This window comes from Campylobacter sp. P0085, assembly GCF_002139495.1.
GTDB classification, from domain to species: domain Bacteria; phylum Campylobacterota; class Campylobacteria; order Campylobacterales; family Campylobacteraceae; genus Campylobacter; species Campylobacter devanensis.
This window is the reverse complement of record NZ_MJKB01000005.1, coordinates 1-57,671: the sequence shown is the minus strand read 5'-3', so window position 1 is coordinate 57,671 and position 57,671 is coordinate 1. Positions and strand designations below refer to the sequence as shown.

General features: G+C 34.1%; 56 protein-coding genes, 1 tRNA gene and 1 other RNA gene (1 of these 58 running past the window's edge). 43 read left to right on the top strand and 15 right to left on the bottom strand.

Annotation, left to right across the window (positions count from 1 at the left end; translation table 11 throughout):
* Together CIGNP85_RS06515 and CIGNP85_RS06510 are read right to left on the bottom strand one after the other, a co-directional pair.
* On the bottom strand, positions 1-817 hold the beginning of the coding sequence (locus CIGNP85_RS06515; RefSeq protein ID WP_086287563.1) for a methyl-accepting chemotaxis protein. The gene continues 983 nt to the left of window position 1, outside the view; the window shows 817 of its 1,800 coding nt (coding positions 1-817); its start codon is at positions 815-817; its stop codon lies beyond the left edge, outside the window.
* Positions 804-1,721, bottom strand: a complete 918-nt coding sequence (locus CIGNP85_RS06510) for a cytochrome-c peroxidase (protein WP_086226362.1) — start codon at positions 1,719-1,721, stop codon at positions 804-806. The genes CIGNP85_RS06515 and CIGNP85_RS06510 overlap by 14 nt, the downstream gene beginning before the upstream one ends.
* A 148-nt stretch (positions 1,722-1,869) precedes the next feature.
* On the opposite strand from CIGNP85_RS06510, the gene rnpB reads away from it, so the two are divergent.
* An RNA gene (gene rnpB, locus CIGNP85_RS06505) (RNase P RNA component class A) lies at positions 1,870-2,192 on the top strand.
* Between the two features lie 96 nt (positions 2,193-2,288).
* Here the strand turns inward: rnpB and CIGNP85_RS06500 are convergent.
* The 4 genes from CIGNP85_RS06500 to CIGNP85_RS06485 are packed head-to-tail and all read right to left on the bottom strand — an operon-like array spanning position 2,289 to position 5,122.
* Complete coding sequence (locus CIGNP85_RS06500) at positions 2,289-2,504, bottom strand: hypothetical protein (RefSeq protein ID WP_086224722.1); 216 nt, start codon at positions 2,502-2,504, stop codon at positions 2,289-2,291.
* Positions 2,501-2,878, bottom strand: a complete 378-nt coding sequence (gene fliS, locus CIGNP85_RS06495; RefSeq protein WP_086224721.1) for a flagellar export chaperone FliS — start codon at positions 2,876-2,878, stop codon at positions 2,501-2,503. Before fliS ends, CIGNP85_RS06500 begins: the two co-directional genes overlap by 4 nt.
* Positions 2,879-2,888: 10 nt before the next feature.
* Positions 2,889-4,745 carry a flagellar filament capping protein FliD gene (gene fliD / locus CIGNP85_RS06490; protein WP_086224720.1) on the bottom strand — a complete coding sequence of 619 codons (1,857 nt, stop codon included), beginning with the start codon at positions 4,743-4,745 and terminating at the stop codon, positions 2,889-2,891.
* A 2-nt stretch (positions 4,746-4,747) separates the two neighbouring features.
* Positions 4,748-5,122 carry a flagellar protein FlaG gene (locus CIGNP85_RS06485; RefSeq protein ID WP_086226194.1) on the bottom strand — a complete coding sequence of 125 codons (375 nt, stop codon included), beginning with the start codon at positions 5,120-5,122 and terminating at the stop codon, positions 4,748-4,750.
* A 152-nt stretch (positions 5,123-5,274) separates the two neighbouring features.
* Between CIGNP85_RS06485 and CIGNP85_RS06480 the strand changes: the two genes are divergently transcribed.
* The 23 genes from CIGNP85_RS06480 (at position 5,275) to CIGNP85_RS06370 (ending at position 32,691) form a co-directional block, all read left to right on the top strand.
* Positions 5,275-5,619 (top strand): ornithine carbamoyltransferase, encoded by a 345-nt coding sequence (locus CIGNP85_RS06480; RefSeq protein ID WP_086224718.1) that lies wholly within the window; start codon positions 5,275-5,277, stop codon positions 5,617-5,619.
* Entirely contained in the window at positions 5,609-6,193 is a 585-nt protein-coding gene (gene rsmD, locus CIGNP85_RS06475; protein ID WP_236845606.1) for a 16S rRNA (guanine(966)-N(2))-methyltransferase RsmD, read from the top strand. Before CIGNP85_RS06480 ends, rsmD begins: the two co-directional genes overlap by 11 nt.
* Positions 6,184-6,792, top strand: coding sequence for a YigZ family protein (locus CIGNP85_RS06470; RefSeq protein ID WP_086224716.1), 609 nt, complete (start codon positions 6,184-6,186; stop codon positions 6,790-6,792). Before rsmD ends, CIGNP85_RS06470 begins: the two co-directional genes overlap by 10 nt.
* A gap of 88 nt (positions 6,793-6,880) precedes the next feature.
* Positions 6,881-8,455 carry a flagellin B gene (locus tag CIGNP85_RS06465; protein ID WP_086287561.1) on the top strand — a complete coding sequence of 525 codons (1,575 nt, stop codon included), beginning with the start codon at positions 6,881-6,883 and terminating at the stop codon, positions 8,453-8,455.
* A 170-nt stretch (positions 8,456-8,625) separates the two neighbouring features.
* Positions 8,626-10,101, top strand: coding sequence for an acetyl-CoA carboxylase subunit A (locus CIGNP85_RS06460; RefSeq protein WP_438939281.1), 1,476 nt, complete (start codon positions 8,626-8,628; stop codon positions 10,099-10,101).
* 3 nt (positions 10,102-10,104) lie between these two features.
* Positions 10,105-10,317: a hypothetical protein gene (locus tag CIGNP85_RS06455; RefSeq protein WP_086234608.1), complete on the top strand. Its 213-nt coding sequence runs from the start codon at positions 10,105-10,107 to the stop codon at positions 10,315-10,317.
* The gene (locus CIGNP85_RS06450; protein ID WP_086243598.1) at positions 10,310-11,035 is read left to right on the top strand and encodes an arginyltransferase; all 726 of its coding nucleotides are present in this window, start codon (positions 10,310-10,312) and stop codon (positions 11,033-11,035) included. The genes CIGNP85_RS06455 and CIGNP85_RS06450 overlap by 8 nt, the downstream gene beginning before the upstream one ends.
* Before the next feature lie 55 nt (positions 11,036-11,090).
* Positions 11,091-11,915 carry an adenylosuccinate lyase gene (locus CIGNP85_RS06445; RefSeq protein ID WP_086241807.1) on the top strand — a complete coding sequence of 275 codons (825 nt, stop codon included), beginning with the start codon at positions 11,091-11,093 and terminating at the stop codon, positions 11,913-11,915.
* Positions 11,916-11,924: 9 nt separating this feature from the next.
* Positions 11,925-12,686 carry a pyridoxine 5'-phosphate synthase gene (locus CIGNP85_RS06440; RefSeq protein ID WP_086224710.1) on the top strand — a complete coding sequence of 254 codons (762 nt, stop codon included), beginning with the start codon at positions 11,925-11,927 and terminating at the stop codon, positions 12,684-12,686.
* Positions 12,683-13,609 (top strand): 4-hydroxythreonine-4-phosphate dehydrogenase, encoded by a 927-nt coding sequence (gene pdxA / locus CIGNP85_RS06435; protein WP_086226185.1) that lies wholly within the window; start codon positions 12,683-12,685, stop codon positions 13,607-13,609. The genes CIGNP85_RS06440 and pdxA overlap by 4 nt, the downstream gene beginning before the upstream one ends.
* Before the next feature lie 36 nt (positions 13,610-13,645).
* Positions 13,646-15,187: an inorganic phosphate transporter gene (locus CIGNP85_RS06430; protein WP_086287558.1), complete on the top strand. Its 1,542-nt coding sequence runs from the start codon at positions 13,646-13,648 to the stop codon at positions 15,185-15,187.
* An 85-nt stretch (positions 15,188-15,272) separates the two neighbouring features.
* Positions 15,273-18,047, top strand: a complete 2,775-nt coding sequence (locus CIGNP85_RS06425) for a flagellin N-terminal helical domain-containing protein (RefSeq protein WP_086287555.1) — start codon at positions 15,273-15,275, stop codon at positions 18,045-18,047.
* A gap of 446 nt (positions 18,048-18,493) precedes the next feature.
* Positions 18,494-20,461, top strand: coding sequence for a DNA translocase FtsK (locus CIGNP85_RS06420; protein WP_442861933.1), 1,968 nt, complete (start codon positions 18,494-18,496; stop codon positions 20,459-20,461).
* A gap of 9 nt (positions 20,462-20,470) precedes the next feature.
* Positions 20,471-20,731, top strand: coding sequence for a DUF2018 family protein (locus tag CIGNP85_RS06415; RefSeq protein WP_086226182.1), 261 nt, complete (start codon positions 20,471-20,473; stop codon positions 20,729-20,731).
* Positions 20,724-21,152: a hypothetical protein gene (locus tag CIGNP85_RS06410; RefSeq protein WP_086236128.1), complete on the top strand. Its 429-nt coding sequence runs from the start codon at positions 20,724-20,726 to the stop codon at positions 21,150-21,152. The genes CIGNP85_RS06415 and CIGNP85_RS06410 overlap by 8 nt, the downstream gene beginning before the upstream one ends.
* Before the next feature lie 8 nt (positions 21,153-21,160).
* Positions 21,161-22,039: a polyprenyl synthetase family protein gene (locus CIGNP85_RS06405; RefSeq protein WP_086287553.1), complete on the top strand. Its 879-nt coding sequence runs from the start codon at positions 21,161-21,163 to the stop codon at positions 22,037-22,039.
* Complete coding sequence (hemA, locus tag CIGNP85_RS06400) at positions 22,039-23,301, top strand: glutamyl-tRNA reductase (RefSeq protein WP_086287551.1); 1,263 nt, start codon at positions 22,039-22,041, stop codon at positions 23,299-23,301. The genes CIGNP85_RS06405 and hemA overlap by 1 nt, the downstream gene beginning before the upstream one ends.
* On the top strand, positions 23,302-25,005 hold the full coding sequence (locus CIGNP85_RS06395) for a proline--tRNA ligase (RefSeq protein WP_086287549.1): 1,704 nt from the start codon (positions 23,302-23,304) through the stop codon (positions 25,003-25,005).
* Positions 25,002-25,406 carry an FxsA family protein gene (locus CIGNP85_RS06390; RefSeq protein ID WP_086287547.1) on the top strand — a complete coding sequence of 135 codons (405 nt, stop codon included), beginning with the start codon at positions 25,002-25,004 and terminating at the stop codon, positions 25,404-25,406. Before CIGNP85_RS06395 ends, CIGNP85_RS06390 begins: the two co-directional genes overlap by 4 nt.
* Positions 25,407-26,327, top strand: a complete 921-nt coding sequence (gene hemC / locus CIGNP85_RS06385; protein ID WP_086287545.1) for a hydroxymethylbilane synthase — start codon at positions 25,407-25,409, stop codon at positions 26,325-26,327. It abuts the gene before it with no gap.
* 80 nt (positions 26,328-26,407) lie between these two features.
* Positions 26,408-29,479 carry a cytochrome c biogenesis protein CcsA gene (ccsA, locus tag CIGNP85_RS06380; RefSeq protein WP_086287543.1) on the top strand — a complete coding sequence of 1,024 codons (3,072 nt, stop codon included), beginning with the start codon at positions 26,408-26,410 and terminating at the stop codon, positions 29,477-29,479.
* Positions 29,480-29,499: 20 nt separating this feature from the next.
* The gene (locus CIGNP85_RS06375; RefSeq protein WP_086229283.1) at positions 29,500-29,931 is read left to right on the top strand and encodes a hypothetical protein; all 432 of its coding nucleotides are present in this window, start codon (positions 29,500-29,502) and stop codon (positions 29,929-29,931) included.
* Between the two features lie 204 nt (positions 29,932-30,135).
* Positions 30,136-32,691, top strand: a complete 2,556-nt coding sequence (locus tag CIGNP85_RS06370) for a bifunctional aconitate hydratase 2/2-methylisocitrate dehydratase (protein ID WP_086240892.1) — start codon at positions 30,136-30,138, stop codon at positions 32,689-32,691.
* 72 nt (positions 32,692-32,763) lie between these two features.
* Here CIGNP85_RS06370 and CIGNP85_RS06365 read toward each other — a convergent pair whose 3' ends face one another.
* A complete protein-coding gene (locus CIGNP85_RS06365; protein WP_086287541.1) occupies positions 32,764-34,698 on the bottom strand; it encodes an LTA synthase family protein in 1,935 nt (644 codons plus the stop codon).
* A gap of 99 nt (positions 34,699-34,797) precedes the next feature.
* Here CIGNP85_RS06365 and ispG point away from each other — a divergent pair, with 99 nt between their 5' ends.
* The 3 genes from ispG (at position 34,798) to CIGNP85_RS06350 (ending at position 39,515) form a co-directional block, all read left to right on the top strand.
* Complete coding sequence (ispG, locus tag CIGNP85_RS06360; RefSeq protein ID WP_086287683.1) at positions 34,798-35,859, top strand: flavodoxin-dependent (E)-4-hydroxy-3-methylbut-2-enyl-diphosphate synthase; 1,062 nt, start codon at positions 34,798-34,800, stop codon at positions 35,857-35,859.
* Positions 35,852-37,249, top strand: coding sequence for a replicative DNA helicase (locus CIGNP85_RS06355; RefSeq protein ID WP_086226170.1), 1,398 nt, complete (start codon positions 35,852-35,854; stop codon positions 37,247-37,249). Before ispG ends, CIGNP85_RS06355 begins: the two co-directional genes overlap by 8 nt.
* Before the next feature lie 247 nt (positions 37,250-37,496).
* Entirely contained in the window at positions 37,497-39,515 is a 2,019-nt protein-coding gene (locus CIGNP85_RS06350; RefSeq protein WP_086287538.1) for a motility associated factor glycosyltransferase family protein, read from the top strand.
* 22 nt (positions 39,516-39,537) lie between these two features.
* On the opposite strand, the gene nth is transcribed toward CIGNP85_RS06350, so the two are convergent.
* Positions 39,538-40,161: an endonuclease III gene (gene nth, locus CIGNP85_RS06345; RefSeq protein ID WP_086287536.1), complete on the bottom strand. Its 624-nt coding sequence runs from the start codon at positions 40,159-40,161 to the stop codon at positions 39,538-39,540.
* 111 nt (positions 40,162-40,272) lie between these two features.
* Here nth and CIGNP85_RS06340 point away from each other — a divergent pair, with 111 nt between their 5' ends.
* The 10 genes from CIGNP85_RS06340 (at position 40,273) to CIGNP85_RS06295 (ending at position 47,954) form a co-directional block, all read left to right on the top strand.
* Positions 40,273-41,085: a peptidylprolyl isomerase gene (locus tag CIGNP85_RS06340; RefSeq protein WP_086224692.1), complete on the top strand. Its 813-nt coding sequence runs from the start codon at positions 40,273-40,275 to the stop codon at positions 41,083-41,085.
* Positions 41,086-41,097: 12 nt separating this feature from the next.
* Positions 41,098-42,162, top strand: coding sequence for a class II fructose-bisphosphate aldolase (gene fbaA / locus CIGNP85_RS06335; protein ID WP_086287535.1), 1,065 nt, complete (start codon positions 41,098-41,100; stop codon positions 42,160-42,162).
* A gap of 89 nt (positions 42,163-42,251) precedes the next feature.
* On the top strand, positions 42,252-43,613 hold the full coding sequence (locus tag CIGNP85_RS06330) for a MotA/TolQ/ExbB proton channel family protein (RefSeq protein WP_086236141.1): 1,362 nt from the start codon (positions 42,252-42,254) through the stop codon (positions 43,611-43,613).
* On the top strand, positions 43,613-44,599 hold the full coding sequence (locus CIGNP85_RS06325; protein ID WP_086228247.1) for an OmpA family protein: 987 nt from the start codon (positions 43,613-43,615) through the stop codon (positions 44,597-44,599). The genes CIGNP85_RS06330 and CIGNP85_RS06325 overlap by 1 nt, the downstream gene beginning before the upstream one ends.
* Positions 44,589-45,434 (top strand): 1-aminocyclopropane-1-carboxylate deaminase, encoded by an 846-nt coding sequence (locus CIGNP85_RS06320; protein WP_086238637.1) that lies wholly within the window; start codon positions 44,589-44,591, stop codon positions 45,432-45,434. Before CIGNP85_RS06325 ends, CIGNP85_RS06320 begins: the two co-directional genes overlap by 11 nt.
* Positions 45,435-45,709: 275 nt before the next feature.
* On the top strand, positions 45,710-46,021 hold the full coding sequence (locus CIGNP85_RS06315; RefSeq protein WP_086226164.1) for a DUF2325 domain-containing protein: 312 nt from the start codon (positions 45,710-45,712) through the stop codon (positions 46,019-46,021).
* Positions 46,022-46,023: 2 nt separating this feature from the next.
* Positions 46,024-46,512, top strand: a complete 489-nt coding sequence (fldA, locus tag CIGNP85_RS06310) for a flavodoxin FldA (RefSeq protein ID WP_086224686.1) — start codon at positions 46,024-46,026, stop codon at positions 46,510-46,512.
* Between the two features lie 39 nt (positions 46,513-46,551).
* Positions 46,552-47,055 (top strand): S-ribosylhomocysteine lyase, encoded by a 504-nt coding sequence (gene luxS, locus CIGNP85_RS06305; RefSeq protein ID WP_086268759.1) that lies wholly within the window; start codon positions 46,552-46,554, stop codon positions 47,053-47,055.
* Between the two features lie 116 nt (positions 47,056-47,171).
* The gene (locus CIGNP85_RS06300; RefSeq protein ID WP_086245282.1) at positions 47,172-47,579 is read left to right on the top strand and encodes a hypothetical protein; all 408 of its coding nucleotides are present in this window, start codon (positions 47,172-47,174) and stop codon (positions 47,577-47,579) included.
* Between the two features lie 78 nt (positions 47,580-47,657).
* Positions 47,658-47,954, top strand: coding sequence for a GIY-YIG nuclease family protein (locus tag CIGNP85_RS06295; protein WP_236845604.1), 297 nt, complete (start codon positions 47,658-47,660; stop codon positions 47,952-47,954).
* A gap of 147 nt (positions 47,955-48,101) precedes the next feature.
* On the opposite strand, the gene CIGNP85_RS06290 is transcribed toward CIGNP85_RS06295, so the two are convergent.
* From CIGNP85_RS06290 to CIGNP85_RS06280, 3 genes are all read right to left on the bottom strand, one after another.
* The gene (locus CIGNP85_RS06290; protein ID WP_086287531.1) at positions 48,102-48,428 is read right to left on the bottom strand and encodes a hypothetical protein; all 327 of its coding nucleotides are present in this window, start codon (positions 48,426-48,428) and stop codon (positions 48,102-48,104) included.
* Positions 48,429-48,437: 9 nt separating this feature from the next.
* Positions 48,438-48,830 carry an autotransporter domain-containing protein gene (locus CIGNP85_RS06285; protein ID WP_141031751.1) on the bottom strand — a complete coding sequence of 131 codons (393 nt, stop codon included), beginning with the start codon at positions 48,828-48,830 and terminating at the stop codon, positions 48,438-48,440.
* Between the two features lie 177 nt (positions 48,831-49,007).
* Complete coding sequence (locus tag CIGNP85_RS06280; protein ID WP_086287527.1) at positions 49,008-49,256, bottom strand: hypothetical protein; 249 nt, start codon at positions 49,254-49,256, stop codon at positions 49,008-49,010.
* An 83-nt stretch (positions 49,257-49,339) separates the two neighbouring features.
* Between CIGNP85_RS06280 and CIGNP85_RS06275 the strand changes: the two genes are divergently transcribed.
* The gene (locus CIGNP85_RS06275; RefSeq protein ID WP_141031750.1) at positions 49,340-49,531 is read left to right on the top strand and encodes a hypothetical protein; all 192 of its coding nucleotides are present in this window, start codon (positions 49,340-49,342) and stop codon (positions 49,529-49,531) included.
* Positions 49,532-50,060: 529 nt separating this feature from the next.
* Here the strand turns inward: CIGNP85_RS06275 and CIGNP85_RS06270 are convergent.
* The 4 genes from CIGNP85_RS06270 to CIGNP85_RS06255 form a co-directional block, all read right to left on the bottom strand.
* Positions 50,061-50,147: transfer RNA gene (locus CIGNP85_RS06270), tRNA-Leu, on the bottom strand.
* A gap of 52 nt (positions 50,148-50,199) precedes the next feature.
* Positions 50,200-51,540 (bottom strand): DNA repair protein RadA, encoded by a 1,341-nt coding sequence (gene radA, locus CIGNP85_RS06265; RefSeq protein WP_086226157.1) that lies wholly within the window; start codon positions 51,538-51,540, stop codon positions 50,200-50,202.
* Positions 51,541-51,548: 8 nt separating this feature from the next.
* Positions 51,549-52,409 (bottom strand): signal recognition particle-docking protein FtsY, encoded by an 861-nt coding sequence (gene ftsY, locus CIGNP85_RS06260; RefSeq protein WP_086240906.1) that lies wholly within the window; start codon positions 52,407-52,409, stop codon positions 51,549-51,551.
* A complete protein-coding gene (locus CIGNP85_RS06255) occupies positions 52,409-52,948 on the bottom strand; it encodes a TlpA family protein disulfide reductase (protein ID WP_086226156.1) in 540 nt (179 codons plus the stop codon). Before CIGNP85_RS06255 ends, ftsY begins: the two co-directional genes overlap by 1 nt.
* A 58-nt stretch (positions 52,949-53,006) precedes the next feature.
* Here CIGNP85_RS06255 and CIGNP85_RS06250 point away from each other — a divergent pair, with 58 nt between their 5' ends.
* From CIGNP85_RS06250 to CIGNP85_RS06230, 5 genes are read left to right on the top strand one after another with little or no spacing between them, the layout of a single operon-like run.
* Entirely contained in the window at positions 53,007-53,636 is a 630-nt protein-coding gene (locus tag CIGNP85_RS06250; RefSeq protein ID WP_086240907.1) for a 5-formyltetrahydrofolate cyclo-ligase, read from the top strand.
* Entirely contained in the window at positions 53,566-55,122 is a 1,557-nt protein-coding gene (rny, locus tag CIGNP85_RS06245) for a ribonuclease Y (RefSeq protein WP_086225696.1), read from the top strand. Before CIGNP85_RS06250 ends, rny begins: the two co-directional genes overlap by 71 nt.
* Positions 55,123-55,130: 8 nt before the next feature.
* Positions 55,131-55,760 carry a lipid-binding SYLF domain-containing protein gene (locus CIGNP85_RS06240; RefSeq protein ID WP_086225695.1) on the top strand — a complete coding sequence of 210 codons (630 nt, stop codon included), beginning with the start codon at positions 55,131-55,133 and terminating at the stop codon, positions 55,758-55,760.
* Positions 55,760-56,320 (top strand): DedA family protein, encoded by a 561-nt coding sequence (locus CIGNP85_RS06235; RefSeq protein WP_086245239.1) that lies wholly within the window; start codon positions 55,760-55,762, stop codon positions 56,318-56,320. Before CIGNP85_RS06240 ends, CIGNP85_RS06235 begins: the two co-directional genes overlap by 1 nt.
* Before the next feature lie 2 nt (positions 56,321-56,322).
* Positions 56,323-57,522, top strand: a complete 1,200-nt coding sequence (locus tag CIGNP85_RS06230; protein ID WP_086287523.1) for a hypothetical protein — start codon at positions 56,323-56,325, stop codon at positions 57,520-57,522.
* Positions 57,523-57,671 lie beyond the last annotated feature (149 nt).

The window sequence follows — 57,671 nt, the reverse complement described above, 5'->3', positions numbered from 1 at the left end:
TAACTACTTTAACAAGTGTCAAATATATAAATAACGCAAATATAAGCAAGGTTACACCAAATACTATAATTGAGATATATAGTTGGTTTTTGTTGTTTTCTTCTATTTGATTTGCGATTATAGTTTCAAATTTGTTTAATTTTTTGTTTAGCTCTTGATTTAGGTATAGGGTAGAGTTATCTTGCATTACGCTGATTTGGCTTAACATCATAGAGTAGTGCTTTTTAAATAAATTTAATAGCTCACTATTATCTAATCTAGCTTGATCTACATTTTTAACAAGCTCATTAAGCGTATCTAAAACATCTCTAGCCAATATATTTTGAGTTGATACAATGGCTAAGATTTGATCCATCGCCTCTAATAGAGCTAGGTTTTCTGGTGTTGGGTTTGCTACTACTAATTTATCTATATCGTGGCTTAGAGTAAATAGATATGCTTTTGAGTTTATAGCGATTGAATTTGCTGATTTAAATCTCTCTAATTGTATCTGCTTATCCTCAAATGATTTAGATATTGAGCTTAACATATTAGCATCTACATCTAAACTAGCTAAATATTGCAAGGTTTCTTTAAATTTATTGCTATAAACTACACTTGAGTCGTAGTTTATAAAGTTAAATTTGGTTCTAAAAACTTGATCGATTTGTAGATCATAAATTTGTAGATGTTGCGTAGCCATCGTTATCTCTTCATTTTTTAGAGCGGATCTATAATTATTAAAGATAAATACCAAAAGAATAAAAATAAATACCAAAACAAGCACAGTAAGTGCGATAAACTGAGTTAAAAAACTGATTTTTCTAGAATTGTTCATTATATTCCCCTGTTAAGCTCTCTAAAAATGCGACTATATCTTCTACTGTTTGCTGATCTAGGAATTTGCCTAATTGATAATAAGCCATAAATTGCACGCACGCATCAAGAGTTGGAATACTTCCATCGTGATAATATGGGGCTGTTTTGGCTACATTTCTTAGACTTGGAACTTTAAAGACCATTTTATCAGATTCTACCTTTGTAATTTCATAGCGACCCAAATTCTCTTGATTTGGATATGGCTCGAAAATTCCGATCTTTTGATACATTGTCCCACCGATATTTTGCCCTTGATGACAAGCTACACAACCATTAGTTTTAAAGGCATTCCAGCCTCTTTTTGCTGCTTCACTAATGGCATTTTCATCACCTTTTTGGTATCTATCAAATGGAGCATTTGGGGTGATTAATGTCTTTTCAAACTCAGCTATGGCATCGGTGATATTATCCATATTTATTTCACCATAAATTTTATTAAATTTAGCTTTATAATCAGGATTTTGCTCTATTATCTTTATAACTTCAGCTTCATCATTTAGTCCCATCTCTTGCGGATTAGTAAAAGGCGATCTAGCTTGATCGGCTAAATCCTTAGCTCTACCATTCCAAAATTGAACGAAATTAAATGCCGCATTAAATGTGGTTGGTGAGTTAAAAGGGGTATCCATAACTCCATTTATACCAGTTGAAAATACTTGATTATCCACACCAAAGGTCTTTGTATCGTGGCAAGTATTACACGATACTTTTCCATCTTTTGATAGGCTTGTATCCATATATAGCTGTTTTCCTAGTATTGCTTTTTCTTTGTTATATGGGATACTATCAGGAATAGGCGTAATCATCTGATTTTGATTTATCTCAGTTTGAGCATTACAAATATTAAAGACAACTAAAGTCATAAATAAAGCTCTTTTTATCATATATTATCCTTAAAAATTGCAAATTTAAAAAAATATAAAAAATTAAATTTAGTTGAATTTTACTAAAAAAGAGTTAATTAATTCTACATTAATTATAAATTTTAAGCTCGATTTTGATAAAATTACATTGGTGCGATGGATGGTCGCAAGGGTTAAAGCCTTGAGGAAAGTCCGAGCTGCAATAAGACAGAGTTCCACCTAACGGGTGGCTGAGGTAACTCAAGGGATAGTGCAACAGAAAGCAAACTGCCGCTTTAGCGGTGATGGTGAAACGGTGGAGTAAGAGCCCACCAGTGCTAGCAGAGATGCAAGCAGCTATGTAAACCCAACTCGCAGCAAGAAGGGATGGTTTGGAGTCTTATATTCAACCCTTCGCTTGAATTTGATCTAAAATCAAATCTAGATAAATGGCCATCATAACAGAACTCGGCTTATAGTCGCACCTGTTTTTTATTTAAAAATTTACCTAAATTAATACTTATATAATTTATAAACTAGCTAAATCTTAAATTTAATAATCTAGCTAGTTTAGCAAGTCAAAAGCTATTAAAAGTCATATTTTTTGGCTTTTTTAACCTTATTTAGCTCGGCTTCTAGCTCCTTTTGCTTAGTACGAAAAAGCTCAGCCGCACTCTTTAAAAGTGCAGCCGTACACTCTAGCTCATCTGGGGCTAGCTTTGGTGGATAGTTGTTTATAAGGTATTCTATCCTATCTAAATTCTCACTTACCAAAGCGGATTTAAAATCATTGAGCCAACTCATTTATCATCCTTTGTTACATCTCTCCATGCTTCTAAAAGCTCTCTTGTTACATGAACTACTTCATCTAATTTACTTTGGTCGTTTGTGATATTAGCCTCTGAGATTAGCTGAATTTGTCTACTATATAGCCCTTGAAGATACTCACTGATTTGGCCTTGGCTCATATCTAGTGAATTCATTAGCTCAAAAAATATAGCATTAGTTTTGTTTAAAAATAGTACCTTATTTTCTATATCACCCTCATCCATAGCCTTTTTAGCACGGTAGATAAAACGCAAAACCCCCTCATATAGCATAGAGATGAGTTTTTGTGGGGAGTCAATCCCCATATTATTTTGATTATAGGCTGCATATGCAGCATTTGATGATGCCATCACTGTTCCTTTACTTGTTAGCATTTCTTGCAGCCTCGATCATACCATTTACAGTATTCATTTGAGATTCTAGCTTAGCAATGATAGTATCATATTGTGACCACTTTTCTGCCATTGTAGTGTATTTAGTATCTAGCTCTTTTTGGCGTTGTTCTTTAGACTCAGTTAGAGATTTATGCGAGTTTGTTAGGTTTTCTTCATAAGTTGTTAGAGTACCATTAGTGCCAATTAAGCCATTTATAGTATCATTTAATCCTTTAAAGAATCCGCCTATAATCTCAGTTTTACCATCTAGCTTTTGCTCTTTTAGGCCTAGTTTAGTTAAGAAATCACTATTACCTTTAATCTCAATATCAATGCCACCTGAGCCTTTTAGTACTAGTTTGCCATCTTTGTCAAATGAAGCTGAGATATCGCTTAGGCCGCTAGCGTTTGCTATAGCTTTTAGTAGGGCGTTTTTCTTGGCTTTTTCATCCCAAGGGGTTGTACCTGTATTGGTTTTTGGAATATCAATTGTAATATCTACCCCATTAATTGTTAATGTGCCTTTTATATCTTCATTCCAATCTATTTTTTTATCCCCAAATGCTGTAACATTTGTAAATTTAGTCTCAGAGCTAAAGAAGCTTTTAAACTCATCAAATTTAGTATTTATCATATCGTTTAGCACTGATGAATCTAGAGTTAGTATTCCATCTTTAGTAAGCGTGATACCAAAATCAGCCAAAGATTTACCATCTTTGCTTACGCCATTTATTATTTTATTTAGTTCTGTGGTGATAGATGTGATCTCTCTTACCCCTTGGAATGTACCAGCTAGGCCAGTTTCGCTATCGTATTTGGTAGCTTCGTTTATATTATTTATTAGTGAGTTATATGACTTTACCATCGCTTGGATATCTTCTAGGATACCATCAGTGTTTTGGGTGATATTTACATTAGTACTCTCACCAGCTTTATCTACTTTATTTAGAGTTAAGCTCACACCTAAGATTAGATCTTCAACTTTATTTGAACTTCTAGTGATATCTATACCATTGTATTTAAATTTAGCATCTTTGGCAACATCTAATTGAGAGCCTACATTATCGCCTTTATCTTTTATATCATCAGGTTTTTTTAATGTTAATCTTTGAATTGTATTGCCATGGCTATCTGTATTTGTCCCAGTAGTATTAGCCTTATCAAAGTAAAATCCTAAAGCTTCTAGAGTACTATCTGTACTAGTGTGTGATGCACCACCGCTAGTTCCACTTGTTATAGCATAAAAGCTCATCGCATTATCTGAGCCAGTCTCAGCTGATTGGATTACTAGTCTATATGACTCAGCCCCAGCTGCGCCACCTACATTTAGGATTTTAGCTTGGACTTTACCTTCAGTAGCTTCATTTATCTTTTCAGCTAGTCCTTCTAGCGTGGTGCTAGAGTCTGCATTTATCACATAATCCTTGCCACCAATGCTGATGCCAAAGCTAACATCTTTATCAAATACTGTACCATTTCTTAAGTCAAATGTCTTAGATTGATAAGAGTCGTGAGTAGCTAATTGTTGTACGCTTAGGCTCATATTTTGTTCAGCTACACCTGCATTTGCCGTTACGCTTACACTACCGCTACCTGTGGCGTTAGCATCACGCCTTAGATATGTGTTATCGCTTGTTAAATTTGATACATTAGCCTTAAATGTGCTAAGTAATGTAGTGATTGCTGTTAGGTCTTTTTGTTTAGTTAGATTGTCTTGAATTTTAGTCTCCAGTGGTTTTACAAGCGCTTTTGTATCAGCCTCTTTTAGCTTATCTATTGTATCCCAGCTTAGGATATTGCCACTACCTACGCCTAGTTGTGATTTTTCAGTATTGATTGCCATTTTTATTCCTTTTTATCAAATATCATACCCACGATGTCTCTAAAATGCTCAGTAAGCTTCATAACTTGATCAGTTGGGATTTTGCGGATTACTGTGCCAGTATCAGCTTCTAAAACATTGACAAACATACTATCGATCTTATCATTATAGCCAAATCTAATATTTGTATTTAGTAGGCTTAGATTATCGTTAGTTTGGGCTAAAATCTCTTGAATTTGCTCATTTGTTAGGTGCTCATTGGCTCCATTTTGCGCTGCAGAGTCTTGGCGGAGATTTGGATTTTCTATCTCTCTAGTTTGTGGATTAAACTGCTGCTTCAAACTGACAGTATCTGCCATATCTAGCTGCTGCTGGGCTGCTGCTTTGAAAATTTCCATTTTGCATCCTTTTAGTAAATTGGTTATGTGCTAAATCGGTCAAATTTTACCAAATTTTATAGCAAATTCATAGATTTATCTAGATTTTAAGCAAATTTTATACCAAATTTATAGATATTTTGATACTATTTAGGCTTTAAAGGAGTAGGGTAATGAGAGTTTGTATAGATTGTGAGTGTCTGCTTTTAGCTGAGACTTTAAGGCTATTTTTAGGTTCAAATGCAACCACAAAAAAAGATTGCGATTTTATAGTGAGTGATAGAGCATTGCAAAGTAGCAAGCCAGTCTTTATCATAAGTGATGATTCGCCATATCTTAGCGAGCCTTTTAGTAAAGATGTGCTGTTAAATACGCTAGGTGAGTTCTATTCAGCGATGCAAATAAGCGGCAAAATACAATCAAGCGAGCTAAGCAGCCTAGAGCGTAGAGTGGGTGATTTAGTCGATGCGTTCAAGGCTGAGCTAATTAAAATAATAAAAGATGAATATGAAAAATAATCTAACCACCACTATCACTAGTGGTAAATTTAAAGGTAAAAAGCTATCTTTGCCAAGCCTAAGCACAACTAGAAGTACTAAATCTATAGTAAAAGAGTCTGTATTTAATAGTCTGCAGGGTGAGATTTATGGTTCGGTATTTATAGAATTATTTGGTGGAAGTGGATTAATGGCTGCGACTGCGGTTAGTAATTACGCTAAAAAAGGCTATGCTATAGAGCTTGATAGAGCAGCATTTAATAGCTTAAGGGAAAATTTTAGTAGATTAAATAATGATGGAAATGAGACCTTAGTAGCATTGCATGGTGATACATTTGAGCTGACACCAAAGATTCTTGCTCAAAATATAGAGCAAAAAACTATTCTTTATGCTGATCCACCATTTGATATTAGAGATGGATTTAGTGAAATTTATGAAAAACTTTATAAAATGCTAGAAAAACTAGAGGCTAATATAGTGGTAATAGAGCATATCTCAAGCCATAAACCTTCACAAAACATAGGCAAATTTGCACTTTATAAAAGTCGTAAATTTGGCAATACAACTTTGAGTTATTATACAAAATGTATCTAGTAAAAAAGTGCTACAGCTACGAGCAAGATATCAAAAAATCAAGCTTTGCTAGTTATATATGTCCATTTAGCGAGTTTGAAGAGTTGCGTGCTAGGCTTAAAGCAGACAATCCAAAGGCTGCTCATATAGTTTGGGCGTATAGGTATTATAATAAGTATTTTCAGATTGTAGAAAACTGTAGCGATGATGGCGAACCAAAAGGAAGCTCAGGACCACCGTGCCTAGATGCTTTGCGCGGAGCTGATTTAATAGACACTGCGCTGTTAGTGGTGCGGTATTTTGGCGGTGTAAAGCTTGGTGTTGGCGGGTTAGTTAGAGCGTATGGAAGTAGTGCAAATTTAGCCATAAATGCCGCAGAGCTAGAACGCTATGAGATAAGAGATATTGTGAGCATATTTGTACCATTTGCATTGCTTTCTAGGTTTGATCATTATAGCCAGAGACAAGGACTAGAGACTAGCAAGCGATATGGCGAGACTGGATGTATGTATGAATTTTATTTAACTGCTAAGGAGTTTAGAGAGTTTAGAGAGTTTGTGCGTGAATTTGAGATAGCTGGAGTGCAATACTATGCTTTGCCTCTTAGCGCACAAGAGTAGGGAATATTATAAACTTCTACCAAAACTTTGGAACACCATTTGCTTAGGGCTTTTATAACTTAATAATATTTCTATAAAAGGATTTATAATGGGTTTTAGAATAAATACAAACGTAGCAGCCTTAAATGCGCATGCTAACTCTGTAGTAAATGATAGAGCACTTACTGGCTCACTTGGTCGCCTAAGCTCAGGCCTTAGAATTCAAACAGCAGCTGATGATGCTTCTGGTATGGCTATTGCTGATAGTCTTCGCTCTCAAGCTAACTCCCTAGGTCAAGCCATATCTAATGGTAATGATGCTGTAGGTATCATTCAAACTGCTGATAAAGCTATGGATGAACAGATTAAAATACTTGATACTATTAAAACTAAAGCTATCCAAGCAGCACAAGATGGTCAAAATGCTGATTCTAGAAGAGCACTTCAAAATGATATTAGCAGACTACTTGAAGAATTAGATATGATAGCTACTACTACAAGCTTTAATGGCCAACAACTACTAAATGGAAATTTTTCAAACAAAAACTTCCAAATTGGTGCTTATAGTAATGAAACTGCAAAAGTAAGCATAGGTGCTACAAACTCAAATACAATTGGGCATACTAGGTTTGAGACGCTAAAAAATGTGGTAGCTTCTAATATTTCTCAAATGGCAGATGCGGTTGTAAAACTTAGCGGAATCGATGGATATCCGAGTGGTTATGTATTTCAAACGATTAGCGCAAAAACATTACAAACAGATGGTTTAAAAGCTGTAGCTGAAATGATGAATGGTGTATCAGATAAAACTGGTATAAGAGCTGAAGTTAATAATACTCAAATTTTTGGCGTGGTTGCTGCTGGTACAATTAAAGATTTTATGATTAATGGTGTTAAAATCGGAAATATTACCGTAAAAGCTAATGATTCTGACAATGTCCTAATCGGTGCAATTAACGCTAAAAAAGATGAAACCGGAGTAGAAGCAAGCCTAGAAAATGGTAGACTAGTCCTAGCTGCTAAAGATGGTAGAGCTATTAGACTTGGTTCAACATCTACTGGTGCTACTACTGTATTTGGTGCTAAAACGGGTGCTTCATTAGCTGGAGATGCGCATTCGGCTGGTACGGTTTATTTGGGTCAAATCACATTTATTCGCCAAGATGCTAGAGATATTAAAGTTGGTTTAGGTGGTATATCCTTAGTATCTGGTTTTACTGCTGGTGACGCTATGATTACTGGTGTGGCTTCAAATGGCTATGCCCAGGCTTCTGTAAATTTAAAATATATGAATAGTGGAACAATCAGTGCAGCTATGGCAAAGGCTATGGGCTTCTTTGATGGTGGAGCTTCTGCGGCTGGTCTTGACTTTGGTGATAAAGCCGGTGGTGTAAATACATATGGTGGTGCTCAGGCTATGGTTGATGTAGCTGAATCAGCTAGAAAAACTCTAGACAGGCTAAGAGCCGACCTAGGTTCAGTACAAAACCAATTAATAGCTACGCTAAATAACATCACAGTTACTCAAGTAAATGTAAAATCAGCCGAAAGCCAAATTCGTGATGTAGACTTTGCTAGTGAGAGTGCAAACTTCTCTAAATATAACATACTAGCCCAAAGTGGAAGCTACGCTATGAGTCAGGCAAATGCTGTACAGCAAAATGTCTTAAAGCTGCTACAATAAGTTAGTTTTAGTACTACGCCTAAACACAAGGCGTAGTAATCTTTTATAAATAGCTTCATTGCCATAAATAGATTGGCAAATCCTCATTAAACCAAACATTTGTAACACATTATTTAAAATTTAAATTTATTTTTCTATTTTTAGCTAAAAAATATCCAAATTTAGCTACAATGAATGGAAAATTTTTTAAAGGTAATTCTATGATATATAAAATTTTGATTGCCAACCGTGGCGAAATAGCTGTTAGAATCGTTAGAGCGTGTAAAGATTTACATATCAAAAATGTAGCCATATACACTGAACCTGATAAAGAATCACTTCATGTAAAAGTTGCTGATGAGGCATATGAGATAGGCAAAGACCCGATTAAAGGCTACCTAGATGCTGCTAGAATAGTAGAAGTAGCTAAGGCGTGTGGTGCTGATGCTATACATCCTGGATATGGATTTTTAAGTGAAAATTATGAATTTGCTAAGATGGTTGAAGATGCTGGTCTTACATTTATTGGGCCAAAATCTGAAGTAATACTAAAAATGGGTAATAAAAATATCGCTAGAAATCTAATGCATAAAAATGGTATTCCAGTTGTGCCAGGCACTGAAGCGTTAAATAAAGAAAGTATTGAAACTATAAAATTAGAAGCTGAAAAAATAGGCTATCCAGTAATCTTAAAAGCAAGCGGCGGCGGCGGCGGTCGTGGTATTAGAGAGGTATGGGATCCTAAAGATTTAGAAAGTAGCTATGAGAGTTGCAAAAGAGAGGCTAAGGCATTTTTTAATAACGATGAAGTCTTTATGGAGAAGTTAATTGTAAAACCTAGACATATTGAATTTCAAATTTTAGGTGATAATTATGGTAATTTAATTCACCTTTGTGAGCGGGATTGCTCTATTCAAAGACGCCATCAAAAGGTTATCGAGATTGCGCCATGTCCTACTATTAGCGAAGATTTGCGTAAGAGAATGGGTGTGGCCGCAGTTGCAGCAGCTAAGGCTGTAGGTTATACTAATGCTGGTACAATAGAGTTTTTGCTAGATGATTATAATAACTTTTATTTTATGGAGATGAATACTAGAATTCAAGTAGAACATGGTGTAACTGAGGAGATTGTGGGAGTCGATCTAATCTCTAGACAAATTCGCATTGCTTCAGGGGAAATTCTAGATATAGATCAAACAGAAGTTAAACCTCAAGGTGTTGCTATAGAGGCTAGAATTACAGCTGAGAATGTATGGAAAAATTTTGCTCCAAGTCCTGGTAAAATCACAGGTTATTTCCCTGCTCTTGGTCCTGGTGTAAGGGTAGATAGTCATATGTATCAAGGATACTCTATACCGCCATTTTATGATTCACTTGTGGCTAAACTAATAGTAAAAGCTAGAAGTTATGATTTGGCTGTAAGTAAGCTTGAGCGTGCTTTAGATGAGTTTACAATCGAGGGTGTTAGAACCACACTGCCATTTCTTTTAGCTATATCTAAAAGAAGACACTTTAGAAGAGGATTTTTTGATACTAGCTATATTGAAGAGAGACTTCAAGATATCTTAGAAAATACTCACGATCATAATCAAGAGAACAAAGAAGAGGTCATTGCAGCTATTACAGCAGCGATTCAAAAAGTAAAATCTAGTAGAGAAAATGGGTAATTTATGGATTTTTTAGATAGTTTAAAAGAGATAAAAGGGCAGATGGTTAAAGAGCAAAAGGCTCAAACCCCAGTTTCAAGACCAAAACCAAATCCAAACCGTGATGAGTTTAAAGATATATTTTCTGAGCCAGAGGTAATAGCTGATAAAGAGGCTAGATTAAGAGATGAATTTATGGAATTTATCAAATATTCGGATATAAAAAAGCTTGACTGAGATTGAATTTAGTACTTTAGATACGCCTTGTGCGTATCTAAAGGGTCGTTCTTCTAGAAGTAGCTATAAATATATTTATGAAGCGTCATATGCTTATAATTCTGCTTTAGTAGAGCATGGTTATAGGAGATTTGGCAAGTATTTTTCCAAGCCAATTTGTAAAGATTGCAATGAGTGTAAAAGTTTAAGAATAGACGCTCAAAAATTTAAATTAACTAAAAGTTTAAGGCGAGTAATCCGTAAAAATAAAGATGCTGGTATAGATGTTGTAGTAACTCGCCCACATCTAAGCCAAGAACATATAAATCTATATGAAAAATATCATAAATTTATGCAAAATAAGCGAGGCTGGGAGTATCATCAAATGAGTTATGAACGCTATTTTAGTGTTTATGTAGATGGTGCTGGAGAGTTTGGCTTTGAGGTAGATTATTATGATAAAGATAGTCTAATCTGTGTAGATTTAATTGATATTACTAGCGATGGAATTAGTTCAATTTATTGCTTTTGGGATACAGATTATGCGTATTTAAGCCTTGGTAAATATTCGCTTTTAAACCAAATTTTATTAGCTAAAGCGCATAAACTTCCGTGGATTTATCTAGGATTTTATGTCAAAAATTGTGAAAGCTTAGAGTATAAAAGCGACTACAAACCATATCAAATTCTAAAAGAGTATTGTGAGTTAGATGAACCTACTATTTGGGTAGATTCATAGTTTTAATGGAACGCAATTTGCTTTAAAAGTCCAAAATTAAAAGATAGGGCTTGAAATGGAGATTACACAGACATTAGAGTCAATTACTATAGTAACTGATGATTGCGATCTGTACCTAAATCTTATTTATAAAATTCGCCAAAGTTTTGCTAATGTGATTGGTACTCGTGATAGAATTATTATATTTTATAGCGAAAATGAGCTGATCCAGCGTAAATATTTGCTAAAATTTATAGCAAATTTATATAAAAAAACTGTCGGTAGCGGAGTAGAGTTTTGGCTAACTCATCATAAAAATATCAAGCTAGTCTATAAAAATCCGACCTCGCTTCAGGTGTTAATAGATATAGATATCAGATTTGAAGAGTTAAAAGTGCTATTTGATTTAAAAAATAGCGAGGAGTTATTTGCTAAATACCTAATGCGTGGTTTTAATGATGCAAATTGTGAATATTACCCACGACAAAATTGGCTGCTTTTTACTCCGCAAAGTCTAAGAGATATAGAGAGTCTTTCAAATATTATAAATAGCAGAGAGCATCTTAAATATGTAGTAAATTTCAACTACGATAAAGAGGAATTTGAGCGATTTAAACGCCGTTTTAATGTGCTAAATTCTAAAGAGTATAAACGAAGATTTAGTATGCTAGCTAGTCTTTTAGAAGAGCATTTTCATACGCTTGGGTGCGAAGTTGGTGATGATTATGAGACGGTTCGAGCAAGTTATTTAAATTTAACTAAAGTTTATCATCCAGATCGTCACGCTACTAAATCAGATAAAATTCAAAAAGACTATACAGATAAATTTCAAAAAATTGGTCTAGCGTATGAAGCGTTAAAACCATATTTTAAAGAACAAAAAAACTATATAAACTCATAAGGATTAAATATGAAACTAGGTGTAAATATCGATCATGTCGCTGTATTAAGAGAAGCTAGAAGGGTAAATGATCCAAATATTTTAAATGCAATGTTTACTGCTATTAATGCTGGCGCAGATCAGATCACAATACATTTGCGTGAAGACCGCAGACATATAGATGATACAGATACTATAAATATTATAAATCTTTGTACTATTCCGGTAAATTTAGAGTGCGCTACTGCTATTACTGATATTGTACTAGAGCTCTCTCCTCATCGTGCTACGATAGTTCCTGAGAGGCGTGAAGAGTTAACTACTGAGGGCGGATTAAATTTAGCTAGTCCAGAACTACCTAGTACCATAGCAGCTATGAATGAGACTGGAATTGATGTTTCACTTTTTATCGATCCAAACTCAGATGATATAATAGCAGCTAAAGAGTTAGGAGCTAATACTATTGAATTGCATACTGGAAGTTTTGCTAATGCCTATTTAATGGCGTATTCAAATATTCCAAAGACTAAATTTAGCATAAAATCATTAGAACATACAAATGCTAAAGAGGCGCTTGAATTTGAGCTAGATAGATTAAAAAAGGCTGCTAAATTTGCTAAAAATATAGGACTAAATGTCGCTGCAGGCCATGGACTAAACTACCAAAATGTAGGTTTAATAGCAAATATCCCAGAGATTTTTGAGCTAAATATCGGTCAAAGCATTATAGCTCGCTCAATCTTTACTGGATTAAGCCAAGCTATAAAAGATATGAAAGAGTTAATCAAATGAAACCCAAAATTGCAATTAGTGTAGGCGATATAAATGGCATTGGAATTGAGATTGCGTTAAAAGCTCATAAAGAGATTAGTAAAATTTGCCAACCAATATATTTTATAAACTCTAAGCTTTTAAACCAAGCAGCTAAAATCTTAAATATCAATATTCCAAAGAATTTTGAGATTTATGAGTGTGGTGATGATTTTGAGATAAAGCCAGGTAAAGTAAGCAAAAAAAGTGGCAAATTCTCATTTATTAGCTTTGAAAATGCACTAAATTTTACTACTAAAGGAAAGGCTAGCGCTCTTGTAACCTTGCCAATTAATAAAGAGAGCTGGAAAAAAGCTAAGATTCCATATAAAGGCCATACTGATGCCTTAAGTGATTATTTTAAAACTAGTGCTATTATGATGCTAGGCTGCGAGAAGCTTTATGTTGCACTATTTAGTGATCATACGCCACTTAAAGATGTTAGTAAAAAGATTAAATTTAATAAAGTTAAAAATTTTTTATTAGACTTTTATGCTTCAACTAAATTTAGCAAAGTAGGTGTTTTAGGCTTTAATCCTCATGCTAGTGATAATGGAACTATTGGAGGCAAAGAAGAATTAGAGATAAAAATGGCTATAAAAGCAGCCAATGCTACAATCGGTAAAGAAATTTTTATCGGTCCGCTTGTACCTGATGCTGCATTTACCCCAAATTCGCTAAAATCTACTAATCGTCTAATAGCCATGTATCACGATGTAGGCTTAGCACCGCTTAAGGCGTTATATTTTGATCGCTCAATTAATATTAGTTTAAATTTGCCAATCATCCGTGCTAGTGTAGATCATGGAACTGCTTTTGATATTGCGTATCAATCTAAAGCAAGGGTTGAAAGTTATATAGAATCAGTAAAATATTGCATAAATTCAGTCAAAATTCAAGCCTAAAAAGCTAAAATAGAAGAAATTTTTTGGAGGTATTGCTTGGGTAGGGACAATTTATTTTTTACTTCAGTTTTTATCATTTCTTTAGTTGTCTTTTTTATATGGGGATATGGATATATATCGAGCCATCATTTAATCTTTTTTATTTTAGCTAGTGTTTTTGGCATATTTATGGCCTTTAATATTGGCGGTAATGATGTTGCTAATGCATTTGGTACAAGCGTGGGAGCTAAGACTCTTACTATTAAACAAGCGCTAATAATCGCAGCTGTATTTGAACTAAGTGGCGCTGTATTTGCTGGAGCTGAAGTTACAAATACTATTAGAAGTGGTATTGTCATACTACCAAATAACGGTGATATCAATCCTATGATTTTTGCTGCTGTTATGCTCTCAGCTCTTATGAGTTCTGGAATTTGGCTATTTGTAGCGACTAAAAAGGGCTTGCCAGTATCTACTACTCACTCTATCGTTGGTGGTATCGTAGGGTCTGGCCTTATGATGGGGTATTTATACTATGATAATGGCAATACCTTAGATATGGTTAAATGGAGTTCTATTGGTAGTATTGCTCTTAGCTGGGTTTTATCTCCGTTAATGGGTGGAGTTATTGCTTATATCGTTTATGGTTATATCAAAACTAAAATTATAACTCCAAGTATGGATCTACATACTCAGATTAAAGCGATAAAAGCACAAAAAAGAGCATTTAAAGAAAATTATATAAACGAGCTTTCTAGCAAGAGCCAGTCGCAACAAATTCAAGAGCTTAAAGCTATTGCCATGAGTTATGATGAAAGAATCATAGGCAGTGGTCCTTTTAGAGATAAGATTAGAGAGTTTAAAGGACAAGAAAAATTAATTGATACAATGAAATATATGAGACTTCATATCCCGATTTTAGCAGCAGTTGCAGCGATGATTATCTCATCTACATTGCTATTTAAAGGGTTAAAGCATATGAACTTAAACTTTAGCACAATTGAGACTATATGGATTTTATGTGTTATTGGTACGGTTGCATATTTGCTTAGTTTCTCGATTATTAATATGATGAAAAGAGATAATCCGCAAAAAGGGATTAATAGAATCTTTGGTTGGTTTCAGATATTTACTGCTTCGTCTTTTGCGTTTTCTCACGGTGCAAATGATATCGCTAATGCCGTTGGGCCATTTGCTGCGATTTTAGATGTGTTAAAAAGTGGCGCTATTAATAGCACTACAGTGATTCCTACAGCAGCTATGGTTACATTTGGCGTAGCACTTGTTGTGGGGTTATGGTTTTTAGGTAAAGAGGTGATAACTACTGTTGGGAGTAAGCTTACAGAGATTTTACCTACGACTGGATTTAGTGCGGAGTTATCAGCAAGTATAGTTATATTAATCGCTACAAAAATGGGATTACCTATTAGCTCTACTCATGTTTTGATAGGAGCGGTGCTTGGTATTGGATTATATAATCGCAATGCTAATTGGGGAATGCTAAAACCAATTGGTCTAGCATGGGTAATTACTCTACCAATAGCAATGATAGGCTCTGCTATTGGATTTGTAATAGTAGTAAATGTACTAGGATTATGATAATTTAGCAGGGATTTTCTACTAAATTTGCTGGTTTGGGAATGATATTTGCTTGTAAAATTCCTAAATTTTTAGGAGAGTGCAAATGCGTATAACCAACCAGCTTATGAATTTCAATAATGTCTATAACTACCAAAAGAACTCCAACTCACTATATAAGTCTCATCAGGCTTTTAGTACAGGGTTAAAAATCAATTACGCTTATGAAGGTAGCGGTATCTATGTCGATGCTGCTAGGCTGGAGTATGAGAGTAATCTACTCAAACAAGTAGAATCTACAACACTAAAGGCTACTGAATTTTCAAAAAATAGCGATAAGGCGTTAAATGATTTTGTGCTAAAGCTAACTGAATTTAAAACCAAACTAATCCAAGCAGCTAATGATATTCACGATGTAACTTCTCGTAATGCTATTGCTAATGACCTAGAAGGTATCAAGCAAAATCTAATCGATATAGCTAATACTACCATAAATGGCCAGTATCTATTCTCAGGAACTGCGCTAGATACTATGCCAATTGATGATTTAGGCAACTATAATGGTAATGCCGAGAGTATAAAAGCAGTAATTGGTACTAATCAAACTTCTAACTACAATATCAACGGTCAATCTCTATTTCTAGGCTCGGATAATGATTATAAAAAGGTTATAACGACAAATGTGAATTTGGTTAATAATTATAATAAATTTGCTAATCCTGATGAGCCAATTAAATATGTAGGGCTTGGAGATGATTTAAGAGATTTAATAGGTACTAATTACCGTAGTGAAGAATTTAATAAAGCTAATCCGCCAAAAGAGGATGATTTTACAAAAGATGCAGTAAAAGATCAACCAACTACATTTTTCCTACAAGGTAGAAAGCCAGATGGCTCTACATTTTCTACCAAGGTAACTATGACCCCAGACTCATCTATCCAAAGCCTACTAGATAATATCGGCTACGCTCTAGGCAATGATAAAGAAGGTAAAAATCCACTAGTTCAAGTAACTCTAAATAATAGCGGCCAAATCGAGATAACTGATATTAGAAATGGTAATCAGATGATGGAGCTTCATCTATTTGGCCTTACTCCGCAACAATCAACTGAGAAGTATAAGATTGGTGAATATGAGATTAATATTGACCCTCAAACATCTGGCAATTATAAAATAACAACTACAAAAGACGCTAATGGCAATATAACTGAAATTACAGCAGTAAACAATAATAACAATCAAACATATACAATTAATTTAAGTAATACTAACCAACTTCAAGTTAATAATCAAGTTGTACAAAATATCGGTAATCCACCATTTGCACTAGATTTAAACGATCTTGGCAATAATGGTATAGATGCAACTGATTTTACTGCATTTAATCCAAATAATGCTGATCAAGTTCGTGAAATGTCTAGCACCAAAGTTCGTGATAAAGATGGTTCATGGGTTGATGTCAGCGACTTAACCGATTTAGAAACTATCGAAGAAAATGTCAAAAATGGCAAAGTATATTTAACTGAATTTATCAAAAGCGACTTTAAAGACACTCTAGGGGTTAAAAATGATGCTACTGACTATAATAAGCTACAGTTTGCCAAAAAAGATAATATCCTAACTGGCTCAGTCTCTCAAGTAGTCAAGGGTAAAAATACATTTGCTACTGATGCTACTAAGCTAAAAGATGTAGCTGGTGCTGGACTGCAAGATAACCCTGATAGCAATATAACTATGCATATCAAATCTAAAAATGGTAAATATTATCAAGTTAAGATAGATTTTAGCGATCCGCTCTCAGCTAGTGTTCCTAAAGCCACGCAACTCACCATCACTGAAATCAACGCAGATGGAACGCCGATAATTCCGCCAGGTGGATTCACACCAGTCCCGGTCTATCAAGGCAATATAATGCTAGGCAAGTATAATGAAGCTACTAAAACCACAGATGGGGTCGTAACTCAAGCTGATGATATAAGCTATAAACAGTTAAATGATATAGTAGCTATGGTAGCAGCGGGTAACTTACCAGATGATAGAGTGGGTAACACGGTAGCAAAAAATTTAAGTGATCAAAATTTATTCCCAAATGTGGCAATTAATAATGCTAATGATCTTAAAACAAGATTAAAAACCAATGTTAATGACCCTGCTACAGAAGCTATAATAGATCAAGCAGTAGATGCGGCTGGGCTTACTTTTCCAGTAACTAATAAACAAGAAGCCATAGGCAAGGTAAAAGATCTTATAATCAATAACGCAGATTACGCTACAGCTAGATTTGAAGCTTATAATAAAGCTGTAGATGGTGCTAATGCTAGTGTAAATGTAGAGCTAAATTATAGAGGTCAAATGCAAATCACAGACAAAAGCGCAACCGTATCAAATATAGAAATATCTATTTTTGAGACTTTTAGTGCTGATAAACCTGAATTTGGTAAAGAGGCTAACTCTACAGTCGCAGGGTCGCTATTTAATTTTAATGCTAATAATATGATTAGCATAGATGAGCCAAGTGTGGATATTTTTAAAGATTTAGATGCTATGATAGCAGCTGTAAGAGATGGTAGCTATAGAGGCAATCCAGATGGTACTAATGCTCGTACTACTGGAATCCAAGGCGCTCTAAAGAGAATTGACCATATCCAAGACCATGTAAATAAACTCCATACACAGATTGGTTCATATACTAATGTATTAGAGAGTTCTAGCTCACGAGCTAGTATGTTATATGTTAATGTGGAGAGTATTAAAAATGATGTTATTGGTGCTGATTTAGGTGAGAGTATGCTAATTTATAAACAGTATCTAACACAGTTTGAAGCAATGCTACAAACTTCATCAATGATTAGCAAAATTAGCCTACTTAATTATATGTAATATAGCTATTATAAAGTATTTATAAAATTTAAAAATAGTCGCCATTTGCTAATTTTATTAGCTTAAAATGGCGGCTTAAATCCCTTTTTAATCAATGCAAACTAAGCAATATATAACAAAATTTTTGATATAATCAGCAGATTTTTCAAGTTTTATTCAAGGATTTTACGATTTTGCGAGAGATTTTGCTGGTTGTAGCTATCTGTGTGCTTGTATATCTTGGTGTGGCAACTATCGTTCCGCATGCTTCATTTGTGGGGAGTTATGGTGGCGCTTTAGGCTGGTATAATGCAAGACTATTTGGCTATGCGTCATATTTTTACCCATTTATTTTGTTATATCCTGTTTATAATTTATATAAATCTTATACGAAATTTAGCCTAAAAATAGCTGGAAATATCATTGGATCGCTGATGTTATTTTATGCTTTTTTATTGCTTTGTGCGATGTTTAATCCTATAGCTGGCGGCATAGTTGGTGGATTTAGCTATGAGGCGCTTGGGAGTGTGATTGGTAGTATTGGGACATTTATTTTTATTTTAATGATATTTTTTATTGGATTTGGGCTTAGCTTTGATGATAGGCTTGATGTAATGATAAAAAAGGCATTTGTAGTTAAATCTATACCTAAATTTAGCCCAAATTCAGCCTTAGAATCTAATATTAAAGATGAAGAGATATCTCAGTTTCAAGAGGTAAAATTTAACAATAATAATCTAGAAGTAGCTAAATCACAAAGCACTACACCTGAGCCTAAAGTATCAAAATCTAGAAAAAAATCCCAACAAAAAGAGCTTGATGAAGTAGAGATAGATAATGTAGATGAAGTTGATAGATTTAGTGAATTTAATATAGATGATGAGCAAAACCAAATTCCAAGCGAGATTACTCAAGATACTGATATATCTTTGTTAAAAGAGCCAAAATCAACATCAAGTGGCGCTATAATCCTTAATGAAGTAGCTGAAAATAAACAGCTTTTAAGCCAAATTGAGACAGGCAAAATAGAAAAGCCAAAGGATTTTATGTTGCCAAGTTTGGATTTTTTAAAGGATCCACCAAAGCGTAGTAAGGCTATAAATGAGGTTGAAATAGATCAAAAAATTGCTGATTTGCTAGATAAATTAAGGCGTTTTAAAATCGATGGCGATGTAGTAAGAACCTATTCTGGTCCAGTGGTTACGACATTTGAGTTTAAACCAGCAGCCCATGTAAAAGTAAGCAAAATCCTAACTCTTCAAGATGATTTGGCGATGGCTCTTAAAGCTCAAACTATTAGAATTCAAGCCCCAATCCCTGGTAAAGATGTAGTTGGGATAGAGATTCCAAATAAAAATATAGAGACTATATATCTAAAAGAGATATTACAAAGCGATATCTATAAAAATGCCAAAAGCGAGCTTACCTTAGCACTTGGCAAGGATATCGTAGGCGATCCATTTATAACTGACCTTAAAAAATTACCACATCTTTTAATCGCTGGAACCACAGGAAGTGGTAAAAGTGTAGGTATAAATGCGATGGTATTAAGCCTATTATATCGTAATTCACCTAAAACTCTACGCCTTATAATGATAGATCCTAAGATGCTTGAGTTTAGTATGTATAATGATATACCGCATTTGCTAACACCTGTGATAACTGAACCTAAAAAGGCGATTGCTGTACTAGCAAATTTAGTTGCTGAGATGGAGCGTAGATATAAAATAATGAGCCAAACTCGTACTAAAAATATAGAGAGTTATAATGAAAAGATGAAAAAAGATGGCGGTGAAACCCTGCCTTTTATAGTAGTTATCATAGATGAGTTGGCTGATCTTATGATGACAAGTGGCAAGGATGTGGAGTTTCATATAGGTCGCTTAGCTCAAATGGCTAGAGCTAGCGGAATTCATCTAATAGTAGCAACACAACGCCCAAGTGTAGATGTAGTAACTGGGCTTATAAAGGCGAATTTGCCAAGTCGCATTAGCTATAGAGTAGGGCAAAAAATCGATAGCAAGGTTATCTTAGATCAGATGGGAGCAGAGAGTTTGCTGGGGCGTGGAGATATGCTCTTTACACCACCTGGAAGCCCTGGAGTAGTCAGGCTACATGCGCCATTTGCTAGTGAAGAGGAGATTGATCATATAGCCGAGTTTTTAAAAGCTCAAGAGAGTGTAGTATATGAAAATAGCTTTTTAAAAGATGATAATGCTAGTAATAGCAGTATCGGAGAATTTAGCGGTGAAATAGATGAGCTTTATGATGAGGCTAAGGAGATAGTCTTAAGCGAAGAAAAAACATCTATAAGCTATTTACAAAGACGATTAAAAGTAGGCTATAATAGAGCTGCAAGCATAATAGAACAGCTTGAACAAAATGGCGTATTAACTCCGCCAAATTCAAAAGGTCAACGAGATATAATAAGATAGGAGAGTATAATGATATTTGATGATATTTTTGGTGGTCAGCCTAAGGATAAATTTTTTGATATTGTCTATAATGCTAATCGAAATATAGTAGAAAATGAGCTTGAAATTTTATTTAGTGAGCTTGTAGCATTAAGAGAGCTGGCTGAGAGTAGTGGTATTACACAAGTTCAAATAGATAGCTTTAAGGCGTTAAATCCAGATGCTATGGAGAGCGGACTAAATGATATATATATAGATATTACAGGGAAAATATTAACACAAAATGAGTAGATTAACTCTTTGGCTTTTGCCATTTTTTTGTTTTGGGTTGCTATATGGTGTAGCTCCAAAATGGACACATCAGAAGGAATTTATCCTTAAAAAAGATGAGAAGGCTAAGATTATATTTTTTGAAAGGCGCCATCAGATAAAAGACGAATTTGAGTTTTCGTGGACTCTTTATGATAATACAAATTTAGTAGTTCATACTAAATTTAGAAAATATCCACGCCAGATTGTCTTAAGTCTTAGGCGAGGATTAGAGATGTATCGTCAGCCGATTTTGGCATTTATCAAAAACCCACTTGTAGATAATGTGGATTTATATCTAGTCTTTAAAGAGTATAGACATTATGATGGCAGTGTAGTATTTGACGTATTGATAATGGATCAAAGTGCTAGAGTTGAGATAGAGTATATACCAGATAGATAGGAAGTTTTATGGTTGATAAGATTTTATATGAGTTTGTCGAGGAGTGTGGTTATAATAGAGCTCTTGAGATATTTAATAATATTAGTAGTGGCAAAAAGCTACGAAGCAAGCTAATTTTAAAAATAGCTGGTCAAAATGAGACTTCGCTTAGGCTATGTGCGGTAATAGAGCTTATACACTTAGCAAGTTTATTGCACGATGATGTCATAGATGACTCTACTATTAGACGCGGTAAGCCTAGTATAAATTCGCTTTTTGGTTCTAAGAACGCAATAATGCTAGGTGATATCTTATACTCTAAGGGCTTTTATGAGATTGTAAGCTTAAATCCACAAATTGCCAAAATCATTTCAAAAGCGGTTTTAGATCTTAGTATCGGCGAGATGATGGATGTAGATATGGGTAGTAAATTTAGCCCAAATTTAGATGAATATCTAAAAATGATAGAGCTTAAAACAGCAGTCTTGATAGAAGCAGCAGCAAGGAGTGCGGCTATAATCGCCAAGTTAGATGAGAGTGCGTATTCTATATATGGTAAAAATTTAGGCCTAGCGTTTCAGATAGTTGATGATATTTTAGATATTGTATCAGATGAGAATAAACTTGGCAAACCAGCCTTTAACGACTATAAAGAGGGTAAAACTACTCTTCCATATATTCTTTTATATAATGCTTTAAGCGCAGATGACAAAGAGATATTAAAAGGCCTTTGGGGTAAAGATCTAGATGATAGGCAGATTAGATGGATTAAGGATAAATTTAGCGAATTTAACATAGTTGAAAAATCCAAAGAATTTGCCAAAGAGCTTGGCTATAAAGCTATATCATCAGTGAGCGATGAGAGTCTAAGAGAGATAGTATCAAGTATGATAGATAGGGAGTTTTAATGCATTATATAAGTATTAGCTTTACGCATAAAAATACAGATATTAGTATTAGAGAGAAGCTATCATTTGCTGATGAGAGTCGCAAAAAAGAGATATTAAGACTATTAAGTGCTAATGAAAAAATCATAGAATCCATGGTGCTAAGCACCTGTAATAGAGTAGAAGTTTTTGCGTATGTAGCTGATATAAAAGAGTGTGTTAGGCATATTTTAAACTCAATATCTATTTTAACCCTTGTGCCATATGAGGCTTTGGAGCTTAGGGCTGATATATATGAAGATGATGGTGCTATCCACCATCTATTTGCCGTGGCTAGCTCACTTGATAGCCTTGTAATTGGCGAGACGCAGATAGCAGGTCAGCTTAAAGAAGCATTTAAATTTGCCTATGATAATGGAAATTGCGGTGATAATATCAGCTATGCTATACATTTTGCTTTTAAATGCGCTTCTAAAATTAGAGCCGCAACGACAATTAGTAAAAATCCCGTATCAGTCTCAAGTGTAGCAGTAGCAAAAGCCAAAGAGATATATGGTAATCTAGGTGGAATGAGCGCTGTGGTAGTAGGTGCTGGTCAGATGAGTGCCTTGGCGTGTAAGCATCTTATTAACTCTAAGGTCAATGTAATTATAGTAAATAGAGATATCAATAGAGCTAAAAATTTAGCTAGTGAGCTAGGTGAGCTTGCTAGTGTGGCTGAATTTAGCAGATTAAAAGAGCTTATAAATAGATATCAACTCATATTTAGTGCCACAGGCGCCAATGAGCCTATAATAACTGATGAGATTATAGAGTCAGTTGAGTTTAATAGATATTTTTTTGATATTGCTGTGCCTAGGGATATTGATTTGAGTTACAGTGATAATATATCAGTTTATGCTGTTGATGACTTAGAAAGTATAGTAAAAAGTAATATCATGCTAAGAGAAGAGCAAGCTAGCACGGCATATGCAATCGTAGGTGCGATGACTAGCGAGTTTTTCAAGTGGCGCTCATCACAAAATAGCACGCCAGCTATCAAAGCCCTTAGATTTAAAGCTAAGAATATAGCTGAATTAGAGATAGAAAAAGCGATTAAAAAAGGCTATATCAAACGCTGTGATGAAAATGAAGCTAGAAAGCTAGTTCATCAAGTTTTCAAGGCATTTTTACATACGCCTACTATGCGTTTAAAAGATAAAAATAGCGATGAGGTACTTGGTGCGCTTGAGTATCTATTTGATATAAAAATTGATAAAACAGAACTAAAAGAGGAAGAGTAGATGAAATTTACCAAATTATATATCCCAACACTAAAAGAGGCGCCAAAAGACGCAACCTTGCCTAGCCATCAGTTTTTGCTTAGGGCCGGATTTATCCAACAAACTGGTAGTGGGCTTTATAACTTCTTACCGCTTGGCAAAAGGGTTTTAAGAAAGATAGAAAATATCATTAGAGATGAGATGGATAGAGCCGGAGCAAATGAAGTATCTATGAGCTTTGTCGTGCCTAGTGAATTATGGAAGCAAAGTGGGAGATTTTTTAAATTTGGAAGCGAGCTTTTAAGGCTAAATGATAGAAAAGGAAATGATTTTGTTCTAGGGCCAACACACGAAGAGAGCGTGGTGGATATGGTGCGCGGAAGAGTAAATAGCTATAAGCAACTACCTTTGAATTTATATCAAATTGGATTAAAATTTAGAGATGAGGCTAGACCTAGATTTGGGCTTTTGAGATGTCGTGAATTTATAATGAAAGATAGCTATAGTTTTCATTCTAGCTATGAAGATTTAAAGCGTGAGTTTGACTTGATGCAAGAGACCTATAGTAAGATTTTTACTAGACTTGGGCTAAATTTTAGATGTGTTGAAGCTGATAGTGGCGCAATTGGCGGAAGCGGAAGTAAAGAATTTATGGTGCTTGCTGATAATGGCGAAGATGATATTTTAATCAGTGATAGTTCAGATTACGCTGCAAATATTGAAGCTGCTAAAAGGGCTAAACGCACTTGTAGTGCAGAACGCCCACAAAGCAATGGAATGCTCAAATTTCATACGCCTAATTGTAGCACTATCGCAAGTGTGAGTGAGTTTTTTAAAGTTGATCCATTTTATACTATTAAGGCTGTTATCAAAAAGGCTATATATGAAGATAGAAGCGAAGTTGTGATATTTTTCCTAAGGGGAGATGATGAACTTCAAGAGACAAAAGCACTAAATGCTTGTGGGGCATTAGGGCTATGTGATGCTAATATAGATGAGATTAAAAATGCTGGATTAGTAGCTGGATATTGTGGGCCAATCGGGCTACCTGAGGGGGTGAATTTCTATATTGATAGTGAGCTTGATGGCGAATATGAGATGATTTGTGGAGCAAATCAAAAAGATTATCACGCTATTGGCGTAAGCATTATAAATTTCAATAAAGATAGATTTAAAGATTTAGTAGCCATCAAAGATGGGGATAAAGCCCTTGATGGTGGGAGATTGAGCCTTACAAAAGGGATTGAAGTCGGCCATATATTTCAATTAGGCGATAGGTATTCAGCGGCGATGGATGCTACATTTTTAGATGAAAATGGCAAGGCAAAGCCGTTTATAATGGGATGTTATGGTATCGGTGTGAGTAGGTTAGAAGCTGTGATTATAGAGTCTAGCCATGATGATAAGGGATGCGTATGGAAAAAAGAGTGCGCTCCATTTAGCGTCCATATCATAGTATCAAATTTCAAAGATGGAGCCCAAGCTAAATTTGCTTTAGAATTAGAAAGCAGACTTGAGAGCTTTGGAATTGAGGTGTTATTAGATGATAGAGATGAGAGGTTTGGTGTAAAGATGGCCGATTTTGAGCTGATTGGAAATCCATTTGGTGTAGTAGTAGGCAAAGGATTAGCTAATGCAGAAGTAGAATTGATAATCAGAGATGGTTTAATAAAAGAAAAAGTTGCTTCTAGCGAAATTTTAGGCAAATTAAAAGAGCTTGTATGATTAGAATTTCATTGCTACCATATATCTTTTTAGAGATAGTATTGGTTGTTTTATATGTATTAGAATTCGGATTTTTTAGTCTATTTAGTGAGATTTTTCTTAGTGCATTACTTGGCGTAATTTTAATACTAAATTATGGATTTACTAATTTATTTCAAAATATAAACTACTTTAATATCAAAGATATTTTTGGTAGTTTGGGGCTTGCTATTGGTGGATTGGCTCTTATAATTCCTGGGATGTTAAGCGATATTTTTGGGGTAATTGTGATCGGAGTTGCTTTAGCTTTAAAAATTTATTCTAAATTTAGTACTCCTAGGTATCAAAATAATCAAAATCAATATTGTCAAACTAATCATAATGATGATATAATAGATGTAGAGATTATAGAGGAGAGATAGATGAATATTAAAATCGCAAGCAGAAATAGCGCCTTAGCACTTTGGCAGACATATCATATTAGAGATCTTTTAGAGGCTCGTGGTCATAATATAGAGATTATTACTATGAAGACTAAAGGCGATGTTATTTTAGATACACCACTAGCTAAGATCGGTGGTAAGGGTTTATTTACCAAAGAGCTTGAGAATGCGATGCTTGATGGAAGGGCTGATATTGCTGTGCATAGTTTAAAAGATGTACCAACTACATTTCCAGATGGGTTAAAATTGGCCTGTGTTTGTAGTAGAGAAGATATAAATGATGCTATGCTAAGTATGAATTTTAAAAGCTTTGATGAGCTTCCAAATGGTGCAAGAGTTGGAACAACATCTTTGCGTAGAAGAATGCAACTTCTAGCTCTTAGACCTGATTTAGAGATTATCTCGCTTCGTGGAAATGTAAACTCAAGAATTGCTAAGCTTAAAGATGGTGAATTTGATGCTATTATACTTGCTATGGCTGGAATTAATCGTCTTGAACTCCATAAAGAGGTAAATTATGTATCTTTGCTTAATACTATTGCAGCAATGGGGCAAGGAGCTTTGGGTATTGAAGCAGTAGATAGGGCTGATATTTTAGAGGCGATTGAGTGTTTAAATGATGAAAAGAGCGTTATAGAAACTACTATTGAGAGAGCATTTGTGCATAAATTAAATGGCGGGTGTCAAGCCCCAATTGGAGTAAATGCTAGTTTAAATGGTGATAAAATCATAGTTAAAGCTATTTTAGGCACCCCAGATGGGAAGGAAATTTTAAGAGATGAAAGGCTCTTTGATAAGAGTGATTATAAGGTAGCAGGCGAGATTTTGGCTGATGAGTTTATAAATAAAGGAGCTAAGGAGATTTTGGCTAGGGCTGAAGAGATAGCAAGTCAAATTTGAGTAATAAAATAATTTTATTTTAAAAATGTTTATTTATATTCAATATAATCGCAAATTAATTTTTTTTACTGAGGGCATTTATGGGTATTATTCATAAATTATTTTTTAGTATGGGCTCAGCCGTTGTATTTTTCTTGATTTTTGCGTTTGCTAGTGGTGCTGCGACAATTATTGAGAGTGTTTATAATACACAAACTGCTTGGGCTTTAGTATATGGTGCTGGATGGTTTGCACTGATTCAGCTTATTTTGGGTGTAAATTTGGTCTATAATATATGTGAATATAGATTATTTAAGCTCAAAAAACTTCCTGTTTTAATATTTCACTTAAGCTTTTTATTTATTTTAGTTGGTGCGGGTATCACGAGATATTTTGGTTTTGAAGGGCATATGAGTATCCGTGAAAACGATAGTAGCAATGAGATAAGAACGATGCAAAGCTATATCCAAATGATCTCAAGCGATGGTAATAATACCTACACAGTATCAGAGCCAAAGTATATATCTAGTACTATTGGAAATGATTTTAATTTAAGACTCAATATCCATGATAAATTGGCCACTTTGAAATATAAAGATTTTACCCCAAATGCTACGCCAGCTTGGATCGATAGCCCTAATGGTGAGGCGGTTTTGGAGCTTATGTTTTCTGATGAGAGCAATAGTGAATCAGTCACTATGAAACTTGGGGATAAATTCGAAGTTGGTGATATGAGCTTTAGCTTTGGTGCCAAACCTACAAAATCCAAATATATCCAAATTTATATTAAAGATAGTAAATTTTATATAAAAACCAATCAAGATATAAGCTATATGGTGATGAGCGATATGAGTAAAGGCAAATTACCAAAAGATGAAGAAGTTGAATTTGCCGGACTTAGACTATATAGCATTGGTGGAGTAAATTTTGCACCTAAAACTATGAAAGTAAGTGCTATAAAAGGTGCGAAAAAAGCCGGCGAAAATGTAGCAGGCGCAGATGCTATCATAGCAACACTAAGCTATAATAACGATAGCAAAGATGTTGCGATATTGAGCAATTACCCGCCTGAAGCAGTAGAGGTTGGCGGACAGAAATTCTATGTAGCGTGGTCACCGATGGCTATTACATTGCCATTTAGCATATATCTAAAAGATTTTGAGCTAGCTAGATATCCTGGGTCAAACTCACCAATGAGTTATAGCAGTGATGTAGTCGTAGAAGATGGGGATTTTAAGATGGATTATAGAATTTATATGAATAATGTGCTTGATTATAAAGGTTATAGATTTTTCCAAAGTAGTTACGATTCTGATGAAGGTGGTACTATCTTATCAGTAAATAGCGATCCAGGTAAATGGCCTACATATTTTGGATATTTCTTGTTAACTTTGGGGCTTTTATTAAATGTTATGAATCCTCATTCAAGATTTAGAAAACTGGCTAAAGCCGTAAATGAGGCAAATACCAAGGCGCTTGGGCTGATTTTAATAGCTGGACTGGCAATATTTGGTGCTAAAAATAGCTATGCTCTAACAATGCCACAAATTCCACAAAGCCATATAGATAAGGTATCAACTCTAATTATACAAGGTTCAGATGGTAGAATGAAACCATTTGATACTATGGCACACGAGATTTTAAATAAAATTTACCGCAGTGATAAGTTTCAATCAATGGGTGCTAATGCTGTATTTTTATCAATGATGGCAAATTCAGAAAATTGGCGTTCCGTACCAATTATTAAAATTAGCGATGATGAGTTAAAAAAGGTATTAGGGATTCCAAAAAGTCAAAAATATGCTAGTTTTGATGATTTCTTTGGCCCTAATAAAGATGGTCAAATAGAGTATAAGCTAATTAAATTCACAGAACTTGCTAATCGCAAAGCACCGGCTACAAGGGGGCTTTTTGATAAAGATGTTATAAAAGCTGATGAGAAGCTAAATATTCTTTATATGGTATTTATAGGAGAGATGTTTAGAGTAATACCTAAAAAAGATGATTATAATAATACTTGGCTTAGTCCTGGTGGAGCACTTATGGAGCTTAGCGGTGAAGAGGCATCAAATGTAGCTATAATGCTACAAAGATATTTTACTGCAGTACTTGAAGCACAAGATAGTGGCGAGTGGAGTAAAGCCGATGAAGCTATAGAAGCGATTAAAAAATATCAGGCTGAATTTGGTGCAACCGTAATGCCAGCTAGTAATAGGGTAGATTTAGAATTAGCATTTAATAAATATAAGATATTTCAAAATTTAACTCCAGTATATCTTTTGGCCGGTTTTGCACTTTTAATAGTAGTGTTTGTTAAGATGTTACGTCCTAAAATTAAAATAAATTTAATTTTTAAAATTGCCTATTGGGTCAATATCTTAGCATTTATCGCTCACACTATTGGTATGGGACTTAGATGGTATATCGCAGAGCATGCGCCTTGGAGTGATGGATATGAGAGCTTGGTATTTATCGCTTGGTGTTTGGCATTTAGCGGGACAATGTTTGCTAGAAGTTCGGCTATATCACTAGCTTTGACATCTATTTTAGCCGGAGTTACTCTATTTGTAGCTCATCTTAGTTGGCTCGATCCGCAAATTACAAATTTAGTGCCGGTTTTAAAAAGTTATTGGCTTACAATCCATGTAAGTGTAATTACAGCTAGTTATGGATTTTTAGGGCTTTGTGCTCTTCTTGGGCTATTTACTTTAGTTTTATTTGCACTTCAAGGCAAAAATGAGAATAAAGAGCTTACTAGAAATATAATTGAAGCCACTAGAATCAATGAAATGGCGATGATTTTAGGTCTTAGCTTGCTTGTTGTAGGTAACTTCTTAGGCGGTGTCTGGGCTAATGAGAGTTGGGGAAGATACTGGGGCTGGGATAGCAAGGAGACTTGGGCTTTGGTTAGCATTTTAGTCTATGCGGCTGTAGTTCATATGAGATTTATACCAAAAGTAAATTCGCAATACGCCTTCGCTGTGGCCTCTATGTTTGCTTATAGTGCGATTATAATGACCTATTTTGGGGTGAATTTCTATTTAGTTGGTATGCATAGTTATGCAGCTGGTGACGCTGTACCAGTACCAAATTTTGTCTGGATAGCACTTGTGGTAATGGTAGTTATTAGCCTACTTGCTTATCGCAAAAGGTCATATAGCGCTAGACTGTAACTAAATTTAGGAGGTTTAAGTTGAACGAAAGTATTATATTTATTGCGATGGCTACAGTAGCTGTCGTTTTGGGTGTGATTGTCGTGGTTGTGATAAAATCGCTCAGCCGCGGCTCAAGCGCACCAAAACAGACAACTCAGCAAAAAGATGATGAACCAAAGATCACTTTAGAAGATCTACTAATTATCGTATCTAATAAGGATTCAACCAAAGAAGAGATAGAAAGAGCATCGTTGTATTTCATTCAAAAATTCCCAATTCCAGCAAAAAATCGTGGGCATGTACCTTCTAATGCAATTCCTTATCTTAAATTTATTTCATTAGTTTCAGGTCATAAAAAATCAGATGCTAAGCTAATCTCATATCTAACAAATGAGCTTGATAAACAGCATGCTGAGTATATTGCTGAGATTGAGCAGTATAAAAATATGGGACTTCGTGCTAGATTTTAACCATAGTAGGTAAATTTAGCTTTTTAAAGCAATCAAATAGCTATTAAATTTTTGTCATAATTTGATAGCTATTTTTACATTTTCTCTAAATTTGAATTATAGAAAATTTAAAATATACTAAAATATAAAATCTAAGTTATTTTTTACTATTAAATTTTTATTTTTTTTGGTAGAATAATCAAAAATTTTTTTTAAAGGATGAAAATGTGCTTTTTTGAACAATACAATAGCGCTAAAGATGAACGCGCAAAACTTGGTATTCCACCACTTCCGCTTACTAAAGAGCAGACAAAAGAGGTATGCGAATTACTTAAATCATCTGCTAGTGCTGAACTTGTTGATTTGTTAGCAAATCGTGTTAATCCAGGCGTTGATGATGCAGCTAAGGTTAAAGCTGAGTTTTTAAATGAGATTATAAATCACGGCTTAAATTGTAGTTTGATTAGTAAAATTGATGCTGTAAAAATGCTTGAGCCAATGCTTGGCGGATATAGCGTTATAGTGCTTGTGGCTACTCTTAGAAGTAGTGATGAGAGCGTAGCAAAAGCTGCTGCAGATGTATTAAAAAATACAATTTTTGTTCATGATTACTTCAATGATGTAGCACACCTTGCTAAAGAGGGAAACAAATTTGCTGCTGAAGTTATCAAAAGTTGGGCAAATGCTGAGTGGTTTAAATCTAGAGATGATATCCCTGAAAAAATCGAGGCTATAGTATTTAAAGTCCCAGGCGAGACTAATACTGATGATCTAAGTCCAGCTAGTGAGGCATTTAGCCGTTCAGACATACCACTTCACGCAAATGCTATGTTAATGAAACGCCAACCAGGTAGTTTAGAAAAAATTGCCGAGCTTAAAAAAAGCGGTCGTGAAGTTGTCTATGTAGGTGATGTAGTTGGAACAGGTAGCTCAAGAAAGAGCGGTATCAACTCAATTCAATGGCATATAGGTCGTGAAATTCCAGGAATTCCAAACAAAAAAACAGGTGGTGTAATCCTAGGTAGCATCATCGCTCCAATATTCTTTAACACTGCTGAAGATAGCGGTGCTTTACCAATTATCGTAAATGTAGATGGCTTAGAAACCGGTGATGAGATTGAAATTTACCCACACAAAGGCGAGATAGTAAAAGATGGTAAAGTGATAAAAACTTTCAAACTTGAGCCAAACACTCTAAAAGATGAAGTAAAAGCCGGTGGTAGAATCCCGCTAATCATAGCTAGAAGCCTATGCGCTAAGGCTAGGGCTGAGCTAAATTTAGGTAGTGAAGATATCTTTACTAAACCAGCCCAACCTGCAAGTGATGATAGCGCAGGTTACACTCTAGCACAAAAAATGGTCGGCCGTGCGTGTGGTTTAGATGGTGTTCGCCCGGGTATGTATGTGGAGCCTATCACTCTAACAGTAGGTAGTCAAGATACAACAGGCCCAATGACAAGAGATGAGATAAAAGAGCTTGCAAGTCTTGGATTTTCAGCTGATTTTGTATTACAAAGCTTCTGTCATACAGCAGCCTATCCGAAACCAACAGACGCTTTAATGCATAAAACTTTACCAGATTTTATGATTAGTCGTGGTGGTGTGAGCTTAAAACCAGGTGATGGCGTTATCCACTCATGGTTAAATAGAATGGTTTTACCTGATTCAGTAGGAACAGGTGGGGACTCTCATACTCGTTTCCCTATCGGTATAAGCTTCCCAGCAGGTAGTGGTCTAGTGGCTTTTGCAGCGGTTTTAGGCTCAATGCCATTAAATATGCCGGAGTCAGTTTTGGTAAGATTTAGCGGTAAGATGCAACCGGGCATAACTTTAAGAGATCTAGTAAATGCTATCCCATATTACGCTATCAAAAAAGGTCTTTTAACAGTAGAGAAAAAAGGCAAAGTAAATGTATTTGCCGGTAAAGTGCTTGAGATTGAAGGCTTGCCAGATCTTAAAGTAGAACAAGCATTTGAATTAAGCGACGCAAGTGCTGAAAGAAGTGCCGCAGCATGTGCTATAGCTCTAAATAAAGAGCCTGTAATAGAGTATCTAAAATCCAATATAACCCTAATTGACGCTATGATAGAAGCGGGATATGGCAGTGATAAAACTTTAGCTCGTCGTCGTGATAAGATGAAAAAATGGCTAGAAAACCCAGAGCTATTACAAGCTGATAAAAATGCGAAATACCACACTATAATTGAGATCAATATGGATGAGATCACTGAACCAATTTTGGCGTGTCCAAATGACCCAGATGATGTGGCTACTCTAAGTGAAATTTTAGCTGATCCAAAACGCCCTAAAAATATAGATGAAGTTTTCGTAGGTAGCTGTATGACAAATATCGGCCATTATAGAGCTTTAAGTGAAGTCTTAAAAGGCGAAGGTCAAGTGCCTACTAGATTATGGGTTGTTCCACCTACAAAAATGGATGAAGCGCAGCTAAGAGCCGAGGGTAGATACTCGCTATTTGGTGCAGCCGGTGCTAGGACAGAGGTGCCAGGATGCTCACTATGTATGGGTAACCAAGCTAGAGTAGCTGATAATGCTATAGTATTCTCAACCTCTACAAGAAACTTTGATAATCGTATGGGTATGGGCGCTCAAGTTTATCTAGGTTCTGCTGAGCTTGCAGCGGTGTGTGCTATGCTAGGAAGACTGCCAAGTGTAGAAGAGTATATGAAGATTGTTCCAGCTAAACTTGCTGGTAAAGAAGATGAGATCTATAAATATCTAAACTTCAACCTAATTGAAAACTACAAATTAGAAAACTAATTTATAAAACCCGCTTTATATAGCGGGTTTGTTTATTTTATCAAATTTGCTTATTTAATAAATCAAATTTAACTACTTCATCAATCCTAATCTCCAAGCTAACTGATAGTAACTAAACTCTTCATATAGCTTATGAAACTGAGCTTTTGATTCATCAAGCTCAAAGCTATCATTACTATTTTTTAATGTATTTGAGTTTTGATATCTATATCCTTTAGTGCTTGATATTGGATATATGCCATCATTATCAGCCCAGACATTTATATGCATTGCAAACTCCATCTTAGTATCATTAGGTTTAGATAACATATCTCTACCACCCATGCTTAGATATTTGGTATTATTTAGACTAAGATTATATAGAGTTGGAAATATATCTTTATGCGAGCCGATTCTATCTTTGTCATAATAGATATTGTTTTGTAAATTTTGTGGTATATATAGATAAAATGGCACACTAATCCCAAAAGCTATCTCATTTTTATAATCAAATTTATACTCTCTATTTGCATGATCGCCAGTTGCAGCTACTATTATATTATCTTTGAATTTGCTATTTTTGATCTTATTTAAATAATCTCCAAAGCTGTTATTTGCATAGCTATATGCGTTTAATAGTGCTTTATAGTCAGTAGAATAACGACTAATCTCAGAGCTATTGAGATCTAAATTTAGCTCATTTTTACCTTTGTGTAAATATGGAGGATGGTTTGAAATCCCAAGAGAGATAATTAGAGTTGGTTTGGTTGCATTATTAAAAATTTCATAAATCTTGTTATACATATACTCATCTTTTATCCCATATGGATGCTTAGACTCTTTGGCATTTGTATACTCTTGCATTAGTATAGTCTCATCTATAATCTCATCTACGCCTTGAGCTTTTAAAAAGTAATTTATATTATACCAAGCAGAATTCCCTGCATAAGCAAAAATCACTCTATAACCAGCTTTTTTATAGATATCAATGACTGTGTAAGGTAGCTTTGTTTTTTGAAATTTGCTACTTGTAAGGTTGATTATAGGACTTTGAAATAGTATTCTATTTAGACTATCTATCGTGCCATTAGTAGAAGGTAAAAATCTTTTAAATACAAAATCAGAGTTAAAATGTTCATCAAGGGAGCCTAAAAGTATTTTTTGCATAGCTTTATCTTCTTGAAGCAGCCCAAGCCCAAAACTCTCCATGAGATTAAAATGTATATGCATTTTAGCATGATTGGAGTTTTGTTTTGTAGTAGCAAACATATCAAACAATCTCTTTTGCAGCTCTTTGCCTCTATTTATATCCACATATGGGAAGTTGGCTTGATTTTTATACTCTTTACTAGCCCATGAAAGAGCCATAATAGGATTAGTAGATATCTCATTAAATGGTTTAAATGAGCTAAATTGATATGTAGAAGCACGAAGCGCATTATATACTGGATGAGCCCGCAGTGCCACAGCATATGCGTAAATTAATATAATATTACAAATAATTAAAATCCAGATCGGTTGGTTGGATTTTTTAAATTTAATTTTTAAAATTTTACTATTTAAATATCCACATAAAATAGCAAAAACCAAAGCGCATAATAGTATTAAAATTACTGGATAATCATTCCAGATAATCGATGTTAAAGCTGCGGTATCATCATCTTTAAGCCCAAATATAAACATATCAATCTTATTTTGATAAATTTGATAATAGTAGTAGTTGATAAATGCGAAAATAGCCACGATAAATGATACAATGGCTATATAAATGCTAGAGAAAATTTGATAAAATTTGGCTAAATTTGATCTGATAAATCCGCCCAAATAGCTAAGAAATCCACATAAAAATATAGGCAAAAATATAGCACTAAAAGTCCGCATATCATGCCCAAGCCCATACAAAAATACCCACCCCCAATCATCAATATCATGCTCAATTAGGTTATATAGCATAACCGCTCTCATAAGAGCAAAGATAGCCATATATATGGCTGTAAAGATGAGAATTTGGGTTATGATCTTTCGCATTAATTTCCTTAAATTTACTGTTTTAAATTTGCTATTTTACAATATTTTTATTAAATTTTAGATAGACTTATGGTTTTAAAATTTATTTGAGTGATGATAATGCAAAGATACAAAACAAGACAAATTCAAGTAGGCAGTGTAAAGATAGGTGGCGACGCGCCAATAAGCGTCCAATCAATGACATTTTCTAAAACAAGAGATGTAGCTGGTACTTTAGAGCAGATTAACCGCTTATATTTTGCGGGGTGCGATATAGTGCGGTGTGCTGTGTTTAATAAAGATGATATAGAAGGGCTTAGGCAGGTTAAAAAAGATAGCCCATTACCAATAGTAGCTGATATACACTTTAACCATCTTTATGCCTTGGCTGTGGCTGAATTTGTAGATGCTATTAGGATAAATCCGGGTAATATCGGTGGTAAAGAGAAGATTAAAAAGGTGGTGAATGCTTGTAAAGAGCGAAATTTGCCTATAAGAATTGGTGTAAATAGCGGTAGCTTAGAAGAGCAGTTTGAGCAAAAATATGGCAGAAGCGTCAAAGCTATGGTAGAGAGTGCTTTGTATAATATTAAGCTTTTAGAAGATTTTGATTTTAGAGATATTGCTGTGAGTTTAAAAAGCAGCGATACAGCAAACACAATGGCAGCATATAGAGCGTTGCGTCCAATGGTGGATTATCCATTTCATTTAGGAGTTACAGAAGCTGGAACGACATTTCACGCTACGATAAAATCAGCTATAGCACTTGGTGGGCTTTTGATGGAGGGGATCGGTGATACTATGAGGGTTAGTATCACAGGAGAGCTTGAAGAAGAAATTAGGGTAGCTAAGGCAATTTTACAAGATAGCGGAGTCCAAAAAAGTGGATTAAATATCATCTCATGTCCTACATGTGGTAGGCTCCAAAGCGATTTAGTAAGCGCTATAAAGATAGTAGAAGAGAAGACTGCTCACATAACCGCACCATTAAATATAAGCGTAATGGGCTGTATAGTAAATGCTATTGGAGAGGCCAAAGGAGCCGATGTGGCTATCGCTTTTGGCAAGGAAAATGGGCTTATAATGCGTCATGGAGAGGTGGTAGCTAGACTGCCTGAGTCTGAGCTAGTAGATAGATTTTTACAAGAGATAGATGATGAGCTAAAGGCTAGAAATGAATGAGATAAACTCAAATTTATATGACCTAGATATGGAGCGCTCGATATTGAGTGCGATATTATTTGAGCAAGATAATTTGGGTGAAATTTATGATATTATCAGCCCAAAAGATTTCTATTTAAAAGCTCATGAAGATATATTTGCAGCTATGCAAAGTTGCTTAAATAGTGATGATCCAGTAGATATAGCCTTTGTTAAAAAGCATTTGGGGACTAAATTTAATGAAGAGGTTTTTAATAGCGTTTTAACTACAAATTCAATCCTAGATATCAAAAAATACGCCACAGAGCTTAAGGAATTTTCTATCAAAAGATCACTTGTAAAAGTAGCAAATCAAATCCCAAGCAAGGTAAATGAGAATAAGCCTGGCCGTGATATGGTAGATGAGATTAGTAGCGAAATTTACTCTTTAGTAGATGGCGTAGGTAGTGGCGTGATAAAAAATGCTAAAGAGATTGTGGTTGATTTAATTGAAGAGTTAAATAAGCAAAAGCTTGCCAAAGATCATGATGTAGTAGGGCTTGATACTGGTTTTCGTGAATTAAATGAGCGGACAAAGGGATTTAAAGATGGTGATTTAGTCATTATCGCAGCTCGCCCTGGTATGGGAAAAACTACATTTGTGCTAAATTTGGTACAAAGGGTACTAGATCAAAACTTAGGTGTAGTATTTTTCTCTCTTGAAATGCCTGCAACTCAGCTTATGTTAAGGTTATTAAGCGCTAAAACATCGATAAATTTACAAAATCTTATGACATCAGATATGGATAATGATGAAATTGAACGCTTAAGTAATGCGTGTGATATGATGAGTCAAAAAAAGCTCTTTGTCTATGATAGCGGTAATGCTACTATTCATCAGGTTCGTACTCAAATGAGAAAATTAAAAAGCGCTCATCCAGAGATAAAACTATGCGTGATTGATTATATCGGCCTTATGACAAACTCATCAGCATATAGTGATCGCCATTTGCAAATTGCAGAGATTTCACGCGGATTAAAGCTTTTAGCTAGAGAGTTAAATTTGCCAGTTGTAGCTCTTTCGCAGTTAAATAGAAGTCTAGAATCAAGAGCCAATAAACGTCCTATGCTTAGCGATTTGCGTGAGTCTGGAGCAATCGAACAAGATGCTGATACGATTTTATTTGTTTATAGAAATGAGGTTTATTTAGAACAAGAGGAGAATGAGAAAATTCAAAAAGCAAAGCTCGAAGGTAAAGAATATACCCCTAAGTTTAGTAGAAATAAAGTAGAAGAAAGTGCTGAGATAATTATTGGTAAAAATAGAAATGGCCCAACTGGAACTATTGAGTTGGTATTTCAATCTATTTATACTCGTTTTGTGGAAAAAACACACAATCATCCTGCTGAGATGGTAACTTTTGAGGGGTGATGTGAATTTATGTGATTAAATTTGAGATTTATTCACATATTGATTTAAATTCACATTAATAGTTAAATTTATATAATTTAATCTGTGATTAAATAAGGTTTAAAGCTCGAATTAATAGGTATTTGACTAGATTTTCACATAGTGAAAAAACAGTGAATAACTTTTTTAAATTTGACTTTTTAAAGCAGTAATCTTATGATACTTAAGATAAAATTTAGTATAATGCTAAAAAGCACGAAGGAGATATATGCAAAATTATGACAAAGAGGCTGAAGCGCAGGCATTTGAAGAGTTTCAGCGTGAATTAGAGGCTAGATTTAAAGCCGAGGGTACTCCATCAAATTTTATAAAAAATATTGTAGCACTTAGTGCCATAAATTTTAGATTAGCTAAGGCTGTGTATGATTTAAAAAGCAATACTAAATTTGATGTATTTGCTGGTAAGACAAATTTGGATATAAATATAATAAATACCGAGCTTAAAGAGCCAATTTATACTGAGTCTCCAGCAGCTCATACAAATGCGATGTTGGAAAAATTTAAAGATGAATATGCACTATATCCATCGCTATTTTTCTTTGGACTTGGAAATGGAAATTTTTATACCAAATTACTACAAAACCAAACCCATGAAAAGATTATAGTATTTGAACCAGAGATTGAGATTATATTTATAGCATTTAATCTTTGTGATTTTGGTGCTGATATATTTAATGAGAGATTTATCGTGGTTCATCCAGATTATTTTAGAAGTGGTCAAATGGAAGTTTTATGCAATTACCCAGCAGTTGTAGCAAATATTAGAAATTATGATTTTCATGTTTATAGTGATTATTATGCTAAAAATTATGGCCAAATAGCACAAAAAATCAATAAAAAACTTATAGAATTATCATCTAAAATGATTCTAAATATGGGTAATGATGCTTACGATAATTTACTTGGTATCAAACATGTTGTGGCAAATATACCTCATATTTATAGCGGAATTCAGTTAAAAGATATAATTGAATTAAATCAAGGCAAAAATAAGACAGCTATCATAGCCTCTACTGGTCCAAGTCTAAATAAGCAGATTGAGCTTTTAAGAAAGGTCGCTCCACACGCATTAATTTTAATTCCAGATGCTTCATATCATGTGCTTAAGATAAATGGTATTAAGCCTGATTTTGTAACTACAATGGAGAGAGTAGAGAAGACTAGCGAGTTTTTCCAAAGTCAGCCAAGCGAATTTGATAATGATATAGTATTTATGGTAGCATCTCTAACTCATCCCCAAACTAGCGAAAATTTAGAAGGGCGAAATCGCACTTATGCTCATAGGCCAATTAGATTTGAGTTTATCTTAAAAGATGAGATTCCATTTATGTGTAAAGGGCCTAGCTCGGCACACTTTGCTTTTGATATGGCTCTTATGCTTAAATGCGAAAGAATTATATTTATCGGTCAAGACCTTGCCTTTGGTAAAGATGGAGCTAGCCATGCTAAGGGAAATATATTTGAAAATTATATAAAAGAAGATGGTACTATGACAATTAATCCAAATGCTAGACAAAGACCGCAAACTGCCATAGCTTACGGTGGAGATGGTGAAGTAAAAACTACTGATGTTTGGAATTTCTTCCGTTGGTATTTTGAATCTATGATGGAGCCAACTCATTATGATTATGCATTTAAAGTCTATAACGCTACTGAAGGTGGGGCTAGAATTCATGGAATGATAGAAAAGCCATTTAGTGAATTAGTAGATGAAATATTGGCCGAAAATAGTATTAAAACAGTAATCAAGCCTGAGCCAATTAGTCTTGAAGAATCAAAAGCAGTAATAAAACATCAAAAGGCATTAGTAGAAAATCTGATCAAATATGGTCTAGAAAAGCAAAAGCTTTGTGAAGAGTTATTTAAAAAGATTAGCAAAGCTGTAGAAAATGCTAATCGTGATATCTCTCGTGGCAAAGAGCCTCATTATCCTAAATTTTATGAATTAAAAGAGAGAATTGATAGATTTAAAAATAACTTTAAGAACGATGAGGTTTTTGATACTGTTTATTACCATGTAGTAAATAACTTTTGTATTCATCAAGAGATGGAATTTGGCGAATTAATGGTAAAACCTGAACGCACCAAAAATGATAAAGATAAAAAGATATTTGAGTATGTAAGGCAGCATGGATACTATTTCTTTAGTCTTGCTGGAATGATTGAAGCTACTAGAGATACAATGAAAGAGTCACTGCAAAGCTGGGATGAAGAGAACAAATCCTAGCTTAGTAAAGCTAGTCTAGTAGCTAAATTTTAGCCTTGCAAATGTGATTTAAAAAGCACTCATTACACTTTGGTTTGAGTGCTTTGCATGTGTAGCGTCCATGTAGTACCATTGCTTGATGTAAAGTATTAAGTTCAGTTTCAAAAGCTTTAACCAAATCTATCTCAGTAGCTTCTGGCGTTTTAGCTTTGCTAAGCCCAAGTCTATGCGAGACACGAAAAACATGGGTATCAACTGCCATTAAATTTGCATTTTGATACTCAATAAGTACTACATGAGCTGTCTTTTGTCCTACGCCAGCAAGTTTTACTAAGCTTTTTTCATCTAATGGAATCTCTCCGCCAAATTCGCTAATAACCGAATTTGCCATTTTGATTAAATTTATAGCCTTATTGTTAAAAAAGCTACAACTATTTATTAGCAGTTTTAGACTTGATAAATTTGCTTTAGCAAGTGAATGTGCGTCTGGATAAGCCTCAAATAGTGCTGGTGTGATTAAATTTACTCTTTTATCAGTGCATTGGGCTGAGAGCATTACAGCTACTAAAAGCTCATATAGATTTTTAAAATTTAACTCAGTCTTTGCTCCGCTAAAATGCTCTAAAAATAGCGCTTTTATCTCATTTATATCTTTTTTACTTCTCATGTTTTAATTATAACAAAATATAAAAAACATAATCTAAATTCAATAAGATATAATCAAATTTATAGTATAATACTGGACTTATTTTAAAAATTTAATACTGAAGGAAAACAGATGAAAAAAGGTCTATTTCTAGCTCTTAGCTTAGCTGCTACTATGAGTTTAAATGCAGCGGTTTTAGCAACTGTAAATGGTGAGGAGATTACTGATAAAGATTTAGCTCCACTACTTGGTGCGCATGGTGCAGATTTTGATAAAATTCCAGATCAAATGAAAAAACAATTAATAGATATGGCTATTAATGGTCAATTGATTTTAGAACAAGCTAAAAAAGATGGTGTTGAAAAAACAAAAGAGTATAAAGAAGCTCTTGAATTTAGCCAAGACAATGTTTTAAGAAATGTTTGGACACAAAATGAATATAAAAAAGTAAAAATCTCTGAAGCTGATGTAAAAGCATTTTATGATAAAAATAAAGATACAATTTTTGTCAGTCCAGCTCAAGCAAAAGCAAAACATATCTTAGTGGGTACTCAAAAAGAGGCTGAAGATATAATCGCACAGCTAAAAGGTTTAAAAGGTGATGCATTAACAGCTAAATTTAGCGAACTAGCTAAAACTAAATCAATAGACAAAGGTAGTGCTATGAATGGTGGCGAGCTAGGTTGGTTTGATGAGTCAAGAATGGTGCCAGCATTTAGCAAGGCTGCATTTGCTCTAAAAAATGGAACAATCACTATAAAACCAGTTAAGAGTGAATTTGGATATCATGTAATCTTAAAAGAGGATTCAAAAGCTAAAACAACAGTATCATATGATAAAGTTAAAAAGAACATAGAAGAGCAATTAAGAAGTGAAAAATTTAGAACTGTAATGCAAGACAAAATGAATGAACTAAGAAAAGGCGCAAAAATAGAATACAAATAATAGGGGTATGATATGGGAGTAACAAATATCGTTAAACCTGGCGTAGTCTGGGGTGAGGATCTTAGCAAGTTATATGAGTATGCTAAAAGTGAAGGCTTTGCAATTCCAGCAGTTAATGTCGTAGGAAGTCACTCTATAAATGCAGTAATGGAAGCAGCCAAAAAAGCAAATTCGCCTGTTATAGTACAATTTAGTAATGGCGGCGCAAGCTATTACGCTGGTAAGGCTTGCCCAAATGGTGATGTACTTGGCGCTATAGCTGGAGCTAAACAGGTTCATCTACTAGCTCAAGCATATGGAATTCCTGTGGTTTTACATACTGATCATGCTGCTAGAAAGCTTTTACCGTGGATTGATTCTCTTATAGAGGCTAGTCGCGAAAATATTAAAAGTTGCAAAGTTCCTCTATTTAGCTCACATATGCTAGATCTAAGCGAAGAGCCATTAGAAGAGAATTTGGCTACTTGTCAAGAGTATTTAAAAACTCTAAGCGACATTGGCATAGCACTTGAGATTGAACTTGGTGTAACTGGCGGTGAAGAAGATGGCGTAGATAATACAAATGTAGATAATGCGCTTTTATACACTCAGCCTGAAGATGTAGCCATGGCGTATGAGAGACTTGGCAAGATTAGTGATAAATTTAGCATAGCTGCAAGTTTTGGTAATGTCCATGGTGTCTATAAACCTGGTAATGTTGTGCTTCGTCCAGAGATTCTTAAAAATTCTCAAGAATATATCAAAGCCAAATTTAACACAACTAGCAATAAACCAGTAAATTTTGTATTTCATGGTGGCAGCGGTAGCGAGTTAGCCGATATTAAAGCAGCAGTAAGCTACGGTGTGATTAAGATGAATATCGATACTGATACTCAGTGGGCATTTTGGGATGGTGTGCGTGGATATGAGGCTAAAAACCATGACTATTTACAAGGTCAAATAGGAAACCCAGAAGGTAGCGATAAGCCAAATAAAAAATACTATGATCCTAGAAAATGGCTAAGAGAAGGCGAAGAAAGTATGGTAAAAAGACTTTTAGAAGCTTTTGAGGATTTAAACTGTATTAATAAAAATTAAATTATTTAGCCAAAGATATCTTTGGCTAAATTACTTTAAGCTTAGCTATCTTTGATGGTTAATCTTAGTGTAATTAAAAGGAAATTTAAATGGAAAAAGAGAGCGAGCTTGGCGAGATATATCTGCCTGAAAGCGGAAATAGACAGAGTAAATTTGTATATTTTAAAATTGTATTAGTACCGATTTTGGTGTATATAATGTGTATACTGTGCTATTTTGATATTATAAAATTTAAAGTTGGACTTGATATTGTTATTATTATGGGACTTATGCTTGTTGTAGCATTAGCTTTTGCTAGACATAGTGCTGAGCTTGGGTGTTGTCTATTTGAACAAAAAAAAGATATATTTAAAAAAGAGCTAAAAAATTATATCATCAAAACTCTACTTACAATTGGCAAGGAGAGAAAATCAAATGGCAGCTTTGATGAATTTGCTTCTAGATACTCTAAAGATGTGCGAAATGACAACTTTGCAACTGTGGCGACTGGAGTTTTTCCTATGCTTGGAGTTTTTGGGACATTTGTGAGTATTGGGATATCTATGCCGGTTTTAAGCTCGGCTGATATGCTTAGTTTAGAGAGTGAGATTACTCAATTATTTGCAGGTATTGGGGCATCTTTTTATCTATGTGCTTATGGGATATTTTTAGCGCTTTGGTGGATATTTTTTGAGCGATATGGCATTAGTAGATTTGAGAGACTAATTGCTAGACAAAAGAATGCTACGATGTCGTTTTTTTGGACTTCTGATGAGATTCAAAAAAGATATATGCAAGAGACATTAGGTAGCTTTGAGAAAATTGGAGTAATATTTGATTATGTTAGTAAACAAGAATTTTTCAAAGAGCTGGATAATGTTGTGCAGAAAAAATTTGATAATTTTACTAAGCTTTTACAGACTGAAGAGGAAGCTGTAAAAGTAAGTGGTGAGCATATTAAACAGACAATGGATATGTTAATAAGATCACAAAGAGATCAAAAAGATATGATTAAGATTCATGCTGAGATTATTAATGTTTTAAATTTATTCAATAGTAATATAAAAGAGTTGCAAATTAGATGGAGCGAGAGTTATGCAAGGCTGCAAAGTATTAGCGATGAGAAAGTTGCAAAGCTTGATAAAACTGTTTATAATCTAGGTATGAATATCATCAAATTTGAAAGATCGCTAGAGGAGTTTAGTGTAAATATTCTTGAGAAGCAGCAGCTTGCTTTAGATGGGTTTAAGATTGCTATTGTCGATGGTATGCAAGCATTTAAAGATGCATTTGATGAGGAGAGCGTAGGTAAAGATAGTAGTACTGTTATTGTTGAAGAGCTTAAAAAAAGTATCCAAGAGATAGATAATGAGGCAAATATCGCCCTAGAGATGCTAGAAAAAACTGACTTTGAAACTATATCAAAATCAGATGAAGAAGAATCAAAATCAAGTGATGAGAAGAAAGATTGATGAGAATTAATATATCAAATGATGAGAGATCAAGCTTTTGGCTTAGCTATATTGGACTTATAACAGGGTTATTTTTTATCTTTGTTTTAGTAGTTGGGGTAGTAGTTGTACGATACTCCATCTCTGCTTCAAATTTAGCATATCTCCAAAAGGATTTAAATGATAATATCGCTTCTTTAAATGCTGCAAATAAGGAGTTAAATAAAAAGCACGAGAGCATTAAAAGCTTTATTGAGAAACTAAAATCAAATCCTGATAGTAATAATATTGAGCAGCTTTATTTAAATTTAAATAAAGAACTAAGTAAAGCAACATCAACTATAAATAATAGCTTGGATGTGATTAGTTTAAAAAATGATGAACTAACAGCACATATTAATAAGCAAGAGGAGTTAATAAGCGATCTAAATAATCAAATCAATCAGCGAGATATTCAAATAGATGCTATTGAAAACGACTTACAAAATTATAAAAGCAGCTTAGAAAACTATACAAAAATTAGAGAAAATATCGCTTTATCTCTTAAGTCTAAGCTAGTAAATATGGCGCAGATAGATCCTAAAACTGCTGAGATTACTATGGATGCAGCAAAGATTTTTAACATTAACTCATCAGTTATTAGGGATGATGCCAAATTTGATCTACGCCGAATTTTTAAGGTATATTTAGATCATATGCTAAGTTCTGAAGTAGTGCAAAATATCAATAAAATTATCATTGAATGTCATACAGATAGCGATGGTGGATATATGCATAATCTAGATTTATCCCAAAAACGAGCGTTAGAGATTATGAAATTTGCCTACGCAATTTATAAAAATGAAAGTTTAAGTAGATATTTGGTTGCTATTGGAAAAAGTAATAGTGAGCCAATATTAAAAGATGGTCTAGAAGACCCAGTAGCAAGCTTTAGGATAAAAATTAAATTTGATTTACAAGATCCTAAATATTTCATTGATAAGGTTTTAAATCAGCGTGTCAATTGAACCAATCTACTTTAGAGGGCGTAGATTTTGGGTTTTGCGAGATGATTTAATAGGTGGCGAGTTTAATGGTAATAAAGCTAGAAAGCTTGCCTTTTTGCTAAACTCAAATTTAAACCACATAAATCGCATAATTTCATATGGTTCAAGCCAGTCAAATGCTATGTATTCTATTAGTCTTTTGGCTAAAATGCGTGGAGTTAAATTTATATATTTTACCAATCATATTTGTGATTTTTTATTAAATAATCCATGTGGAAATTATGCTTACGCATTAAAAAATGGTATGGATATTAAAATAAGTGCTAACCCATCAAAATCAGCTCAAGATGAATGTAAATCAAGTACAGATCTTTTCATTCCTGAGGGTGTAGCAATGCGCGAAGCCGAATTTGGATTTAAAGAACAAGCTAGAATAATAAAAGATTATGCTAAATTAAATGGGATTAAATTTGATGTATTTTTACCTAGTGGGACAGGGTGTAGTGCTACATTTTTAGCTAAAAATTTAAATGATATGGCAGTTTGGAGCGTGCCTTGTGTAGGCGATGCGAAGTATTTAAAAGAGCAAATTTCAACCCTTGATCCATTTAATAAGGTTAAGATATTAAATCCGCCTAAAAAATATCATTTTGGTAAGTTGTATCTTGAAATTTATGAGATATATAAAGAGCTTTTAGATAGCAATATAGAGTTTGAATTACTGTATGATGGAGTAGGGTGGCTTACTTTGATGAATAATTTAGATAAATTTCAAAATGAAATTTTATACATTCATCAGGGTGGAATATTAGGAAATATTACGCTTTTAGATAGGTATAAACGAAAATTTAATTAATGAATTTATATTTAGTTATTATATTTTAGATATACTTTTTTTAGCTAAATCGTATCATTTAGCTCTTAATTAAATAAGATAAAATAAGGAGGAATAAGGTAGTATAGTTGATATTATTTATCAATTATAATTTTATATAAATTTGAATTTAATCTTTTTATGGTGCTAAAAAAAGAGCTTTTAAAAATATTTTTGATAATTATAATCAAAATAAGCTAAAATTTATAATAGCTAGATTATAATAACAATTATCAAAAATACTACAAAGGCAAGAGATGTCAGTATTAGTAATAGGCGCAGATGAGATAGCACCGATTAGGGCAGTTTTACAAGGTTTAGGCGTTAGCAAGATAGAGCATTGGGATGCAAGAAACGAAAATAGAGTAAATCGCAAGCCCATACCACAAGAGGTAGAATGCGTTGTAATGCTAACTAGTTTTTTAAATCATAACACGATGAAAAAGATTAAAACTCAAGCCAAAAAACGCAATATCAAGCTAGTTTGCGCTAAAAGAAGCGTGAGTTGTGTGTATTGCGAATATTGTAAAGTTTTTGGTTTGGATCGTGAATTTAAATGTGAAAGGTAAATATGACAGCAGTAATTTTTGGTAGTTCAATGGGAAACGCAGAAGAAGCAGCGAATAAAATCGCAGCAAATTTAGGTATCGATACAGTTTTGAATATATCTGAGACTTCAGCAGATGAGATCAATGGATTTGATAAATTAATAATCGGCTCATCGACTTGGGGAAGCGGTGATTTACAAGATGATATGGATGCTTTTGACTTTTCTGAGCTAAACTTAAGTGGCAAAACAGTTGCTTTATTTGGTGTTGGTGATAGCTCTAGCTATGATGATACATATTGCGATGCTTTGGGTATTTTGTTTGAAAAATGCACAGAATTAGGCGCAAATATCGTAGGTGCTACAGAGGCTCCAAAATATGATTTTAAAGAGTCAAGAGCAGCTAGAGATGGCGGATTTGTGGGCTTGGCGCTTGATTTTGATAATTATGGTGATGAAGTAGATTCTAGAATTTCAAATTGGTGCGACCAAATCAGAGCAAATTTTAGCTAATTTTTGATACAATTACGCAAAAATTATAAAGGAAATAATATGCCATTACTTGATAGTTTTTGCGTAGATCATACTATTATGAATGCCCCAGGCGTTAGACTTGCTAAAGTGATGAAAACCCCAAAAGGCGATGATATCAGTGTTTTTGATTTGAGATTTTGTAAGCCAAATGTAGATATCTTGCCAGAGCGTGGGATTCACACGCTAGAGCATCTTTTTGCGGGTTTTATGAGAGATCATCTAAATTCAAATAGTATTGAAATCATAGATATATCGCCGATGGGTTGTAGGACGGGATTTTATATGAGTCTCATCGGAACACCTAAAATAGATGATGTTATCGAGGCTTGGCGACTATCTATGAATGACATCCTATCTGTAAAAAGCCAAAGCGATATCCCAGAATTAAACAAATTTCAATGCGGAACATACAAAATGCACTCACTAGATGAAGCCAAAGAGATAGCACAAAATATCTTAAATTCAGGCATTAGCCATATCGATAATGAAGCTATAAAATTAGATCTTAATAAAATTAAGTAATCTCTAATTTCACATTCATCTGCATTTAGATAGGGCATCTAAATGCAGATGAAGCTTAAATACAAATTCAAACTTAAAAGGAGTAAAAATGAAATTAAAAGATTTGTTGCCTTTTTTTGGCCGAAAATCAAAACGAGTTTAAAGTCCATTGTGCTATTGGCGGGCAGGGTAGAGATGCACGATTGCCATTAAATGAATTTTTTAGTGGGAAATTTAGTGATTACCAAAACCACCAAACTCAAAAGAACTTTGGTCGCAAATATATACTTTCATTATGCTATTTGAATAAAGATGAGTGGCTATTTGTAGGTATATATGAAAGTTTGGGCGTAGTTGGCACAGTAAAAGAAGCAGACAGAGAGCTTTATAAATATAACACAAGGCTAACCGATATCGGCGCTGAATTTATAGGCAAACTTGTAGTTGGCTTTAAAAAAGATTTCCGCCAAAGTTATCCAAATCTTGAAACTTGCCTAGATAATTTAGAGGTTTTAGAGCTCAAAAGAGAGGTGATAAAAGCATAATTCCCAGGCTATGATAATGTAAATGTAACTTGGAGAGAGCTTGAAAGCCTTATAGAAACACCTATATGGAAAACAGCCTTGGAAAATCAAAAAGCTGTGTACCTAATAGTAGATACAAAAACTGGAAAAAAATATGTTGGCTCAGCGTATGGCAATGATATGCTACTTGGGCGTTGGCGTAACTATATAGCAAATGGACATGGCGGAAATAAGCTTTTAAAGCCGCTAGATTTTGAGTATATAAAAGAAAACTTTAAATATTCAATTTTAGAGATTTTTAAATCTAGTGTAGATGATGAAATAATAATAAATAGAGAGAGCTTTTGGAAAGAAGTTCTATTGACTCGCACAGATTTCGGATATAACGGCAATTAATTACTCTGAGATTAGAATTTAAAATTATTTTAATTCTAGCCCCCCCATACCACCTTACAGTAAAAATATAAAATATTAGAATAAAAACTCTCAAAGATTTTAAACCCCAAATAATATAAATAAGATCTCTAAAATTCAAATAATATTTTAGAATTCAAATTTGACATTTGCTATACCATTGATACCTTGTCTTTTGCCTAAGTGGCCAAATAGACCTACATCTACACTAAAGCCTCTATTAGCATCGATACTTAGACCAGCTTCTAGCATAGCAGAAGCACCACTTAAAGTAGGTGAATCCACAGCCAATCCATATGAGTATACATCCACACTACCTTTAAACTCATAATCCAAAGCCGCACCAGCATAAGGTGAGAGTTTGAAGTTGTTTATAGGAGCTAGATCCACTTTATATCTAGCAGCAGTTATTAGTTTGTGAGACTCTACAGCTTTAAACTCATATGGTGTATTCATAATCTCTATCTAATCACCAGCTAGGTTGTTATATAGATATTTAGCATATATATCAAGAGCTTGATTATATATCTTAAACTCATACCCAGCACCCACATGGATACCAAAGTAGTTTGTACTCATATCATATTTAGCGTGATTTCCGTTGTCATCATTCATATGGGTATTTTCATATCTATTGTAGTTTCTACCAAGTCTAGCAGAACCCTCTATATATGGTCTAGATGCCATAGTGCCAAAGTCATATCTAGCTAGTAAACTAGCACCGATATATTTGCTATCACCATCACCTACATTGCTTGCTGCTATGCTGATGGTTTTAGCACCACTAGTATTACCTTCTAGGGTTACTGGGTTCTTGGTATTTATGTTTAGGGTATCCACTATTACTAGTTTTATCACCTACTTGGATATTACCAGTTACTTTAGTCAGGTTACCTGATAGGGTTATTGTGTTGTTGCTACCTTGGACCTTTTGTGTTGCTTGATTATAACCACCATAGATATTACCATCTACATTGCCATTAGCAGTGATTTGGTTGCCACTAGTTTGGCCATTAGGATCTAAGATTTGACCACCTATAATATCCCTTGGGTGTCACCAGCTACGCTTATTATGTTATTGCTAGCTGAACCATTATCTGTTTTACCACCGATTACTGTGCCACCTACATTACCAGCTACTTTTATGTTGTTGTTTTCAGAGCCGATTTTACCTTCACTGCCAGTTACATTGCCAGTTACACTTCCGCCGATGATAATATTGTTTTTATTTGCGGTGCCTTGGGCACTTGTACCGCCAATAATTTCTGAAACCTGTAGCTCCATCTTTAATTATTACATTATTGTCATTTACAGAACCATTGTCGTCATAAACCCGGCCACCCATGACATATGTAGATTTTACATTTGTGCCTTCTCCAGAGATGATTATAGTATTTCTACTTGCACTTGAATTGACATCTCCATGTGCGCCAGTATATCCGGCACCTATATTGGTGGTGCTTGGTCTTTTGTCTGGTCTAGGTCCTCCTACTGATGATCCACCAGATATTTCTATTTTATTTTCATCAGCTTTTCCAGAGCCTATAAAAGCGGCATAGAGACTGTAGCTGGTAACATTAGTTTCACCTCTTATAATTATATTTTGTCCAGTTACCTCGGTAGTTTGATCTGTTTTAGGGAAAAGAATAATAGTATTTGTTGTGTTTTTGTCGCTTATAATACATGTTTTGTTGTTGTCAGCTATTTGGCAATAAGACTTGCCATCAGCGAAACTAGCAGAGTATAAGACAGTAATTGCAATTGATGATAGTAGGATTTTGGGATTGTTTAGTTTTTTAGAATGTGTGGGTAGTAGCGGAATTTGCTACTTATAGTAGTCTTTAGTCCTTTCATTTTTTTCTCCTTATTAGTAAAATTTAGGTGGGATTATAGCAAAAAATGAAAAAATTTACTTATTTTTATAATTAAATATAAAAATTTATTTTTTTGATAAGGATTAAAAATAATTTTTTATATTTAAATTTAAAATCTTTTATTTGATTTTTGTGATTGGAATTTTGTTTTTAATATTTTTGTGAATATTTTAGCAATTTGTGAAAGTTTAAGAAAAGTGTTAAAATGGGGTGATGGTGCCTGAGGTCGGACTCGAACCGACACAGGGTTGCCCCTACTAGATTTTGAGTCTAGCGCGTCTACCAGTTTCACCACTCAGGCTTAAAAAGAGTAAAATTATAGCTAAATTTAGATTAAAATATTATAAATTTAGCTACATCCATTCTAAAACTTGGGTTATTTCTTTGGCTACGAATGTTTTTATAGGGTAGGTTTCTAGTGGTTTGTTTGGAGTGATAGCGTTTTTGAATTTTTGAAATACGGCTTCTTTTAGTCTTGCATCAAGGTTAAAAATTTCTCTAATCTCTCCATTTAAACTAAGCTCACCGATAAATACGCTCTCTTTAGATATTGGGCGGTTGCGAAAGCTAGATATTATCGCAGCAACTACGGCTAAATCACAGGCTGGTTCGTTGATTTTTACTCCGCCTGTAACATTGATAAAAACATCATAATGACCAAGTGGAATCTCAAGCTTACGTTCTAAAAGTGCTAAAATCATATCTAAGCGATTTTTATCAAAGCCGGTTGAGCTTCTTTTTGGGTAGCTGCTTTCACATACTAAGGCTTGAATTTCTACTACTAACGCACGACTTCCTTCCATTGTTACAGTAATAGCTGAGCCACTAACAGCATTGCCACGAGTAAAAAATTTACTACTAATATCTTTAGCGCTTACTAGCCCATTACTTCTCATTTCAAAGATACCAACCTCGCTAGTTGTTCCAAAGCGGTTTTTAATCCCTCTTAAAATTCTAAGCTCTTTGCTGCTATCGCCTTCAAAATATAATACTACATCTACCATATGCTCCAAAATTCTAGGTCCAGCTATAGAGCCTTCTTTGGTTATATGGCCAATGATAAATATAGCTATATCCTCTTTTTTGGCTAGTCGCATAAGCTCAAATGTAATCTCTCTAACTTGCGATATAGAGCCTGGCGCGGAGCTAATCTTATCACTATATAAAGTCTGGATAGAGTCTATAACTATAGCTTTATACTCATTTTTAGCCACTTCAGCTAGTATAGATGAAAGATCAATCTCAGTAAGCAAAAATAGATTATCGCTATTAGCATTTAGGCGATCGGCTCTTAATTTGATCTGACTAGCACTCTCTTCGCCGCTGACATATAAGACTTTTTGATTATCATTGGCTAAATTTGAAGCAATTTTAAGCAGTAGAGTAGATTTGCCAATACCAGGGCTTCCACCGATTAAAACTAGCGAACCACTTACTACTCCACCACCTAATACAAGGTCAAGCTCATTATCGCCGGTGGATTTGCGTTTTATCTGTTCTATTTGAATTTGAGATATTGGAGTTGCGTTATTTATAGTTTTAGTTAGTTTTGCTAATTCTTGGCTTGCTTTTATTTGCTCATTACTAAGCTCTATAAAACTCTCCCAAGCACCGCATTGCGGACATTTTCCCATCCATTTGCTCTGCTGATTTCCACACGCTTCACATTCAAATAGAGTTTTTAACTTTGCCATTTTTATTTTTAAAATATAGCATCGCAGATAGTATCTACGAACTCTTTTGGATTAAATTTAATTAAATCGTCTTTGCTCTCGCCAACACCAATATATAAAATAGGCAATTCAAGCTCTCTAGCAATTCCAAATAATGCACCGCCTTTAGCGGTACCATCAAGCTTAGTGATTATTACTCCATCGACCTTTATAATCTCATTGAATGCCTTAGCCTGAGCAACTCCAGCACTTCCTTGTGTACCATCTAATATTAGAATTTTTTGATGTGGAGCGCCACTTAGGGCTTTATCACTGATTCTTGAGATCTTTTCTAGCTCACTTGCTAGGTTTTTTTGATTTTGTAATCTTCCAGCTGTATCGATAATCGCATAATCCATCCCCTTAGCCACAGCAGAGCTAATGGTATCATAAGCCACAGCGGCCGGGTCGTGGCCTTGATTTGAAGCAATTATTGGCACTTCTAATCTGGTTGCCCATTGGCGTAGTTGTTCTATTGCACCAGCTCTAAATGTATCACTAGCACCCAAAATAACGCTTTTTGAATTTGATTTAAATAAATTTGCTAATTTAGCTATTGTAGTTGTTTTGCCAGCACCATTTACGCCCAATATCATCATAACAAATGGCTTAGCTTCTATGCTTTTACTATCATACATAAAGTATGTTTGCATAACTCTAGATAGATCAGCTTTATCAACTATTTCACGTGGTGGAAGGTAATATATAATCTCTTGTACTATTTCATATGGCACATCTGCTTCTAATAAAAGCTCTTCAAGAATATCTTTAGTAATTTTTTTATCTGCTGGTTTAGAACCAGTAAAGATACTTATGGTCTTTTCAAGACCTTTTTTAAGGAAGCTAAACATTATTTAATCACCTTTTTAATATCATTTTCAAGCATTTCAATAGGCACCAATCCGCTATAAGATGTAGCAAATTTGCCATTTGGATAGTATAAAATGCTAAAGGGAATGCCAACTACACCGCCAAGCGATGAGATTAGATACTCATTTTCCTTGGTATAGGCAATTGGATAGTTGATATTTAACAACTCTTTAAATTCATTTGCTTGTTCTAGACTTATCTCATCAACTGATACCCCAATGACTTGAAGCTTATCTTTAAATTTATCTTGAAGCGATACAAGATATGGAATTTCTATTTTGCATGGAGGGCACCAAGTAGCAAAGAAATTTAAAAATACTGCCTTATCTTTAATATCAATATCATATCCATCATTACGCTTTTGTATATTAAGTTCTGTGCCATCGTTTAATGGGAGTTTAAATGGTTTTGAGTAGTCAGCTTGCATAACTGATGGCGTAGATGGTTCTTTGTCATTTTTATCATCGCAGCCAGTAAAAAATACCAGCAAGGCCGCTACTAAAAAGATTTTAAATTTCATCATATTTTCCTAATTTTTTGGTAAAATGTCGCAATTATACTAAATAAAGATTAATATTATGGTTAAATATGATAAACAAACTTATAGAAAAATGGCTAAAACCGCTCTAAAAAAAGAGTCCAAAAGAGTAGCTAATAGTTATAAAAATAGACTAAATTTTGATATTTTAAGGCTAATTAAGTTTTATAAAGTAAGAAATTTATTGATTTTTACCCCGATGCAAACAGAGCCAAATTTGATAATGCTTAGACGAAAGTTAGCAAAAAATTGTACAATATTTGTCCCATTTATGGTAGATAAAAGCTTAAAAATGGTAAAATTGCGTCTGCCCTTTTTTGTATCTAAATTTGGAATTAAAGAAGCAAGAGATTCAAATGCTTATAAAAAAAAGATAGATATGGCAATAGTGCCAGTAATTGCAGTAGATACAAATATGGCTAGAGTAGGGCATGGTGCTGGATTTTATGATAGATTTTTTGATAGTCTAGGATATAGACCAGTTATTGTGTTTGTGAGCATAAAAGATATGTATATTAATGATAAAATTTGTGATGCACATGATATTTGTGCGGACTTTTATATCACACCTACTACAAAATATATTAAAAAGGTATGTTATGATAGAGATGTCATTAGTGGGGTTAGGAGGCTTAATTTTCGGAGCCGGTGGTGGTTGGCTAATATCTAAAAAGATAAATGATGCTAATTATAGTATATTTTTAGAACAGGCTAAGGCTAAGGCTAAGGCTATTGAATTTGAAGCCGAAAGCGTACTTAAAGATGCCAAAGTCAAGGTAAGTGAGGCTGAATTTGAAGCTAAAAAAAGATATGAGGAAAAAGGCAGCAAGCTTCAAAAAGAGTATAACCAAAAATTTGATGAAATAAATAAAAAAGAGCAAAATTTATTATCTCAAAAAGAGAGCTTAAACAATCTAAAAAATGATCTAGAACAGAGTCAAAATAGAGCTAATGCTCTATATGAAGAGGGTTTGAATTTAAAAAATTCATATCAAGAAAAGATAGATGAAGTGCTAAAAACTATGGAGCGCATAGCCGGTTTAACTCAAGAAGAGGCTAGGGATTTGGTCTTAAAAAAAGTTGAAGAAAAAAGCCGTGCCGATATCGCTCATATCGTTAGAAAATACGAAGAAGAGGCAAAAAGAGAGGCTAAGAAAAAGGCAAATTATATCCTAGCTCAAGCCACTAGTAGATTTGCTGGGGAGTTTGCTGCTGAGAGATTGATTAATGTAGTTGATATCAAAAATGATGAGTTAAAAGGTAGAATTATTGGCAAAGAAGGGCGTAATATCAAGACGCTCGAGATGGTTTTAGGAGTGGATATTATTATTGATGATACTCCTCATGCTATCGTGCTTTCTAGCTTTAATCTATATCGCCGAGCTATCGCTACAAGGGTTATTGAGCTTTTGGTTGAAGATGGAAGAATTCAACCTGCTAGAATAGAAGAAATCCATCAAAAAGTTTGTGAAGAATTCGAAGCTAGTATCTTAGAAGAAGGCGAAAATATCTTGATTGATTTAGGAATTACCAAGGTTCATCCTGAAATTGTCAAATTGATAGGCAAGATGAAATTTAGGGCTAGTTATGGTCAAAATGCCTTAGCTCATAGCCTAGAAGTCGCTCACTTAGCAGGTATTATCGCAGCTGAAACTGGCGGAGATGAGAAACTAGCTATTAGAGCTGGTATTTTACACGATATCGGCAAAGCCTTAACGCACGAATACCAAGGTAGCCATGTGGATTTAGGGGCTGAAATTTGCAAGCGATATAAGGAGCATCCGGTTGTAATCAATGCCATTTATGCACATCATGGACACGAAGAAGCCTTAAGCGTAGAGTGTGCAGCAGTTTGTGCTGCTGATGCCTTATCTGCGGCACGCCCTGGAGCTAGAAGAGAGGTGCTTGAGAGTTTCTTAAAAAGAGTTGAAGAGATAGAAAATATCGCAAATTCAAAAGAAGGCATCAAAAATGCCTACGCTATAAATGCCGGTCGTGAGATTAGGGTTATTGCTAATGCTGAGTTGGTCAATGATGATGAAGCGGTGCTTTTGGCTAAAGAGATTGCTGAAGAGATAGAGAGCAAAATGCAATATCCAGGCGAGATTAAAGTAAATGTAATCCGGGAATTACGAGCCGTAGAGTATGCAAAATAGGGGCGCAAATGATAAGGGTTATCTGGTTGGTTCTATTTAGTTTAAGCTTATTATATGGTGGAAATGAGAGATTATTAGATAGTGCAAATGCCTATAATCATATTAATAGAATTAATAAAATCCCCCAGTCTATCGTTATAAATTCATCTGCGATTATTATTTTTCCTACTTTTGTTAAGGCTGGATTTATCCTTGGAGCGACCATAGGGCGTGGAGTTATGCTTGTGCGTGATGATGTAGATGAATTTTATAGCGATGATAACCTTACTCGCCATCTAAACAGCAACTGGAGCGCAGTTCCTGTGCGACTTGGTGGGGCAACTATTGGGTTGCAAGCTGGATATGAAAATAATTTTTTAGTAATGTATGTAATGAATCCGGCAGTAATTAAAGATATTTATGATAATAAGCTTACTCTTAATGCTAGTGCATCAGTGAGTTTTATGGATTATGGTACTAAAAATGAAATAGTTAGTGATATTGGCTTTAGTGATATTTATATTTATACAAATAATAGCGGCTTTTTTGCTGGGGCAAATCTTGGTGGATCGGTAATAACTGTTGATGATAAAATACGTTTTAATACAAATTCATACGGTTACAAACAATTAATGCATGCTATAACGGTGGTAAGATAATGCAAGATATACTTACAAATCTCTCAACTTATGGCTATTTAATTTTATTTTTATATAGTCTTGGCGGCGGTATGGTGGCTATTATTGGAGCAGGGCTTTTGAGTTTTGAAGGTAATATGAATTTGACATTATCTATTATTATTGCAGCAGTGGCAAATTTTATTGGCGATATGATTTTGGTATATATGGGTAGGTACAATAAAAGCTCAGTAATGCCATATTTTAAATCGCATAAAAGAAAATTAGCCCTAGCTCAAATTCTATTTAAAAAATATGGAGATAAGATTATTTTTATCAAAAAATATATCTATGGATTAAAAACTTTAGTTCCTTTAGCAATAGGGCTTACTAAGTATAGTTTAATTAAATTTACTATTATTAATGCTATTTGCTCAGTTATATGGGCTATTAGTCTTGGACTAGCTAGCTATTATGCTGGCGGATTTATTTTTAAATTTACTAGCTATTTTGGTGAACGCAGCTATTTAGTCCCACTATTTTTATTTATTTTATTGGGGTTGATTTGGCTATATTTTAGCTGGGCAACTAAAAAGAGATAACTATGAAAAAGTTTGCATATCTTATTGCAAGTCTACTTATTTTGATGGTTGGCTTGCATGGATATGCATATCTTTTTTCTAATTTTGTTTTAAGCTCAGCCATAAATAAACTTAAAAGTAGTAGCGAATTTGCTTTATCAAACATAAACCAAAATAACTCAATTTTTTCTACTAATCTAAATTTTACTCTAAAATATAAAGATTTCAATCTTAAATTTGATATTTTTAGTCATTATAGTGTTATTTCAATTTTTAATAGACTAGATATTGTAGGCGATATTTGTGATTTAGATCATCGATTAAAGATGGATTTGACACAAAATGAAAACTCAGTATTGGCTAAATTTAATCTAAATATTCCTATAAATGGAGGTATTAGTCAGCTAAAAGCACAGGTTTCCCCACTAAAAATAATCGAAAATCACAATCTTTTTACAATTTCTAGTATAGATATTAGCACAACATTTGATACAGAGCGCTTATATTTTCTAGGTGTACGTTTCGATAAAGCTGATTTTGAATTTGATGGCATTAGTAGTGTTTTTAATGGAGTCGATATTGAAATTGATTATTTAGATGGACTTGAGTTTATTAGCTTTGACCTATTTAAATTTAATCCAAATGAGTTAAATATTAGCATTAAAAATTTAAGAGCAAATGTTCCACTTATTAATATAGTAAGCGATGAAATAAAATTTGACTCCAAAACCATTACTAATAATCTAGCAAATATTATAAGTAATATACATGCCAAAAATGTGGCAATAAATAATATTATGATTGATAATATAAATTCTAAAGTTCGTTTAGAAAATCTTATTATTGATAGTTATAAGATGATTTTTAACATTATGCTTGGGTCTAAAAGTATTGGATTAATAGATGCATTTATTAGTTGCAATCCAGTTTTATATGTTGATAAAATTAGTATTAATGATCTTTTTGAGTTAAAATTTAACCTTAGAGGAGATAGTTTTGATATAACAGATATAAATTTAGATGGAGAATTTATAGCTTTACGCCCAATATCTACAATAAAAGGGCTAGAATTTATATCTTTTTATGAAAATTTTTTAATAAGTAGTGGAATTTTAATAAAAAATGGTGAGGGTTATATATCTAAATTTAAATCTCAAAGAGAAAATGGTGAGTTAATTTTTAATAATTATGTCAAATTTAGCGATATTTTACTAAATTTTTAACCAAATTTGCAAATTTTTTTAAATTTTTTAGAATTTTCCCTAATATTTAATCTTTTTTTAAGCATATCTCTTATATAATTCCAGCTCACGAATTGAGAAACACCTTAACCTTCTGAAAAGCTTGGTTAAATCATTTCTCTATCGTTTTT

Bases quoted from the DNA above. Each gene is read 5' to 3' on its own strand.
- fbaA (WP_086287535.1), top strand. From the start codon at position 41,098: ATGGGAGTAACAAATATCGTTAAACCTGGCGTAGTCTGGGGTGAGGAT.
- fliS (WP_086224721.1), bottom strand. From the start codon at position 2,878: ATGGCATCATCAAATGCTGCATATGCAGCCTATAATCAAAATAATATG.
- CIGNP85_RS06350 (WP_086287538.1), top strand. From the start codon at position 37,497: ATGCAAAATTATGACAAAGAGGCTGAAGCGCAGGCATTTGAAGAGTTT.
- rny (WP_086225696.1), top strand. From the start codon at position 53,566: ATGATAGAGATGTCATTAGTGGGGTTAGGAGGCTTAATTTTCGGAGCC.
- hemA (WP_086287551.1), top strand. From the start codon at position 22,039: ATGCATTATATAAGTATTAGCTTTACGCATAAAAATACAGATATTAGT.
- CIGNP85_RS06485 (WP_086226194.1), bottom strand. From the start codon at position 5,122: ATGGAAATTTTCAAAGCAGCAGCCCAGCAGCAGCTAGATATGGCAGAT.
- pdxA (WP_086226185.1), top strand. From the start codon at position 12,683: ATGAAACCCAAAATTGCAATTAGTGTAGGCGATATAAATGGCATTGGA.
- CIGNP85_RS06255 (WP_086226156.1), bottom strand. From the start codon at position 52,948: ATGAAATTTAAAATCTTTTTAGTAGCGGCCTTGCTGGTATTTTTTACT.
- nth (WP_086287536.1), bottom strand. From the start codon at position 40,161: ATGAGAAGTAAAAAAGATATAAATGAGATAAAAGCGCTATTTTTAGAG.
- CIGNP85_RS06470 (WP_086224716.1), top strand. From the start codon at position 6,184: ATGTATCTAGTAAAAAAGTGCTACAGCTACGAGCAAGATATCAAAAAA.
- CIGNP85_RS06440 (WP_086224710.1), top strand. From the start codon at position 11,925: ATGAAACTAGGTGTAAATATCGATCATGTCGCTGTATTAAGAGAAGCT.
- CIGNP85_RS06365 (WP_086287541.1), bottom strand. From the start codon at position 34,698: ATGCGAAAGATCATAACCCAAATTCTCATCTTTACAGCCATATATATG.
- CIGNP85_RS06460 (WP_438939281.1), top strand. From the start codon at position 8,626: ATGAATGGAAAATTTTTTAAAGGTAATTCTATGATATATAAAATTTTG.
- ccsA (WP_086287543.1), top strand. From the start codon at position 26,408: ATGGGTATTATTCATAAATTATTTTTTAGTATGGGCTCAGCCGTTGTA.
- CIGNP85_RS06500 (WP_086224722.1), bottom strand. From the start codon at position 2,504: ATGAGTTGGCTCAATGATTTTAAATCCGCTTTGGTAAGTGAGAATTTA.
- CIGNP85_RS06230 (WP_086287523.1), top strand. From the start codon at position 56,323: ATGAAAAAGTTTGCATATCTTATTGCAAGTCTACTTATTTTGATGGTT.
- CIGNP85_RS06445 (WP_086241807.1), top strand. From the start codon at position 11,091: ATGGAGATTACACAGACATTAGAGTCAATTACTATAGTAACTGATGAT.
- CIGNP85_RS06340 (WP_086224692.1), top strand. From the start codon at position 40,273: ATGAAAAAAGGTCTATTTCTAGCTCTTAGCTTAGCTGCTACTATGAGT.
- CIGNP85_RS06280 (WP_086287527.1), bottom strand. From the start codon at position 49,256: ATGGAGCTACAGGTTTCAGAAATTATTGGCGGTACAAGTGCCCAAGGC.
- CIGNP85_RS06425 (WP_086287555.1), top strand. From the start codon at position 15,273: ATGCGTATAACCAACCAGCTTATGAATTTCAATAATGTCTATAACTAC.
- hemC (WP_086287545.1), top strand. From the start codon at position 25,407: ATGAATATTAAAATCGCAAGCAGAAATAGCGCCTTAGCACTTTGGCAG.
- CIGNP85_RS06415 (WP_086226182.1), top strand. From the start codon at position 20,471: ATGATATTTGATGATATTTTTGGTGGTCAGCCTAAGGATAAATTTTTT.
- CIGNP85_RS06370 (WP_086240892.1), top strand. From the start codon at position 30,136: ATGTGCTTTTTTGAACAATACAATAGCGCTAAAGATGAACGCGCAAAA.
- CIGNP85_RS06290 (WP_086287531.1), bottom strand. From the start codon at position 48,428: ATGAATACACCATATGAGTTTAAAGCTGTAGAGTCTCACAAACTAATA.
- CIGNP85_RS06480 (WP_086224718.1), top strand. From the start codon at position 5,275: ATGAGAGTTTGTATAGATTGTGAGTGTCTGCTTTTAGCTGAGACTTTA.
- CIGNP85_RS06465 (WP_086287561.1), top strand. From the start codon at position 6,881: ATGGGTTTTAGAATAAATACAAACGTAGCAGCCTTAAATGCGCATGCT.
- CIGNP85_RS06330 (WP_086236141.1), top strand. From the start codon at position 42,252: ATGGAAAAAGAGAGCGAGCTTGGCGAGATATATCTGCCTGAAAGCGGA.
- CIGNP85_RS06355 (WP_086226170.1), top strand. From the start codon at position 35,852: ATGAATGAGATAAACTCAAATTTATATGACCTAGATATGGAGCGCTCG.
- fldA (WP_086224686.1), top strand. From the start codon at position 46,024: ATGACAGCAGTAATTTTTGGTAGTTCAATGGGAAACGCAGAAGAAGCA.
- fliD (WP_086224720.1), bottom strand. From the start codon at position 4,745: ATGGCAATCAATACTGAAAAATCACAACTAGGCGTAGGTAGTGGCAAT.
- CIGNP85_RS06250 (WP_086240907.1), top strand. From the start codon at position 53,007: ATGGTTAAATATGATAAACAAACTTATAGAAAAATGGCTAAAACCGCT.
- CIGNP85_RS06395 (WP_086287549.1), top strand. From the start codon at position 23,302: ATGAAATTTACCAAATTATATATCCCAACACTAAAAGAGGCGCCAAAA.
- ftsY (WP_086240906.1), bottom strand. From the start codon at position 52,409: ATGTTTAGCTTCCTTAAAAAAGGTCTTGAAAAGACCATAAGTATCTTT.
- ispG (WP_086287683.1), top strand. From the start codon at position 34,798: ATGCAAAGATACAAAACAAGACAAATTCAAGTAGGCAGTGTAAAGATA.
- luxS (WP_086268759.1), top strand. From the start codon at position 46,552: ATGCCATTACTTGATAGTTTTTGCGTAGATCATACTATTATGAATGCC.
- CIGNP85_RS06410 (WP_086236128.1), top strand. From the start codon at position 20,724: ATGAGTAGATTAACTCTTTGGCTTTTGCCATTTTTTTGTTTTGGGTTG.
- CIGNP85_RS06235 (WP_086245239.1), top strand. From the start codon at position 55,760: ATGCAAGATATACTTACAAATCTCTCAACTTATGGCTATTTAATTTTA.
- rsmD (WP_236845606.1), top strand. From the start codon at position 5,609: ATGAAAAATAATCTAACCACCACTATCACTAGTGGTAAATTTAAAGGT.
- CIGNP85_RS06510 (WP_086226362.1), bottom strand. From the start codon at position 1,721: ATGACTTTAGTTGTCTTTAATATTTGTAATGCTCAAACTGAGATAAAT.
- CIGNP85_RS06325 (WP_086228247.1), top strand. From the start codon at position 43,613: ATGAGAATTAATATATCAAATGATGAGAGATCAAGCTTTTGGCTTAGC.
- CIGNP85_RS06390 (WP_086287547.1), top strand. From the start codon at position 25,002: ATGATTAGAATTTCATTGCTACCATATATCTTTTTAGAGATAGTATTG.
- CIGNP85_RS06240 (WP_086225695.1), top strand. From the start codon at position 55,131: ATGATAAGGGTTATCTGGTTGGTTCTATTTAGTTTAAGCTTATTATAT.
- radA (WP_086226157.1), bottom strand. From the start codon at position 51,540: ATGGCAAAGTTAAAAACTCTATTTGAATGTGAAGCGTGTGGAAATCAG.
- CIGNP85_RS06455 (WP_086234608.1), top strand. From the start codon at position 10,105: ATGGATTTTTTAGATAGTTTAAAAGAGATAAAAGGGCAGATGGTTAAA.
- CIGNP85_RS06315 (WP_086226164.1), top strand. From the start codon at position 45,710: ATGTCAGTATTAGTAATAGGCGCAGATGAGATAGCACCGATTAGGGCA.
- CIGNP85_RS06405 (WP_086287553.1), top strand. From the start codon at position 21,161: ATGGTTGATAAGATTTTATATGAGTTTGTCGAGGAGTGTGGTTATAAT.
- CIGNP85_RS06420 (WP_442861933.1), top strand. From the start codon at position 18,494: ATGTTTAATCCTATAGCTGGCGGCATAGTTGGTGGATTTAGCTATGAG.